50 protein-coding genes, 1 tRNA gene and 1 rRNA gene are annotated in these 43,889 nt (G+C 61.8%); 26 read left to right on the plus strand and 26 right to left on the minus strand.

Going from position 1 to position 43,889, the window contains the following annotated elements; translation table 11 throughout:
* The 4 genes from rrf to VGH41_RS16790 form a co-directional block, all read left to right on the plus strand.
* Window positions 1–88 (plus strand): 5S ribosomal RNA (gene rrf, locus VGH41_RS26655); the annotation flags it as partial.
* 381 nt (window positions 89–469) lie between these two features.
* Window positions 470–1,177: a translesion DNA synthesis-associated protein ImuA gene (gene imuA, locus VGH41_RS16780; protein ID WP_331598621.1), complete on the plus strand. Its 708-nt coding sequence runs from the start codon at window positions 470–472 to the stop codon at window positions 1,175–1,177.
* Complete coding sequence (locus VGH41_RS16785) at window positions 1,107–2,576, plus strand: DNA polymerase Y family protein (protein WP_331598622.1); 1,470 nt, start codon at window positions 1,107–1,109, stop codon at window positions 2,574–2,576. The genes imuA and VGH41_RS16785 overlap by 71 nt, the downstream gene beginning before the upstream one ends.
* A gap of 6 nt (window positions 2,577–2,582) precedes the next feature.
* Window positions 2,583–5,732 (plus strand): error-prone DNA polymerase, encoded by a 3,150-nt coding sequence (locus VGH41_RS16790; protein WP_331598623.1) that lies wholly within the window; start codon window positions 2,583–2,585, stop codon window positions 5,730–5,732.
* A gap of 37 nt (window positions 5,733–5,769) precedes the next feature.
* On the opposite strand, the gene VGH41_RS16795 is transcribed toward VGH41_RS16790, so the two are convergent.
* Both VGH41_RS16795 and VGH41_RS16800 read right to left on the minus strand, forming a co-directional pair.
* Complete coding sequence (locus tag VGH41_RS16795; RefSeq protein ID WP_331598624.1) at window positions 5,770–6,690, minus strand: SDR family oxidoreductase; 921 nt, start codon at window positions 6,688–6,690, stop codon at window positions 5,770–5,772.
* Window positions 6,691–6,703: 13 nt separating this feature from the next.
* On the minus strand, window positions 6,704–6,916 hold the full coding sequence (locus VGH41_RS16800; RefSeq protein WP_331598625.1) for a heavy-metal-associated domain-containing protein: 213 nt from the start codon (window positions 6,914–6,916) through the stop codon (window positions 6,704–6,706).
* 182 nt (window positions 6,917–7,098) lie between these two features.
* Between VGH41_RS16800 and cueR the strand changes: the two genes are divergently transcribed.
* From cueR to VGH41_RS16815, 3 genes are all read left to right on the plus strand, one after another.
* A complete protein-coding gene (cueR, locus tag VGH41_RS16805; protein WP_331598626.1) occupies window positions 7,099–7,521 on the plus strand; it encodes a Cu(I)-responsive transcriptional regulator in 423 nt (140 codons plus the stop codon).
* A 298-nt stretch (window positions 7,522–7,819) separates the two neighbouring features.
* Window positions 7,820–7,966 carry a DUF3563 family protein gene (locus VGH41_RS16810; protein WP_331598627.1) on the plus strand — a complete coding sequence of 49 codons (147 nt, stop codon included), beginning with the start codon at window positions 7,820–7,822 and terminating at the stop codon, window positions 7,964–7,966.
* A gap of 268 nt (window positions 7,967–8,234) precedes the next feature.
* A complete protein-coding gene (locus tag VGH41_RS16815; protein ID WP_331598628.1) occupies window positions 8,235–8,582 on the plus strand; it encodes a hypothetical protein in 348 nt (115 codons plus the stop codon).
* 132 nt (window positions 8,583–8,714) lie between these two features.
* Here VGH41_RS16815 and VGH41_RS16820 read toward each other — a convergent pair whose 3' ends face one another.
* Both VGH41_RS16820 and VGH41_RS16825 read right to left on the minus strand, forming a co-directional pair.
* Window positions 8,715–9,560 carry a 23S rRNA (adenine(2030)-N(6))-methyltransferase RlmJ gene (locus VGH41_RS16820; protein WP_331598629.1) on the minus strand — a complete coding sequence of 282 codons (846 nt, stop codon included), beginning with the start codon at window positions 9,558–9,560 and terminating at the stop codon, window positions 8,715–8,717.
* A gap of 252 nt (window positions 9,561–9,812) precedes the next feature.
* A complete protein-coding gene (locus VGH41_RS16825) occupies window positions 9,813–10,784 on the minus strand; it encodes an aldo/keto reductase (protein WP_331598630.1) in 972 nt (323 codons plus the stop codon).
* Window positions 10,785–11,027: 243 nt separating this feature from the next.
* On the opposite strand from VGH41_RS16825, the gene VGH41_RS16830 reads away from it, so the two are divergent.
* Window positions 11,028–11,825, plus strand: a complete 798-nt coding sequence (locus VGH41_RS16830) for a 3-hydroxybutyrate dehydrogenase (protein ID WP_331598631.1) — start codon at window positions 11,028–11,030, stop codon at window positions 11,823–11,825.
* 10 nt (window positions 11,826–11,835) lie between these two features.
* Entirely contained in the window at window positions 11,836–13,074 is a 1,239-nt protein-coding gene (locus tag VGH41_RS16835; protein ID WP_331598632.1) for a patatin-like phospholipase family protein, read from the plus strand.
* Window positions 13,075–13,273: 199 nt separating this feature from the next.
* Here VGH41_RS16835 and VGH41_RS16840 read toward each other — a convergent pair whose 3' ends face one another.
* Window positions 13,274–14,473: an amino acid aminotransferase gene (locus tag VGH41_RS16840; RefSeq protein WP_331598633.1), complete on the minus strand. Its 1,200-nt coding sequence runs from the start codon at window positions 14,471–14,473 to the stop codon at window positions 13,274–13,276.
* Window positions 14,474–14,972: 499 nt separating this feature from the next.
* On the opposite strand from VGH41_RS16840, the gene uvrB reads away from it, so the two are divergent.
* The 6 genes from uvrB (at window position 14,973) to VGH41_RS16870 (ending at window position 21,192) form a co-directional block, all read left to right on the plus strand.
* Window positions 14,973–17,066 (plus strand): excinuclease ABC subunit UvrB, encoded by a 2,094-nt coding sequence (gene uvrB / locus VGH41_RS16845; protein ID WP_331598634.1) that lies wholly within the window; start codon window positions 14,973–14,975, stop codon window positions 17,064–17,066.
* A 383-nt stretch (window positions 17,067–17,449) separates the two neighbouring features.
* On the plus strand, window positions 17,450–17,998 hold the full coding sequence (locus VGH41_RS16850; RefSeq protein ID WP_331598635.1) for an iron transporter: 549 nt from the start codon (window positions 17,450–17,452) through the stop codon (window positions 17,996–17,998).
* Between the two features lie 87 nt (window positions 17,999–18,085).
* Entirely contained in the window at window positions 18,086–18,418 is a 333-nt protein-coding gene (locus VGH41_RS16855; protein WP_331598636.1) for a cupredoxin domain-containing protein, read from the plus strand.
* A gap of 68 nt (window positions 18,419–18,486) precedes the next feature.
* Window positions 18,487–19,332 carry an FTR1 family iron permease gene (locus VGH41_RS16860; RefSeq protein ID WP_331598637.1) on the plus strand — a complete coding sequence of 282 codons (846 nt, stop codon included), beginning with the start codon at window positions 18,487–18,489 and terminating at the stop codon, window positions 19,330–19,332.
* Window positions 19,329–20,741 (plus strand): 4Fe-4S binding protein, encoded by a 1,413-nt coding sequence (locus tag VGH41_RS16865; protein ID WP_331598638.1) that lies wholly within the window; start codon window positions 19,329–19,331, stop codon window positions 20,739–20,741. The genes VGH41_RS16860 and VGH41_RS16865 overlap by 4 nt, the downstream gene beginning before the upstream one ends.
* A gap of 34 nt (window positions 20,742–20,775) precedes the next feature.
* A complete protein-coding gene (locus VGH41_RS16870) occupies window positions 20,776–21,192 on the plus strand; it encodes a heme-binding protein (protein WP_331598639.1) in 417 nt (138 codons plus the stop codon).
* A gap of 312 nt (window positions 21,193–21,504) precedes the next feature.
* On the opposite strand, the gene hemP is transcribed toward VGH41_RS16870, so the two are convergent.
* From hemP to VGH41_RS16890, 4 genes are all read right to left on the minus strand, one after another.
* On the minus strand, window positions 21,505–21,765 hold the full coding sequence (gene hemP / locus VGH41_RS16875) for a hemin uptake protein HemP (RefSeq protein WP_331598640.1): 261 nt from the start codon (window positions 21,763–21,765) through the stop codon (window positions 21,505–21,507).
* 111 nt (window positions 21,766–21,876) lie between these two features.
* Window positions 21,877–22,359 (minus strand): SRPBCC family protein, encoded by a 483-nt coding sequence (locus VGH41_RS16880; protein ID WP_331598641.1) that lies wholly within the window; start codon window positions 22,357–22,359, stop codon window positions 21,877–21,879.
* A gap of 73 nt (window positions 22,360–22,432) precedes the next feature.
* A complete protein-coding gene (locus VGH41_RS16885) occupies window positions 22,433–22,831 on the minus strand; it encodes an OsmC family protein (RefSeq protein ID WP_331598642.1) in 399 nt (132 codons plus the stop codon).
* 205 nt (window positions 22,832–23,036) lie between these two features.
* Entirely contained in the window at window positions 23,037–23,909 is an 873-nt protein-coding gene (locus VGH41_RS16890) for a pirin family protein (RefSeq protein WP_331598643.1), read from the minus strand.
* Window positions 23,910–24,032: 123 nt separating this feature from the next.
* On the opposite strand from VGH41_RS16890, the gene VGH41_RS16895 reads away from it, so the two are divergent.
* Window positions 24,033–25,049, plus strand: a complete 1,017-nt coding sequence (locus tag VGH41_RS16895; protein ID WP_331598644.1) for a LysR family transcriptional regulator — start codon at window positions 24,033–24,035, stop codon at window positions 25,047–25,049.
* Between the two features lie 394 nt (window positions 25,050–25,443).
* Here the strand turns inward: VGH41_RS16895 and VGH41_RS16900 are convergent, their stop codons facing one another.
* From VGH41_RS16900 to VGH41_RS16940, 9 genes are all read right to left on the minus strand, one after another.
* Window positions 25,444–25,863, minus strand: a complete 420-nt coding sequence (locus VGH41_RS16900; RefSeq protein ID WP_331598645.1) for a biopolymer transporter ExbD — start codon at window positions 25,861–25,863, stop codon at window positions 25,444–25,446.
* A 16-nt stretch (window positions 25,864–25,879) separates the two neighbouring features.
* Entirely contained in the window at window positions 25,880–26,611 is a 732-nt protein-coding gene (locus VGH41_RS16905; RefSeq protein ID WP_331598646.1) for a MotA/TolQ/ExbB proton channel family protein, read from the minus strand.
* Between the two features lie 26 nt (window positions 26,612–26,637).
* Window positions 26,638–27,375: an energy transducer TonB gene (locus VGH41_RS16910; protein WP_331598647.1), complete on the minus strand. Its 738-nt coding sequence runs from the start codon at window positions 27,373–27,375 to the stop codon at window positions 26,638–26,640.
* 239 nt (window positions 27,376–27,614) lie between these two features.
* Window positions 27,615–27,851, minus strand: coding sequence for a (2Fe-2S)-binding protein (locus VGH41_RS16915; RefSeq protein ID WP_331598648.1), 237 nt, complete (start codon window positions 27,849–27,851; stop codon window positions 27,615–27,617).
* A gap of 188 nt (window positions 27,852–28,039) precedes the next feature.
* Complete coding sequence (gene murI / locus VGH41_RS16920) at window positions 28,040–28,891, minus strand: glutamate racemase (RefSeq protein ID WP_331598671.1); 852 nt, start codon at window positions 28,889–28,891, stop codon at window positions 28,040–28,042.
* Between the two features lie 177 nt (window positions 28,892–29,068).
* Window positions 29,069–29,548: a bacterioferritin gene (gene bfr, locus VGH41_RS16925; protein WP_331598649.1), complete on the minus strand. Its 480-nt coding sequence runs from the start codon at window positions 29,546–29,548 to the stop codon at window positions 29,069–29,071.
* A gap of 212 nt (window positions 29,549–29,760) precedes the next feature.
* A complete protein-coding gene (locus VGH41_RS16930; RefSeq protein WP_331598650.1) occupies window positions 29,761–31,284 on the minus strand; it encodes a fumarate hydratase in 1,524 nt (507 codons plus the stop codon).
* 55 nt (window positions 31,285–31,339) lie between these two features.
* The gene (locus VGH41_RS16935; RefSeq protein ID WP_414696675.1) at window positions 31,340–31,948 is read right to left on the minus strand and encodes a TIGR00645 family protein; all 609 of its coding nucleotides are present in this window, start codon (window positions 31,946–31,948) and stop codon (window positions 31,340–31,342) included.
* A gap of 208 nt (window positions 31,949–32,156) precedes the next feature.
* Window positions 32,157–33,050 carry a DMT family transporter gene (locus tag VGH41_RS16940; RefSeq protein WP_331598652.1) on the minus strand — a complete coding sequence of 298 codons (894 nt, stop codon included), beginning with the start codon at window positions 33,048–33,050 and terminating at the stop codon, window positions 32,157–32,159.
* Window positions 33,051–33,437: 387 nt separating this feature from the next.
* Between VGH41_RS16940 and acs the strand changes: the two genes are divergently transcribed.
* From acs to VGH41_RS16970, 6 genes are all read left to right on the plus strand, one after another.
* A complete protein-coding gene (gene acs / locus VGH41_RS16945) occupies window positions 33,438–35,420 on the plus strand; it encodes an acetate--CoA ligase (protein ID WP_331598653.1) in 1,983 nt (660 codons plus the stop codon).
* Between the two features lie 135 nt (window positions 35,421–35,555).
* Window positions 35,556–35,915 (plus strand): DUF4212 domain-containing protein, encoded by a 360-nt coding sequence (locus tag VGH41_RS16950; protein ID WP_331598654.1) that lies wholly within the window; start codon window positions 35,556–35,558, stop codon window positions 35,913–35,915.
* 4 nt (window positions 35,916–35,919) lie between these two features.
* Window positions 35,920–37,938 (plus strand): sodium:solute symporter family protein, encoded by a 2,019-nt coding sequence (locus VGH41_RS16955; protein WP_331598655.1) that lies wholly within the window; start codon window positions 35,920–35,922, stop codon window positions 37,936–37,938.
* A 104-nt stretch (window positions 37,939–38,042) separates the two neighbouring features.
* A tRNA-Ser gene (locus VGH41_RS16960) sits at window positions 38,043–38,133 on the plus strand.
* 128 nt (window positions 38,134–38,261) lie between these two features.
* The gene (locus tag VGH41_RS16965; protein ID WP_331598656.1) at window positions 38,262–38,555 is read left to right on the plus strand and encodes a hypothetical protein; all 294 of its coding nucleotides are present in this window, start codon (window positions 38,262–38,264) and stop codon (window positions 38,553–38,555) included.
* Entirely contained in the window at window positions 38,552–38,725 is a 174-nt protein-coding gene (locus tag VGH41_RS16970; RefSeq protein ID WP_331598657.1) for a hypothetical protein, read from the plus strand. The genes VGH41_RS16965 and VGH41_RS16970 overlap by 4 nt, the downstream gene beginning before the upstream one ends.
* 59 nt (window positions 38,726–38,784) lie before the next feature.
* Here the strand turns inward: VGH41_RS16970 and VGH41_RS16975 are convergent, their stop codons facing one another.
* The 8 genes from VGH41_RS16975 to VGH41_RS17010 all read right to left on the minus strand — a co-directional run bounded on the left by VGH41_RS16975 (window position 38,785) and on the right by VGH41_RS17010 (window position 42,716).
* A complete protein-coding gene (locus tag VGH41_RS16975) occupies window positions 38,785–39,366 on the minus strand; it encodes an alpha/beta fold hydrolase (protein ID WP_331598658.1) in 582 nt (193 codons plus the stop codon).
* Window positions 39,363–39,812 carry a hypothetical protein gene (locus VGH41_RS16980; protein WP_331598659.1) on the minus strand — a complete coding sequence of 150 codons (450 nt, stop codon included), beginning with the start codon at window positions 39,810–39,812 and terminating at the stop codon, window positions 39,363–39,365. Before VGH41_RS16980 ends, VGH41_RS16975 begins: the two co-directional genes overlap by 4 nt.
* 36 nt (window positions 39,813–39,848) lie before the next feature.
* Window positions 39,849–40,055, minus strand: a complete 207-nt coding sequence (locus tag VGH41_RS16985) for a hypothetical protein (protein WP_331598660.1) — start codon at window positions 40,053–40,055, stop codon at window positions 39,849–39,851.
* The gene (locus VGH41_RS16990) at window positions 40,052–40,375 is read right to left on the minus strand and encodes a hypothetical protein (protein ID WP_331598661.1); all 324 of its coding nucleotides are present in this window, start codon (window positions 40,373–40,375) and stop codon (window positions 40,052–40,054) included. Before VGH41_RS16990 ends, VGH41_RS16985 begins: the two co-directional genes overlap by 4 nt.
* 90 nt (window positions 40,376–40,465) lie before the next feature.
* Entirely contained in the window at window positions 40,466–41,029 is a 564-nt protein-coding gene (locus VGH41_RS16995) for a hypothetical protein (protein WP_331598662.1), read from the minus strand.
* 195 nt (window positions 41,030–41,224) lie between these two features.
* Entirely contained in the window at window positions 41,225–41,779 is a 555-nt protein-coding gene (locus VGH41_RS17000) for a glycoside hydrolase family 19 protein (RefSeq protein ID WP_331598663.1), read from the minus strand.
* Window positions 41,776–42,114 (minus strand): hypothetical protein, encoded by a 339-nt coding sequence (locus VGH41_RS17005; protein WP_331598664.1) that lies wholly within the window; start codon window positions 42,112–42,114, stop codon window positions 41,776–41,778. The genes VGH41_RS17000 and VGH41_RS17005 overlap by 4 nt, the downstream gene beginning before the upstream one ends.
* Window positions 42,115–42,206: 92 nt before the next feature.
* Window positions 42,207–42,716 carry an Arc family DNA-binding protein gene (locus VGH41_RS17010; protein WP_331598665.1) on the minus strand — a complete coding sequence of 170 codons (510 nt, stop codon included), beginning with the start codon at window positions 42,714–42,716 and terminating at the stop codon, window positions 42,207–42,209.
* 92 nt (window positions 42,717–42,808) lie between these two features.
* On the opposite strand from VGH41_RS17010, the gene VGH41_RS17015 reads away from it, so the two are divergent.
* From VGH41_RS17015 to VGH41_RS17030, 4 genes are all read left to right on the plus strand, one after another.
* Window positions 42,809–42,976, plus strand: a complete 168-nt coding sequence (locus VGH41_RS17015) for an Arc family DNA-binding protein (protein ID WP_331598666.1) — start codon at window positions 42,809–42,811, stop codon at window positions 42,974–42,976.
* Window positions 42,977–43,057: 81 nt separating this feature from the next.
* Window positions 43,058–43,234 carry a hypothetical protein gene (locus VGH41_RS17020; protein WP_331598667.1) on the plus strand — a complete coding sequence of 59 codons (177 nt, stop codon included), beginning with the start codon at window positions 43,058–43,060 and terminating at the stop codon, window positions 43,232–43,234.
* The gene (locus tag VGH41_RS17025; RefSeq protein WP_331598668.1) at window positions 43,227–43,628 is read left to right on the plus strand and encodes a hypothetical protein; all 402 of its coding nucleotides are present in this window, start codon (window positions 43,227–43,229) and stop codon (window positions 43,626–43,628) included. The genes VGH41_RS17020 and VGH41_RS17025 overlap by 8 nt, the downstream gene beginning before the upstream one ends.
* A partial coding sequence (locus VGH41_RS17030; RefSeq protein WP_331598669.1) for a KilA-N domain-containing protein occupies window positions 43,628–43,889 on the plus strand: 262 nt, incomplete at its 3' end. The genes VGH41_RS17025 and VGH41_RS17030, both read left to right, overlap by 1 nt.

Below are 43,889 nucleotides of genomic sequence, written 5' to 3' on the forward strand. Positions count from 1 at the left end.
ACCCCTTCCCATCCCGAACAGGACCGTGAAACGACTCCACGCCGATGATAGTGCGGATTGCCCGTGTGAAAGTAGGTAATCGTCAGGCTCCCCAGCAGCATCAGAAACCCCACCCCGCAACGGTGGGGTTTCTGCGTTTACCGCGCCGAAAAACCCCACCGGACACGTTCAGAGCTACTCGAAACCTCCCGCAATCTCTGACTACCGCCGTAACGGTGCTCAAAAACACTGTACAAATACTCAACCGGTACACATCGTCGGGCGGGCCTGCCGCGTTCATATGTGGTCCTCTGCAATGCCAAAAATCCACGGCATCATCTGCTAATAGCATTCATTTTCGCGCAAAAACGCCGAAAAATTGCATCGCTTCGCCGCTACACCCATTTTCTCCCTGTCTAAAAGTACCCGTTCAGGACAGGGATTTTGCGTGTAGGATACTGTATAAATATACAGGTTTATCCCACACGCAATGCCAGCCATCGCTATCAGCGCCGAAGAGATACATCCATCGCTCTGGCGGGCTTCACAGCTCGCACGGGGGCGGGGGCGCATGCTCGAAACGGGCTATCCCGCACTGTCGGCGGAGTTGCCAGGAGGCGGCTGGCCAGTCGGCTCGCTGATCGATCTGCTGGTTCAGCAGCCTGGCGTCGGTGAATTGCGGCTCTTACGGCCCGCGCTGAGCGAGCTCGGCGAGCGGCCGATCGCGCTGGTCCAGCCGCCGCATAGCCCGGACGGATTGGGACTGGGATATATCGGACTGGCGCTTGATTGTCTGTTGCAAATCAAGGCGTCGAACACTTCGGATGCCCTCTGGTCGGCCGAGCAGATTCTGCGTGCCGGCAGTTGTGGCGCGCTGATTCTGTGGGCGCAACACGCGCAGTCTTCATCGCTGCGGCGTTTGCATCTGGCCGCACAGTCATCCGAGACGCTGTTCATCATGGTCCGGCCGCTTACGGCGGCTCAGGATTCATCGCCGGCTTTGCTGCGGCTAGCGTTGCGACCGGCCGCAGAAGGTCTGATGGTCGATATCGTGAAACGACGAGGTCCAACACGCGCGGAACCTCTGTCGATTTCCCTTCAACCCACTCCAGTTCTGTTTTCCCGTCATGCGCGTCTTTCTCGCCGTCCACTTGCCGAAGTTGTCCCTCGAAGTCTTCCGACCGAGGTGGCTGCCTGAGCTGGCATTTGGCAGTGCCGTGCTCGAGAAAGACAAGGTAGTGAGTGCCGACAACGCGGCACGTGCCGCCGGCGTGTTGCCCGGCATGAAGCGCGGCGGCGTGCTGACGCTATCGCCGGAAACCGCGCTGTACGAGCGTGACATCGCACGCGAAGTTGCGGCGCAAAGCGAAGTCGGCACGGCGCTGATGAAGTTTTCGCCGGATGTGGCGTTGCTCGATGAAGCAGCGGTGATCGTCGAAGTCGGCGCAAGCCTGCGGCTTTTCGGTGGGCTGCTGTCGCTGTGCCGGCAAGCGAAGGCGATGCTCACTACCTTCGGCCTGACCGCGCGCATCAGTGCGGCGCCGACCGGGCAGGGTGCATGGCTGCTGGCCAGGCACGGCAATCAGCGCGTACTGCAACTCGCTTCGCTCGAACGCGTGCTGTCGCCACTGCCGATGTTCGCGGTGTCCGAAATCCGTCCGTTCGCCGACTGGTTCACGGGCTTGGGCTGCGAAACCATCGCGGACGTGCGCCGTTTGCCGCGCGCGGGTTTGCAGCGTCGTTGCGGCGAACATCTGCTGGATTCACTGGATCGTGCGTTCGGTACTGCTCCGGAGCTATTCGACTGGCTCGAGTTGCCGCCTACTTTTTCCGCGCGCATCGAATTGCCTGACCGTCTCGAGAATGCGGATGGCGCGGTGTTTGCCGCGCATCGGCTGATCGTGCAGTTGTGCGGCTGGCTGTGCGCGAAGCAACTGGCGGTGTCCGCGATCACGCTATCCATCGAACATGAGCGGGGCAGGCAAGCGCTGCCGCCGACGTTGATCGAAATCGCGCTGGGCGAGCCGACCTGGCGCGAAGAGCATCTGTTGCGTTTGCTCAAGGAGCGGTTGCATCGCGTGGAACTGGCGGCGCCGGCCATTGCATTGCGGCTCGATGCATCGAAGGTCGATTCGGCCGTGCCCGCTACGGACAGTCTTTTTCCAGAGCCGGGCGGCTCGCCGGAAGACCACGCGCGTCTGATTGAACTGCTGATAGCGCGTCTAGGCGACGAAAACGTGCTGCGTCCTGCGCCAACCGCGGATTACCGGCCGGAAGTTGCGAACCGTTGGGTGCCGGTCAGTCAGGCGGCGAAGAAGATCGTGCTGCCGGTGAATCTGCCGCGTCCCACGTGGATGCTGGCCACGCCGGTGCGTCTTTTGATGCGTCAGCATCGACCGTTCTATGGCTCGCCGCTACGGATGATGTCGCCGGGTGAGCGTATTGAAGCCGGCTGGTTCGATGGCGAACTCGTCACGCGTGACTACTTCGTCGCGCAAGCCGAGGATCGCAGCTGCTACTGGATTTACCGCGAGCGTGTCAGTAGCCGCGATGCCGAAGAAGAGCCGCGCTGGTTTCTTCACGGTCTGTTCGGATGACGCGCCATGGACACGACCTTCACCCCGTTGCCGGCCTACGCCGAGCTGTTCTGTTTTTCCAATTTCACGTTCCTGCATGGCGCGTCGCATGCGGAGGAACTCGTCGAGCGCGCCGCGCAGCTAGGTTATGCGGGGCTCGCCGTCACTGACGAATGTTCGCTTGCGGGCGTCGTGCGTGCGCACGTTGCCGCGAAGGAAAAAGGTTTCCCGCTCATCATTGGCTCGTATTTTCAGTTGCGCAATGCAGATAGCTCGCCGGCGTTCGGACTGATTCTGCTCGCGCAGAATCGCGAGGGCTACGGCAACCTGTCGGAGCTGATCACGCTTGCGCGAACCCGCGCGCCGAAGGGTGAGTACCGGCTGACCCCTCATGACCTGTCGCGACCGGATCGCGACAATGCGCATCTGCGCGGCATGCCCGATTGCCTCGCGATTCTGGTGCCCAACTTTCCCGCCAGGGAAGAAGCCCTGGAAGCGCAAATCGAATGGATGGATGAAACCTTTCCCGATCGCGCGTGGGTCGGTCTTGTGCTGCATCAGCGCGCGATGGACGATATCCATCGCGGTGCAGTCGAGTATGTCGCGGAGCGTCAGAACGTGCCGGTCGTCGCGCTCGGCAATGTCGTGATGCACGTGCGTTCGCGCAAGCCGTTGCAGGACACGATGACGGCAATCCGCGTCGGCAGGCCCGTGCATGAATGCGGTTACGATCTCGCGCCTAACGCGGAGCAGCATCTGCGCTCGCGGCTGCGCATTGCCAATCTTTATCCTGAGCAGAGCGTGCGCGAGACGATCAGCGTGCTCGGCCGCTGTGCGTTTTCGCTCGATCAGCTGCGTTACGAATATCCTGACGAACTCGTGCCTGAAGGCTTCACGCCTACCGAATATCTACGTCAAGAGACCTATATCGGCGCACAGCGGCGGTTTCCTTCCGGCATTCCGTACAAGGTTCAGGAGCAGATCGAAGCCGAACTGAGCGTCATCGCGGAGCTGGAATACGAGCCGTATTTCCTGACGGTCTATGACATCGTCCGTTATGCGCGCAGCCAGCACATTCTGTGTCAGGGGCGAGGGTCGGCGGCCAACTCGGTCGTGTGCTATTGCCTGACCATCACCGAGGTGGATCCGGCGCGCAGCAACATGCTGTTCGGGCGTTTCATTTCCAAAGAGCGCGGCGAGCCGCCGGATATCGACGTGGACTTCGAGCATCAGCGGCGCGAAGAGGTCATCCAGTACATCTATAACAAATACGGGCGTGATCGCGCGGCGATTGCGGCGGCGGTGTCCACCTACCGGCCGCGTGGTGCGCTGCGCGAGACGGGCAAGGCGCTCGGGATCGATGCGCAGATTGTCGATGCGGTCGCGAAGTCGCATCACTGGTTCGATAACAGTCAGGACCTGCTTAAGCGCTTCGAAGAGTCGGGTCTCAACCCTGAAAAGCCGCTGATTCAGGCCTGGGCGAAGCTGGCCTCGCAACTGCTCAACTTCCCCCGGCATCTGTCGCAGCATTCCGGCGGCTTTGTGATCAGCCGCGGCAAGCTCACGCGTCTCGTGCCGGTGGAGAACGCGGCGATGGCGGATCGCTCGGTGATCGAATGGGACAAGGACGATCTTGAATCGCTCGGACTTCTCAAGGTGGACGTGCTTGCACTCGGCATGCTGTCGGCGATCCGGCGCACGCTGGATCTCGTATCGGCACGGCGCGGCGAGCGCCTTGAGATGCAGGACATACCCGAGGGCGACGAAAAGACCTACGACATGATTTGCCGGGCCGATACGATCGGCGTGTTCCAGATCGAGTCGCGTGCGCAGATGAGCATGTTGCCGCGCTTGCGACCGCGTGAATACTACGACCTCGTCATCGAGGTAGCCATCGTGCGTCCTGGTCCGATTCAGGGCGGCGCGGTGCATCCGTATCTACGCCGGCGGCAGAACCTGGAACCGGAAATTTATCCGAGCGAAGATCTGAAAGTCGCACTGGGACGCACGATGGGTGTGCCGATTTTCCAGGAGCAGGTGATGCAGGTAGCGATGATCGCGGCCGGCTTCACGTCAGGCGAAGCAGACCAGCTGCGCCGTGCGATGGCCGCATGGAAACGCAAGGGCGGCCTGGAGAAGTACTACGACCGCATCGTCAATGGAATGCTGGAACGCGGCTACGAGCGCAGCTTCGCCGAGGCGATCTTCGAGCAGATCAAGGGCTTTGGCGAATATGGTTTCCCGGAGAGTCACGCGGCGAGTTTCGCCTTGCTCGTCTATACGAGCAGCTGGTTGAAGTGTCATGAGCCTGAGGCATTTCTCGCCGCCATGCTCAACAGTCAACCCATGGGCTTCTACTCGCCGTCGCAACTCGTGCAGGATGCGCAGCGGCATGGCGTCAAAGTGTTGCCGGTGGATGTGACTGTCAGCGGCTGGGACTCGACGCTCGAATCGCTCGAAGGAGCGCAACGGCCGGCAGTCCGTCTTGGCCTGTCGTTGCTGCGCGGCATGAGAGACGGCGCCGCGGAACGCATTGAGATTTCGCGCGCGGTGCGGCCGTTCAGGAGCGTGCATGACCTCGCGCGGCGCGCACAACTCGACCGGCACGATCTGCACGTGCTGGCCGACGCGAATGCGCTGGCCGCGCTCGCGGGCAATCGTCGTGAGGCATTGTGGCATTCGGTTGCCGCCGTGGCCGACAAGGACATGCTGGCTGTCGCCGCCGTGGAGGACGATACGCCGGCACTGGGCGCGCCATCGGAGGCGAATGAGATCGTTGCGGACTACCGGTCCACGGGGCTGACGCTCGGCCGTCATCCGCTGGAATTGTTAAGGCCGCAATTGCTGGCCAATCGGCTGATGCCGGCGGCGACGTTGCGCAGCTATCCTGATGGACGACTGGCGCGTGCTTGCGGGATCGTCACGGTCCGGCAGCGGCCGGGTACGGCGAAAGGCGTGATCTTCATGACACTCGAAGACGAGACCGGCAACGTCAATGTGATCGTGTGGCCGGGTCTGCTCGAGAAGCAGCGCAAGGAGGTGCTGGGCGCGTCGCTGCTCGCGGTGTACGGCGTCTGGCAGTGCGAAGGGGAAGTGCGCCATCTCGTTGCGCACCGGCTTGCCGATATGTCGCATCTGCTGGGCGGACTACAGTCCACCAGCAGGGATTTCTGCTGAAGCCATGCTTTTTCTGCGGCGTCCCGGCTTTGCGGCGTCAGGCGCTACCGCGCCAGGGAAACTTCGTCAGCACTTGCCGGATTGCCGTGTCGAACGGCGTGCGTCGGCCAATGCCCAGTGTTTCGAGCCGGTTTGAATCCAGATGGCAGTTGTGTGGGCGAGGCGTCGCATCCGTCGGCGTGTGCTGCGGCGTGAGCCGCGCTTCGACTTGCAGCGCTTCGGCGAGGCGTATCGCAATCTCGTATTTGGTCATCGGTTCGTCGCCCGACCATTGCACGATGCCGCGAATCGCTTCGCCACGCGCGTGCCGTTCCAGCATCTGACGGATCACCAGGGCGACATCGGGCGTGAAGGTCGGATAACGGATCGCCCACGCATCCATCACGGCAGGCTTTGTGTCGGCCGACGCGCTTGCCGATGCTGCGATGGCCGGTACCAGACTGGTCACCGCCGATTCCGCCCAATCGACAATCGGCCCATACAGCAGCGGCAAACGCAGCACACAGCCGAACCCGGTTGTCTCAGTGAGCGCTCGCTCGCCTTCCAGCTTGCTGTGGCCGTAAGCATTGAGCGGCGAGGGCTGCGCGTCGTCACGGTAGGGTGGGTGAGTGCCGTCGAACACGTAATCGGTGGAGATGGACAGCACCCACGCGCCACACTGCTGCGCCGCCGCGGCCAGCGTGCGGACCGCGTCGACGTTTAACGCCCGGGCAAGCGCAGGATCATGTTCGCAGATATCCGGACGACGTTCCGCCGCCGCAATGACAACGGCGTCCGGCGCCTCGCGCCCGATAAACTGCGCGACCGCCGGTTGATCGCGAATGTCGAGAGTGACAGTTTGCGAGCCGGGCCGCCGGAACGTGGTTGCAACGACTTGCCACCCCGCCTGCTGCGCCAGCTCGTCAACGAGGGCGCGGCCGAGCAAGCCGGACGCGCCGATGACCACGACCTTGAACATGCGCGCGTTCGCCTTAATGAGCGTTGGATGTGCCGACGACCGTATATCCGGCCTCGTCGATGGCAGCTTTGAGCGTATCTGCCGATTGCACCGAATCGACCGCCACGCGGCCGGCGGCCAGGTCAACCTTGACCTGTGCGGCGGCGTCCTGTTCGCGGATTGCGTTGGTTACCGCCGCCACGCAGTGCTGGCAGCTCATGCCTTCTACCTGAAATTCGATCGTCATCTGCTTTGCCTCTATCTGGAAAGTGAATACTGCATGGTTGAATAATTATGCGCGCCCGTTCGTACTTGAGTGGCTGACCTTGCCACCGTGGGAAGGTGTAGGATCGGCACACATTGCAAACGAGTTGCACGGGACCCAGGTTGGCGCTGAAGCGTTACCTCGGGTCGACAAGGGAAACGGTCATGAACATTGGTGAAGCGGCCCGCGCGTCGGGCGTCACGGCGAAGATGATTCGCTATTACGAAAGTGTCGGCCTGCTGGCAGCAAAAGCCCGTACGACGGCTGGATACCGTGTTTACGGTCAACAGGAAGTGCACTCGTTGCGCTTTATCCGCCAGGCGCGTCGTCTGGGCTTCCTCGTCGAGGACATTCGCCGTCTGCTGGCACTGTGGCAGGACCGGTCGCGGGCGAGCGCCGAAGTGAAGGCAATCGCTCTGGAGCACGTGGCGGATCTGGATCGCCGCATTGCCGAACTCACGGAAATGCGCGACACGCTGTCGCATCTTGCCGATCATTGCCACGGCGACGCGCGGCCCGATTGTCCGATCATCGAAGGTCTGGCCGATCCGGAAATGGCCTCCAGGCAGTCGTGCCACAGCGCCTGACCTTGAAGAGGTGCAACCCGGGCCTGGAACTACCGCACTCCGGAAGCCTGATTGCACTGATATGGTGCATCTTTGCACTCGTTCATTTCGATTCGAGAGATTTAGTTTTCTTAATTCCATAAAAATCAGAGGGTTGAATCGGAAATTAAGATGCACCATTCCAAAACGGAATGCACGTCATTCGTGCATTTCACTAGGCAGCGTGCTCCAAAGGTCTATAATCGGGGTTAACCCTTCATAAGGGAAATCCCTGATGCCCAATCCACCGGGGATTCATTTCTGATCCTTGGAGAACATCATGTTTGCGTACATCCTTGAAAAGCTGAGCACCTGGTTTGAAACCGCAGAACGTAGCCGTCGTGAGGCTTACCTTGCGTCGTCGTCGGATATCGTTCAGCTCGAACAGCGCATCCGTTCGCTCGAAACGAACGGCTACTCGCTGTAAGGGCATCCGAAGCAGGTTTGACTTGCAGCGCGCAGCGGCGCAGTCGCTGTTGAAAAGCAGTCGAGTTGTACAGCAGGCCCCGTATAGACGGGGCTTTGTCACATCTGGACCCTGCGTTGGCGTTTGATGAGTCACTCGCTGGCTTCCCTTCACGTTTCGTTCAATATGGACTAGCTTGAACGTTGCCACCGCGGTAAGGTAAAGCGTTTTTTGCGCATTCTGCGTATTCTGTGTTTTCCGGCCCTTTCACCCTTTTCGCGGTCCGCTCATGCTTCCAGTCCGTCTGATTCGCATCTTGCAGGGCGCTGTCGTTCCGGTACTCTTCACCACGCTCTCGCTGTCGGCGCCCGCCGCGTTCGCCGCCTCCGGCGGTCAGCCGCTGATACTCGATACGCAGCACGGCATCAGCGACGGCCAGGGCGGCACCGTGCTTCAGACCGCGCCGCTTTCGCACCAGCGGATCGTGCAGGCGCAGCCGATCGCGTCGCCAACCGAATTGGCGCCGAATTCTTCCGGGCCGTTGATCGTCGAGCCTTATATCCAGTTGCCTCGCGGGGGCGGTACGCCGACGCCACGTCCGAAGCCGCAGCCACGTCCGGCACCGCCGCAACAGTAGGTTAGTGATTTACCAAGGCGGGAACGCTTTAGGAAAGCGTGTGTGTTGAGAAAGCGCGCCTGAGGTCGGTGCAAACGGCTCCTGCGCGTGCGCGACGCTGATTTTCCGCGTCGCGTAGCCGGAGCCGTGCAATCAATCGCCGCGATGTTCCAGCTTGAATTGCGCAGCCTTGTCTTGTCCCAACGCCTGAACCAGCCACGGCATCGTGTCCTTGAGCGTCTTCGCCAGCGTGTACGGCGGGTTCAGGATGAACATGCCGCTGCCGAACAGGCCAAAACCGTCCGAAGGCGGATTGCTGACAGTCAGCGTGACATGCAACCAGTTGCGCTCCTGAAGCTTCTTTAACTGGTCGGGAAAACGTTGCGACTCGGGGCGTGTCACTTGCGGATACCACACCGCATAGGTTCCGGTGGCAAAGCGCTTGAGACTTTCCTCGACGCAGTTCAGCGTGCGCGAGTAGTCTCGCTTGTCTTCAAACGACGGATCGATCAGCACCAGTGCGCGTCGCGGCGGTGGCGGCAGCAAGGCCTTGACGCCATCGAAGCCGTCTCCCGCATATAGCATGGCGCGCCGTCCGGCATCGCGGAAGTTGTGCTGCAGCACGTCGATTTCAGTGCTGTGCAGCTCGAACAGGCGCATGCGGTCCTGTTCGCGCATCAGCCGCCAGGCGAGGTACGGCGAACCGGGGTAGAAACGCAGATTACCGTCTGCATTGAGCGCGGCCACCTCGTCGACATAGTCGGCCAGCATTGGCGGCAGATCGTTGCGCCCCCACAGCTTGCCGATGCCGGTCTCGAATTCGCCCGTCTTGGTCGCATAGCCTTCCTTCAGTGAATAGACGCCGGCGCCCGCGTGCGTGTCGATGTACCAGTAGGCCTTGTCTTTCTGGGCAAGGTAGCGCAGCAGCTGCACGACGACGGCGTGCTTCAGGACGTCGGCATGATTGCCTGCGTGAAAGGCGTGGCGGTAGCTAAGCATGATGAAATGAGACTCGAAAGAGGGCGTGCCGGTCTAAGTCGGTGCCCGGAACGGGCGGCACGGCTGACTCCCGGTTTGGGATCCGTAATCGCGATTCGCTGCGCGAGCGGTGCGCACGTGCAATGCGGTCGCGTATTGTACGCGAGGCCGCCTTGCACTCCGAATCCGCCGCGGCTCCGATCATTTCCGCAAGCGGACCGCGCGCGCCGTAGGGCACCCTATGTGGGCTGACTACCGCCCCCAATCACACGTTCACGCGTAAGCGTCGCCGACGATCTCTTCGATCTTCAGCTTCACCTCTGGCGTGATTTTCGCGGCCACTTCCTGCGCTTTCATGTTCTCGGCGATCTGCTCCACGCGCGACGCGCCGGTGATGACCGTGCTGACATGCGGGTTCTTGAGAATCCACGCAATCGCGAGCTGGCCGACCGTGCACCCCAATTCGTCCGCCACACCGCCGAGCTTGGCCACCACGCTGTTCTTGCCTGCGTCCGTCACCTGCTGGCGCAGCCAGTCGTAGCCCTGCAGTTGAGCGCGGCTATCAGCTGGCACGCCATCACGGTACTTGCCGGTCAACAGGCCTGAAGCCAGTGGGCTCCACGTCGTCAAGCCAAGGCCGATGTCTTCATAGAGCCGCTTGTATTCCTGTTCGACGCGCTTGCGGTGGAACAGGTTGTACTGTGGCTGTTCCATGACAGGCTTGTGAAGGTGATGCCGTTCGGCGATTTCGTACGCCGCCCGAATCTCGTCAGCGCTCCATTCCGAGGTGCCCCAGTAGAGCGCCTTGCCGCGCGTGATCATGTCGCTCATCGCCCAGACCGTTTCCTCCACAGGTGTGTTGGGATCGGGACGATGGCAGAACACCAGATCCACGTAGTCGAGTTGCAGGCGCTGCAGCGAGGTGTCAATGGCGTTCAGCAAGTACTTGCGGTTCAGCGTGTGATACTGGTTCGGCGCCTCCTGCAGGCCCCAGAAAAACTTGGTCGACACCACATAGCTGATGCGCGGCCAGGCCAGTTCCTTCAGCGCGTGACCCATGATTTCTTCGGATTGGCCGCCGGCATACACCTCGGCGTTGTCGAAGAAGTTGACCCCCGCGTCGCGTGCGGCCGCCAGTGATTCGCGTGCCGCCCGGCGATCCACCTGGTTGCCATACGTAACCCAGGAACCGATGGACAGTTCACTGACCTGCAGACCGGAACGGCCGAGACGTCGATAGTTCATGCATTTCTCCTTGCAAGGTGATGCAACGGGCATCCCTTCCTGTCAGCGGAATTACCCCGAAAACACATAGTTTAAAGAGATACGGTTCGCTGTGCGATTTCCCGCTGTGTTTCACAGGCTTCATGCACAATAGCATCGTTGGCCGCAGTGCAGCATTCGTCTGAATGGCCTATGCCGTTTGGTCAGCTTTACGCCGCCTGTGCGCCGTGGTGTCATTGCTCATCAACCGTATGGAGGCTCTGGATGTCGTCACTAAACACGAATCTGAATGGCAAGGTCGCGGTCGTTACGGGCGCGGCGAGCGGAATCGGCAAGCAGATCGCGCTGACCTTGTCGGCAGCGGGCGCGGCCATTGCGATTGCCGATCTGAACCAGGATGGCGCTAACGCTGTTGCTGAAGAGATCAAAAAGGCCGGCGGCAAGGCGATTGGCGTGGCAATGGACGTCACCAGCGAAGAGGCGGTCAATCAGGGTATCGACAGGGTCGCGGCGGAACTCGGATCGGTTGACATCCTGATCTCAAACGCCCGCATTCAGATCGTCAATCCGATCGAGAACTATGCATTTTCAGACTGGAAGAAGATGCAGGCTATCCACGTCGATGGCGCCTTTCTTACCACCAAGGCGGCATTGAAGCACATGTACAAGGACGATCGCGGCGGCATCGTGATCTACATGGGTTCGGTTCACTCGCACGAAGCATCGCCGCTGAAGTCGGCATATGTTGCTGCCAAGCACGCCTTGCTCGGCCTCGCGCGCGTGCTGGCGAAGGAAGGCGCGAAACACAACGTGCGCTCGCACGTAGTCTGTCCGGGTTTCGTGCGCACACCGCTCGTCGACAAGCAGATTCCTGAGCAGGCCAAAGAGCTCGGCATCAGCGAGGCCGAGGTGATTCGCAACGTCATGCTCGGCGGCACCGTGGACGGCGTCTTCACCACGGTGGAAGACGTTGCGCAAACCGTGCTGTTCCTGTCGACCTTCCCGAGCGCGGCATTGACCGGTCAGTCCTTCATCGTGAGTCACGGCTGGTTCATGCAATAAGGGGGCGGTCATGGCGCAACGCAATGTCAAGCGGGCGCGTGCCGGCACTGTGGGGGACGGCGACGGCGAGCATGCCGTTGCAGCGGCCGGCGTTCGCGCCGACCGGCATCTCGAGGTGCCGCAGTACGAAACCGTCGCGCTGATGCTGCAAGGAGGGGGCGCACTGGGCGCCTACCAGGCCGGCGTTTATCAGGGCCTTCACGAAGCGGGCATTACGCCCAACTGGATTGCCGGCATTTCGATCGGCGCGTTAAATACGGCGATCATCGCGGGCAATGCGCCGGAGCATCGCGTGACGCGGTTGCTCGAATTCTGGGAGACGATTTGTCAGCCGGCGTACGCACCGCCGTTGCCGCCGTTCATCGAACACGCGCTGTTCAATTCGGCTGATTCGGTTCGCAAGGCATTCACCGCATTGCAGGCAACCGGGGCGATCGTCCAGGGGCAGAAGGGCTTTTTTGTGCCGCGCTTCCCGCCGCCCCTGCCAACCCTATCCGGGCCGCCGCAAGACGCCAGTTACTACGATACGTCGCCCATGAAGGAGACACTCGAAAAACTGTGCGATTTCGACCGGATCAACTCGGGTGAAACGCGTGTCTCGGTGGGTGCGGTGAATGTCGGTACCGGCAACTTTGCGTACTTCGACAACACGCGCATGAAGCTACGGCCGGAGCATTTCATCGCGTCGGGCGCGTTGCCGCCCGGTTTCGGTGCCATGGAAATCGACGGGCAGTACTACTGGGACGGCGGCTTGATGTCGAACACGCCGCTCTACGAAGTATTGCAAACCACGCCCCGTCACGACACGCTCGCATTTCAGGTGGATCTGTGGAGCGCCATCGGACCGGTGCCGGACAATATCACCGACGTCCAGGGTCGTATGAAGGACATTCAGTACTCGAGTCGCACGCGCCTCGTGACCGACATGTTGCAGCGGTCACAACGCTTCAGGCATGTGTTGCGCGAGGTGCTCACCCGCGTCGCACCGGAACATCGGGACGACCCGTGGTGCAAGCTGGCGGACGAGCTATCCTGTTCGAAGCGCTACAACGTCATCCATCTGATCTACCGGCAGAAGGAGTACGAAGGGCATTTCAAGGATTTCCAGTTTGGCCTGTCCACCATGCAGGAACACTGGGAAAGCGGCTTGCAGGACATCCGCGCGTCGCTGGTGCAGCCGGACTGGCTGGCAATGCCCGATAACGACGCTGGGTTCGTCACGCACGACATCCATCGCGATACTCGCTGATGTTTCTGCAGGGCACCGTTATCGGCCCCGCCGCTGCAATGCGGGTGTGGAGACGGCACTGGAACTGGCTGCCTCACGACCGGTGAAGATGCGGCAAACATGCAGCAAATAAAAACGGCGCCCAGATCTTCTGGGCGCCGTTTTTTCGACCGCTACGTTTTTTGCTAAGGCCGCGTACTGCTTCAGGCCGTCACCAGCCTTACTTCAGAACCTGAGCAATTGCGCTGGCCACGGCATCGAGATTGCGCGTGTTCAGCGCGGCCACGCAGATGCGGCCGGTGCTCACTGCGTAGATGCCGAATTCTTCACGCAGACGGTCCACTTGCGACGCCGTCAGACCTGAGTACGAGAACATGCCGCGCTGTGCGTTCACGAAGCTGAAGTCGCGGTCCACGCCGTTGGCCTTCAGACGCTCGACCAGACCGTTACGCATTGCGCGAATGCGGTCGCGCATTTCGCCCAGTTCGGTTTCCCACGTTGCGCGCAGTTCCGTCGAACCGAGCACGGCTGCGACAACCGAGCCGCCGTGCGTCGGCGGGTTCGAATAATTCGTGCGGATCACGCGCTTGAGCTGCGACAGCACGCGCGCCGCTTCTTCCTTGCTGCTGGTGATGATGGACAGCGCGCCGACGCGCTCGCCATACAGCGAGAACGACTTCGAGAACGACGACGAGACGAACACGTTCAATTCAGCCAGGGCGAACAGGCGCACCGCCGCAGCGTCCGCTTCGATGTTGTCGCCGAAACCTTGATAGGCGATGTCGAGGAACGGCACCAGTTGGCGCGCCTTGACCACTTCGACGATCTGTTGCCACTGCGCGGCCGTCAGATCGACGCCGGTTGGGTTGTGGCAGCATGCGTGGAGCACGACGACGGTACCGGCCGCATAGCTGTTGAGCGCCGTCAGCATGCCTTCGAAGTTCACGCCGTTGGTCGCCGCGTCGTAGTACGGGTACGACATCACTTCGAAACCTGCGCTTTCAAACAGCGCGCGGTGGTTTTCCCAGCTCGGGTCGCTGATGGCGACCTTGGCGCCCGGGTTCAGGCGTTTCAGGAAGTCGGCGCCGATCTTCAGCGCACCCGTGCCGCCCAGCGCCTGCGCGGTTACCACGCGGCCCGCGGCGATCAGCGGCGAATCATTGCCGAGCAGCAGCTTCTGCACCGCGGCGTCGTAGGCGGCAATGCCTTCGATGGGCAGATAGCCGCGCGGCAGCGCCGCTTCGACCCGGGCCTTTTCCGCGTCGCGCACGGCGCGCAGCAGCGGAATCTTGCCTTCTTCGTTGAAGTACACGCCCACGCCAAGGTTGACCTTGGTGGCGCGGGTATCGGTGTTGAAGGCTTCGTTCAGGCCCAGGATCGGGTCGCGGGGCGCAAGTTCGACGGCGGAGAACAGAGACATGATGGTTCGGCAGTAGTAAAAAGAGGGTCGGCTTCGAGCGTGGCCGCGGCCCGGCGACGGGCGCGTGAGCGGGGCCAGGGTCCTGAGTGCGGACACCGGCCGGCAGCAGCGAGCGCAGCATGCCATTGTAACGAATCTCACGGCGATTTTCGGGGCGTCCTGACTGCACAGACGGATTATTCGCTTGAAAAACAGCGCTTTGGCATCATTTCCGTCAAGCGGGCAGCGCTGCGCCGGCCACCGTGACGAAAGCCCAAAACCGGGCCGCGACAAGCTCAGAAAACAGGAACGTCCGAAGTATCTGCACGCCACAGGCCTGCGTCCCCGCGTGCACGGGAACCACCCGCATGCACGGGAATCACGGCCGGAGCCGCGCAGAACCTGCCCATCTCTCGCGTGCAACTAACCGCAAAGCGCCGGCCCGTGTCCGTCCGGCGCTCAGCCCGCGATCCCGCAAACCGCTAGAATGGTTCTTTGCCCAGGCCCTGGTGCCGCATCCATGTCCGAACATCATCTGACTGAAGTCAACGACGCCCTCGACGAGTCGAAATTCGTGACGTTCGAAGGCTCGCCGTTCCAGCTTTACCAGCCATATCCGCCCGCCGGCGACCAGCCCACCGCCATCAATACCCTCGTGGAAGGCGTCGAAGACGGTCTGTCGTTCCAGACGCTGCTGGGCGTAACGGGTTCCGGCAAGACCTTCACGATGGCCAATACGATTGCGCGCCTCGGCCGCCCGGCCATCGTGTTCGCGCCGAACAAGACGCTCGCCGCGCAGTTGTACTCGGAGTTCCGCGAGTTCTTCCCGCGTAACGCGGTCGAATACTTCGTCTCCTACTATGACTACTATCAGCCGGAAGCGTACGTGCCGCAGCGCGACCTGTTCATCGAAAAGGACTCGTCGATCAACGAGCACATCGAACAGATGCGCCTTTCGGCCACCAAGAGCCTGATGGAGCGGCGCGATGTGGTGATCGTCGCCACGGTGTCGGCCATCTACGGTATCGGCAATCCGTCTGAATATCATCAGATGATCCTGACGCTGCGTGCCGGCGACCGGATCGGTCAGCGCGACATCATCGCGCGGCTGATTGCGATGCAGTACAGCCGTAACGAAACCGAGTTCCAGCGCGGCGCGTTCCGCGTGCGCGGCGACACGATCGACATCTTCCCGGCGGAACACGCCGAGATGGCGGTGCGCGTCGAGCTGTTCGACGATGAAATCGAAACACTGCAACTGTTCGATCCGCTAACGGGCCGTGTGCGCCAGAAGATCCCGCGTTTTACGGTGTATCCGTCGTCGCACTATGTGACGCCGCGCGAGACCGTGATGCGCGCAGTCGAAACCATCAAGGCGGAACTGCGCGAGCGGCTCGAATTCTTCTACAAGGACGGCAAACTGGTGGAGGCGCAGCGTCTCGAGCAGCGCACCCGCTTCGATCTGGAAATGCTGCAGGAGCTGGGCTTCTGCAAGGGCATCGAGAACTATTCGCGGCACTTCTCGGGCGCCGCGCCCGGCGAGCCGCCGCCCACCCTCGTCGATTATCTGCCGGGCGACGCGCTCATGATGCTCGACGAATCTCATGTGCTGATCGGTCAGTTGAACGGCATGTATAACGGCGACCGCGCGCGCAAGGAAAATCTGGTCGACTACGGTTTTCGGCTGCCTTCGGCGCTCGATAACCGGCCGCTCAAGTTCAACGAATTCGAGCGCAAGATGCGCCAGGTGGTGTTCGTCTCGGCCACGCCCGCCGACTACGAACAGAAGACGGCCGGGCAGGTGGCCGAACAGCTGGTGCGTCCCACCGGCCTCGTCGATCCGGAAATCGAGGTGCGTCCGGCGCGCAGTCAGGTCGACGACGTGCTGTCCGAAATCAACGAACGGGTCAAAGCGGGCGACCGCGTGCTCGTCACGGTGCTGACCAAGCGCATGGCCGAGCAGCTGACCGAATTCCTCGCCGATCACGGTGTGAAGGTGCGCTATCTGCATAGCGACATCGACACGGTCGAGCGCGTCGAAATCATCCGCGATCTGCGTCTGGGCACCTTCGACGTGCTGGTGGGGATCAACCTGCTGCGCGAAGGTCTGGACATTCCGGAAGTGTCGCTGGTGGCAATTCTCGACGCGGACAAGGAAGGCTTCCTGCGTGCCGAGCGCTCGCTGATTCAAACCATCGGGCGCGCCGCGCGTAACGTGAACGGCAAGGCCATTCTGTATGCGGACCGCATCACCGATTCGATGCGCCGCGCGATCGACGAAACCGAGCGGCGCCGCAACAAGCAGATTGCCTTCAACCTCGAGAGGGGCATCACGCCGCGCGGAGTGGTCAAGCGCATCAAGGACATCATCGACGGTGTCTACAACGTCGACGAAGCCCGTGCCGAACTCAAGGAGCAGCAACAGCGCGCCAGGTTCGAGGACATGTCGGAGAAGCAGTTGTCCAAGGAACTCAAGCGCCTCGAAAAGCAGATGATGGAGCACGCCAAAAATCTCGAATTCGAAAAGGCGGCCCAGACGCGCGATCAACTCGCGCTGCTGCGTGAGCGCGTGTTCGGGGCGAATGTCGGTGACCATCTGACCGGCACTGACTGATCCGCAGCAAGGCTGGCTGTGCGGGCGCTCTGCCGCGCGGCCGGCTTGTCGTGTCCGACTTCCTCTCCGCTGACGCCGCCGCGTCATCCTTCAAGCCGCCACACGGTACACGCCGCACGGCACACGCCGCGCCATGGCCGGCGGCGCGCCGCTGCCTTAACTCCAGCTTAAGCCCCTTCGACTGTAAGTCCTTTGTCCACAAGGGCTTTGCGGCGCAAGCATTTGTCCCCCGCTGCGAACGATGATAAACTCGATCCAATATTGAGAATGGTTCGCATTAACGTTCGTAATCCGTTCCAATCCGGTCGAAGGGAAAGTGGGGCGCCTGTTTCAGTTTCCGGTCCTCGTTTTCGTCGTCTCAAGTCTAAAAACAAGGAGTTTCAATGCGGGTTTCTTCTTTCTTGCGCGGTGGCGTAGCTGCTATCGCCGCGGTGGCCGCCGTCATGGCCGGCGCCGCTGAGTTTCCCATTGGCAAGCAGCAGATTCAGGGCGGCATGGAGATCGGCGCAGTGTACCTGCAGCCGATCACGATGGAACCGGAAGGCATGATGCGCAAGGCGTCGGATTCGGACGTCCACCTGGAAGCCGACATCCACGCGGTCAAGAACAACCCGACCGGCTTTGCCGAAGGGGACTGGATGCCGTATCTGCAGGTGAGCTACGAGTTGACGAAGGCCGGCTCGGCCCAGGCGCAGAAGGGCGACATGATGGCAATGGTCGCCGACGACGGCCCGCACTACGGCGACAACGTCAAGTTGCAAGGTCCCGGCAAATACCACCTGAAGCTTTTCATCGCCCCGCCGATGCAAACCGGCCATATGGCCTTCGGCCGTCACGTCGACAAGGAAACCGGTGTGGGTCCGTGGTTCAAGCCGTTCACGCTCGAGTACGACTTCACGTACGCCGGTATCGGCAAGAAGGGCGGGTATTGATGATTGACGCGCGTGCATGCGGCAGCCGGCGCCTTTCGGCGTAGGCACCGCGTGCAGCCGTGCTGGGTTCTACCAAAGAAAGGGCCAATGAGAGTCAACCGAAAGATTGCGATCCTCGCCATGACCACCTCGCTCGTCGGCGTGGCGCATGCCGCCGACCTGCCGACCTTCCAGCTGGAAATGACGGATGGCAAGCTCAATCCGGTGCGCATCGAAGTACCCGCCGGGCAGCGCATCAAGATTGAAGTGCGCAATACGGGCAAGGGCGCGGCTGAATTCGAAAGCGTTCAGTTGCGCAAGGAAAAAGTGCTGGCGCCGGGCGCGGACTCGTTCGTGGTGATCGCGCCGCTGTCGCCGGGTGAATATAAGTTCTTCGACGATTTTCACCAGCAGGCCCAGGGCGTGATCGTCGCGAAATAGGTCACGGCGGTTGGTAGTCAGTCAGGATGCGGGCGCCATGCGTTCGCTCAAGCTGTAGGAGAAGTTCGATGGGTCAGGTTGTGTTCATCGTGTGGCGGGAGAGCGTCGAAGCGCTGCTGGTCGTCGGTATTCTGTATGCGTGGCTGAAGAACGGCGACGAAGACGCGCAACGCGGCCTGCCGTACCTGTGGGCGGGGGTTGGCATCGGCATTCTGGCGGCGGTGGCGCTGGGCGCGGCGCTGGTCGGCTTTACCGAGGTGCTGTCCGGCGACGCGCAGGACTATTTCCAGACTGCCATGGTGCTGGTCGCCTGCGTGCTGATCGTGCAAATGGTGCTGTGGATGAAGCAGCACGGCCGCACGCTCAAGCGTGACATGGAACAGTCGCTGCAAAAGAGCACGCGTGATTCGAACTGGTTGGGCGTGGCGGTGCTGGTCGCGCTGGCCATTGCCCGCGAAGGCAGCGAGACGGTGATCTTCCTGTATGGCCTCGGATTCGGCCAGTCGGGCCACGTGGCCGGCAGCCAGATGCTGGCGGTTCTGATCGGCCTTGCCCTTGCGTTCCTGACCTTTTACGCGCTGCAATTGGGCGGCAAATTCTTCTCGTGGCGGCTCTTTTTCCGCGTCACGGAAATCATGCTGCTGTTCCTCGGCGCAGGGCTGTTTCAGACCGGCGTGGACAAGCTGATCGACAAGGAAATTCTGCCCACCATCGTCGATCAGCTGTGGGACACCTCGAAGCTGCTTGACGACTCCAGCACCTTCGGTTCGCTCGTCGCCACGCTGACCGGCTATCGCGCGCATCCGGCGTTGATGAACCTGATTGCGTACGTGGCGTATTGGGCCGTGGTCTATCTGCTGGTGCGCCGTGCGAATCGCCGGCCGGCGCAGCAAGCGGCGGGACGCGCAGCATGAGCGACGTGTTGCGCCGCACCCGTCAACGAGGCCGTCTCGCCGAGGCGGGCCAGTGGATGCAACGCCATGGGGCGTTGATTCGGGGCGTCCAGTGGGGGGTGGTCGCGGTCTACGCGCTGCTGATTCTCGTGCCGGCCGTGATGCCGCTGCCCGACGAAACGGCGCATCTGTGGAACAACCTCACGCTTGCCGCGCAGTTCGTGTTCTGGGGTATCTGGTGGCCGTTCGTGCTGCTTTCGATGGTGATGCTCGGGCGCGTGTGGTGCGGCGTGCTGTGCCCGGAAGGCGCGCTCGCCGAATTCGCCAGCAAATACGGCCGCGGCTGGGCCATTCCACGCTGGATGCGCTGGGGCGGTTGGCCCTTCGTGGCGTTTGGACTGACCACCATTTACGGACAGATGGTGAGCGTCTACCAGTATCCCAAAGCGGTGTTGCTGGTGCTGGGCGGCTCGACCTTCGCGGCGATGATCATCGGTTTGCTCTACGGGCGAGAGAAACGCGTCTGGTGCAAATACCTCTGCCCCGTCAACGGGGTTTTTTCGCTTCTGGCGCGGCTCGCGCCGTTTCACTACAAGGTTGATGAAGACGCGTGGCGCCGCTCGTACAAAGAGGGCGAACATGGCCATCGCGTGATTCCGATCAACTGTGCGCCGCTCGTGCCGCTGCGCAACATGAAGGGCGCGTCGTCGTGTCATATGTGCGGCCGCTGCAGCGGTCACCGTGATGCGATTGCGCTGACGTGGCGCGCGCCGTCGTCGGAGGTGGTCGAGCTGGGCGACAGGCAGGCGAGCGCATGGGATACCGCTCTCATCCTGTATGGCCTGCTCGGCATCGCGATCGGCGCGTTTCACTGGACCGCCTCGCCGTGGTTCATCGAATTGAAGACGTTCCTCGCGACCTGGCTGATCGATCGCAACATCACCTGGCCGCTCGACACCAACGCACCGTGGTTCCTCTTCACGCACTACCCCGAGCAGAACGACGTGTTTTCGTGGCTGGACGGCATGATGGTGATCGGCTATATCCTCGCCACAGGGCTCGTCTACGGCACGACCTTGCTGGTCGTGCTAATGGGCGCGACGCGCACGCTGGGCCGCTTCGACTTCGTACGGCTGCATCATCTGGCGCAGGGGCTGATTCCGCTTGCCGGGGCCGGCGTGTTCCTTGGACTCTCGGCGACCACGCTGTCGCTGCTGCGCGCGGAACACGTGCCGCTGTGGTGGGCGTCGGACGTGCGTATCGCGATACTGGTGGTGTCCAACCTGTGGAGCGCGTGGCTCGCGTGGCTCGTTACGCGGCGCTATAGCGAACGGCTTTTCCAGCGCGGCCTTGCAATGGTATGGTTCACCATCGCGCTCGCGGTCGTCGATAGTGCCTGGTGGCTCATGTTCTGGGGCTGGACGCGCTAACGGCGTGTTGAGTTCAGCAACAGAGAGGCTGCCTGTGAGAACCAAACCTGCACTGACCGACGAAGACGTCAAGAAGATGGCTGCCGCTGCCGAAGCGCACGCGGTTGCCAATCAATGGAAGGTGACCGTTGCGATCTTCGACGACGGCGGTCATCTGCTCCATCTGCACCGCATGGATGGCACCGCGCCCAGCACTGTCGAAATGGCCATGGGCAAGGGCCGCACGGCCGTGATCGGGCGCCGCGAAACCAAGGTCTACGAAGATATCGTCAAGAACGGCCGCACGGCGTTCCTGAGCGCGCCGCTCGTCGCCATGGTGGAGGGCGGCGTACCGATCGTCTTCGAAGAGGAGGTGGTCGGCTCGATTGGCGTGTCCGGCGTAAAGTCCGAGCAGGATGCGGCGGTGGCTCGCGCCGGCATTGCCGCGCTTGGGATTGCCGCAGAGCGTTAAAGGACTGACGCAGCCTCGCCGGCTTGCGTGTTGCGTCGTTGAGTCCAGACGCCTCGCCGCGCCGCCAAAGCAAAAGCCGCGGGATGTCTTCATCCACGCGGCTTCGTCAATCCAGACACATTCAGTTGTTGCGACACGCGCCATCACGCATGTCCGCATTGGGTGAGAACCAAAAAAACGGCCTGGCTTGCTGCGACGGCTGGCTTGGTGTCTGCACGAAGGGGTCTAGTTCTCACGTGCAAGCCGTCGTGGCTGGCTAATGCCCAACACCTCTCGAAGAGGTGGTCCCCACAATACCCGGTACGTCTGTCGTTACTTCGTCAGAATCAGTTTGCCCAGCCGTGTGGCGCGAAGCTGGTAAGTCTCACCGTTGTGCACGATGCTCACGTGACTGCGGCCTTTCAACAATGTTTCACTGCTGACAGCGGGCGCTGCGGTTGCCGCGACGCTGCTGCTGCGCTCAGCGACAGCGCGGGGTGCGACGGCCGTCGTACTGGCTTTCGGACGGCTGGTTAGCGCGGCAGCGGCGGGGCGGCGCAGGCTAAGCGTGGGAGAGCGCGTGAGGTCGGTCATTCGTGCCATCGGTTAGTCGATTCGATGGAGTAATTCTAAATGATAACTATTCCTATTTACAAGGTTGGTGAATTCATCGGAAGGGCATTCCGATAGCCATTGTCCATTCGTTCAGTGCAATGCACCCGGCTCCTTGGGAGACTGCACATACTGGCGAATCAGCCGCACCGTGTCGATGTCCGATTCGCGATACGCCGACTTGACGATCTCTTGCGTCTGGCGCGCGTCCTGATCATCCGAAACGGGCAGCGTGGTTGCGTACTCGAAGCGCAGGAACAATTGCAGTTCGTCCGGCTGCTCGATGCTCATTGTCAGTGACCCGCCCACGTAGGTTTCCGTGGCGAGGATGTCATAGCGCACGCTGTCTTTCGCCAGCAGCGTGACGCGGTCGCGCACGCTCACCTGCCCGTAGTGCAATTCGCGCTCGAGGGTGCTCTCGGTGCGCGACAGGATCGTGCACGAGTCGAGTCCCAGTACGAACAGTTGCGGCTGCTCGGCGCGTAGCACCAGTCCTTCCCACAACTGCTCGCGCGTCATGGCTTCGACGAACGGATTCAACGGATCGTTGATCTGGATAAGGTGTTCGAAATTCAAGACGACGGCTTCCTCTGTAAGCACTGCGTTACGTTCAAATGTCGGCGCGCTGCGACACGCCGCGCGTCCTGTGTCAGGCGGCGGTCAGACCCGTGCGCACCGAAATCGGTTGCGTCAGGATCTTGTGAACCGGGCACGCATTGGCGATTTGCAATAGACGTTCCCGCTGCTCGTCGCTGAGATCGCCTTCGAGCACGATGCGCCGGTCAATGGTCGAACCTGCGTCGCCGGTCTCGATCGACAACGTGACGCGCACATCTCCGAGTGGCCAGCCTTTGCGCTGCGCATACATCTTCAGCGTGATGGACGTGCAGGCGCCGAGGCTGGAGAGCAGAAGCGACACCGGACCAGGGCCCCGATCGCCGCCACCGAGCGACTCCGGTTCGTCGGCAAGCCACGTGTGCTTGCCATCGTCGAGAAGAACCTGAAAATTCGTCGAGCCGATGTGGGCGGTGAGGGTGGACTCTGCCATGCGTGCTCCTGAACAGGGACGGGATTTGCCGCACGGCGCAATGGCTGCGGCGCGCGGTATGAATTGCTATTGTGAACGAATTTGTGTGGATCCGCCCCTCGCGTGCCAGTGCGTCGAGCGAGGCGTAGCAACGACGAGCGACGACGGGGCGGTTGCAGCCACGCGTCGCACGGCGGCGCGGGCGCGCTCACCGCACCCTATGCATCTAGTGCGCGATCTGTCCCATGCGGCCGGCCTGATAGTCGGTCACGGCCTGGCGAATCTCGTCTTCGGTGTTCATTACGAAGGGACCATAGCGCACCACCGGTTCCTTCAACGGCACGCCGCCGAGCAGCAGGACTTCGAGCGGCTCGTCGCCGGCGGCGAGCATTACCGTGTCGCCGTCGTTGTTGAACACCACCATCTGTTGCGCGTCGATCTCGCGCCCCGCGTCGCCATACAGGCCCTTGCCCGCCAGCGCGTACGCGAACACGCGGTAGTTCGGCGGCACCGGATGAACGATTTTCGCGCCCGGCTGCAGCGAAAAATGCTGATACAGGATCGGCGTGCGGGTTTCGATGGCGGCATTCACGCCGAGCGCTTCGCCGGCAATCACTTTCACGCGCACCTTGCCGTCTTCGGACGTGGCAACCGGAATCTTCGACGACGGCATTTCCTGGTAGCGCGGCGCGATCATTTTGTCGCTGCGCGGCAGGTTCACCCACAATTGCAGACCGTGCACGCGGCCGCCCGTGCGGATGAATTCCTCGCCCGGCATTTCGCTGTGGACCACGCCGGCGCCTGCGGTCATCCATTGCACGTCACCGGCGCGCAATGTGCCCGAGTGGCCGGCTGAATCCTTGTGGCCGAACTCGCCTTCCAGCACGTAGGTGACCGTTTCGAAGCCACGGTGCGGGTGGTCCGGCGCGCCCTTGGCTTCACCCGGCGCGTAGTCGACCGGACCCATTTCGTCCAGCAGCAGAAACGGATCGAAGTCCATCAGCAGCCGGGTCGGAAACGGGCGGTGGACGATAAAGCCGCCGCCTTCGGTCGTGCGAACCGCGGGATACGTACGTTCGATCGTGCGTGTCGAGCTCATCAAAAGTCACCTTGAAAAATGGGGAATAGCGTTATTTCTGAAACATGGAGCTATTATAGGGACCGTTTTCTGCGGTGGCAGCCATCGTCACGCAATGGATTGTTCTATTCATGGAACGATGAGATGAAGATCGATTCACATAACCTGAACGACCTGATGTACTTTTCTCAGGTCGTCGAACACGGTGGTTTTTCCGCTGCCGAGCGCGTGCTGGGCATCTCCAAGTCGCGCCTGTCGCGCCGTTTGACGGAGTTGGAGGCGTCGCTCGGCGTGCGCCTGCTGCAGCGCTCCACGCGCAAGCTCGCGCTGACCGAGGCGGGCCAGCTGTTTTACCAGCACTGTCAGGCCATGCTTTCCGAGGCGCAGGCGGCCGTCAACGTGGTGCAGCAGTTGCGTTCGTCGCCGCGCGGCACGGTACGCGTCAGTGTGCCCGTCACCATGTCGCAGACGCTGCTGTCGCAGATCCTGCCGGAATTCATGCACCGCTATCCGGAAGTACGCGTGGTGATGCGCGTGACCAATCGCGTGGTCGACCTGTTCGAAGATTCGATCGACGTCGCGCTGCGCGTGCGTTCCGAGCCGCCAGAAAACGCCAATATCGTGGTGCGACCGCTGTGGCGCACCGAGCAGATGCTGGTGGGTGCGCCGAGCCTGCTGCAGCAGAATGCACCGCCGCTGTTGCCCGCCGACCTGAGCCACTTCGAGACCCTCGATACGCCGACCACCGACGGCCGTCACGTGTTCCAGCTGATCGCGCCGGATGGCACGCGTCACGCTATCGAACACGAACCGCGTCTCGTCAGCGCCGACCTGATGACAATCCGCGAGGCCGTGCTGGCGGGCGTGGGCATCGCGGCGCTGCCCGAGATGATGTATGGCGCAGCGCTGCGCGCGGGGCAACTGTCGCCGGTCATGCCGGGCTGGACGCTGCCTGCGCCGCAACTCTACGCAGTGTTCGTGTCGCGTCAGGGGATGGTGCCGGCGGTTCGCGCATTCGTCGACTACCTGGTCGAAATGCTGGATCCGGATACCGGCAAGCACATCATGGGCGAATGCCCTGCCGCTGAAGAAAAGCGCAAAACCGAGCGCACCGTTGTCACGCCGCTTGCCGCGTCGGCTTCGATTTCTGCAACCGCATAAGCGCATGCAATCAAGTGGCGAGCCAGCACGTGCGTATCGCTTTTGGCATTTAAGCGTCGCCGGTGATGAGTACTTTCAATGGCTGTTTGCTTGAATGCGGACGCTGACGGGCTTATAGTGAAATCCCTTCGCTAAGGAGTCTCTTATGCGGAAACTCATGGCCGCTATCATAGCGAGCCTGATAGGGCTGAGCGCGCTGTCCGTGTCGACCACGGCCGTCGCATGTGGTGATCCAACGAGCTCTCAACAAACTTCTGAGGGCAAGTGATCCCGCCGCCCGAAGGCGCCGAGTGCGCACAAAAAAGGCCTTCATCCGACGATGAAGGCCTTTTACTTTTAGCCCTTAAAAAAGCGGCATTTCGGCGTTTTTGCGCTGGCGGCTGCCAGGGGCCCGCTAGTGGCTCACAGGCTGCGTGACGAAACCGATTTTGGTCAGGCCGCCGGCTTGTGCCGCTGACATCACCTGGGCGACCTTTTCATAGGCGACCTTACGATCCGCGTTCAGATGCAGTTCCGGCTGCGGGTCGGCCTGCGCGGCCTGGGCAATCCTGGTGCGCAAGGTTTCGTCGCTGACCTTCTGGTCGTCCCACATGACGCTACCATCAGCGGCAATCGACACATTGATCTGAAGCGGCTTGATTTCTTCCTTCTGACTGCTCGCGTGCGGCAGGTCGATTTTCACCGCGTGACGGATCACCGGAATGGTCACCATGAAGACGATCAGGAGAACCAACATGACGTCGACGAGCGGCGTCATGTTGATTTCGTTCATCAGGCCGTCATCGTCGTCGCTGGCGAAGGGGCTCATTGCCATCGGAGTGCCTCGCTGATCAGTTGACGCGGGTGGCAAGACGCAGGCCGTCGCCGCGCTTCGACGACGACAGGCGCGCACCCGTCACGAAGAAAGCATGCAGGCCGTGGGCGAAGCGGTTCAGCTTGGTGACGAGCGCCTTGTTGGCACGCGTCAGCGCGTTATAGCCGAGCACCGCCGGAATCGCGACGAACAGGCCGAACGCGGTCATGATCAGCGCTTCGCCGACCGGCCCGGCAACCTGATCGATCGAACTCTGACCGCTTGCGCCAATGGCGAGCAGCGCGTGATAGATGCCCCACACCGTGCCGAACAGGCCGACGAACGGCGCCGTGCTGCCGATCGAGGCGAGAATCGCCAGACCGCTTTGCATGCGCGCGACGCTGTCGTCCATGGTGTCCTTCAGGCAGCGCGTGATCCAGTCGGACACGTCCATGCGGTCGTGCAGATGCGGCTGCGTCTGGTGATGATGATCGGCGGCTTCCTGGCCCGACAGGGCGAGCGCGAGAAACGGATTGTCCTGCGGCCGCGAGGTGCCCGCGCCGAGCTTCGCTACGCCGTCGCTGAGATCGTCCGAATGCCAGAACGACTGATCGGCGTTTTTCGTCAGGCGCTTCAGACGCATCACGTTCCACGCCTTGATGACGATCACGCTCCACGACAACACCGACATGATCAACAGCGCGAGCGCGATGCCGCGCGTCACAAAATCCCCTTGCGCCCACACGTGCGCTATTCCGTAGTTCTGCATTGCCATTCCTTTTTTTAAAATCTGTTTCAGTCGTTCAGGCCGAATTGATACGGCTGGGTGTACGCGGCCCGAACCGGCGTGCCGTTCTCGAGGTAGGGCTTGCAACTGCTTGCCCGCACGGCGTCGAGCGCCGCCTCGTCGAGGCGGTCGTAGCCGCTGCTCTTTTTCAGTTCGATGTTTTCGAGGCTGCCGGTCAGGCCCACGACGAACCTGACGTAAGCCGTGCCGGTTTCACCGCGCCGCTTCGAGATGGCCGGGTAGTCTGGCCGGGCAATGTTGCAGTCGAGATGTGACACGTTCCTGGGCGCGGCGATTTCCATCGTCGGACGGCCGATCGCGGGTGCCTCCGCCGCTGGCGGAACAGCAGGAGCCGGCGCCGCGGGCGGCGTGGGTTCGGTTGCCGCGGCGGGCGCGCTCTGCGACGGCGCAGCCGCTTCGGGCAACGGCACTGGCGTGGGTTTGGGCGTCGGATGCGGCTGCATCTTCGGCTTCACGCGCGGGACCGGTGGCGTAGGTTTGGGCGGCGGCGGGGTGAGCGACTGCAACGCAACCGGCGCCGCGACAGGCGCAGGACTCAGCAGTTCGGCGGTCATCGTGCGCGACTCGAGAGCCCGTACGGGCGGCTCGTTGCGCACGCTCAAGATGACGGCAAGCAGTACCACGTGGATAGCGGCCACCGTGACGGTCGCCGCGACGGTGCGTGGATTCATGCGGGGGGAATACTCCGGCGCGGGGCCGGCGGTGACGGTATGCGAGGCGCCCATGTCAGCGCGGCCGCGCGCCGTCGATACCGCACGTCAGACAAATCAACGTCATTTTCGGAATATCAGCAGCGAAATGCACAGTGTGGTCACGAAACCAATCAGCAATTCCATCTCCTCCTCCTAACAAGGTGAGCGGGTAGCTGGCTGGTAACGAGTACTGGCTTGCTGACGGCAGTGGACTAAAACTAGAGGCCGCGCGAAGCGTTCAGGCGGGCACGGCGAACGCCGCGCCTGCAGGGTCAGGCGGCCTTGCGTTCGTAAAACGTGAGCGGCACCGCCTGTGCGTGATGCTCGACTCCGCAACGGCTGGCGCAGACGCCGCTTTGCGCCATGACGTCGCGCACGGACTCTTCGCACTTGCCGCAGCAGGTGGCGACGCCCAGCTCGAACTGCAGTTCGTCGAACGAGTCGACGCCGTCTGCGATCGAGGCGCGGATCTTACGGTCGGATACTGACTTGCACACGCAGACAATCATGGTTGAGCGCAATAGCTAACGTTAATGCGAATTATTATCATTTTGTTTGGGCCGTTTGGCAAGCGTCCTGCGCTGATTTTTGTAACAAAACCAGACTCTTAGAAGGGGTACGGCGAGGGCGGTGCGGGGGCCGGATCGGAGCGCGCCGCCTGGCGGGGATCCGATCCGTACGGCCCGGATGACGCGGCTCAGGCGGCCTGCGAGTCCGGTGCGAGGGAGAGCGTGCGGCGCGACGGAATCACCACCCGCTCGACAGGGGCATCGAGCTGCAGCAGGGTGGCAGCGAGTTGTTGCAGATGTGCGCCGTCGCTTGTCGAGCAAAAGCGGGGCAGATCGACGGTCGCGGCCGGTTCGGCGCGCAGGGCGTTCTGTTCCAGCACACGTTCCAGCTGGCGGGCAATGGCCACGCTGGTATCGATCAGCGTCATCCGGTCGCCAACGATATCGCGGATCGCCGTATCCAGAAACGGATAGTGCGTGCAACCGAGCACCAGGGTGTCGGCGCCGGCGTCGAGCATGGGTTCCAGATAGCCGCGCAGCAGCGCGCGCAGTTCGGCCGAGCCGATGTCGCACCGCTCGATGGCTTGCACGAGGCCGTGGCCTGGCTGGCACAGGAAGCGGCAGTCGGCGGCGTAGCGTTCCAGCAAGGTCTGAAAGCGCGCGCTGCGTAATGTGGACTGTGTGGCAAGCACGCCGGCCACGCGGGTTTTCGACTGTGCCGCGGCGGGTTTGATACCCGGTTCCACGCCGACCAGCGGGATCGGCAAACGCTCGCGGACCATCGCGATGGACTGCGCCGTTGCCGTGTTGCATGCCACCACCAGCACCTTCGCGCCTTGTGCAACGAGCCATTGGCCGATAGCCAGCGTGCGGTCGCCGATAAAGTCTTCGTCCCGTTCACCATACGGCGCGTATAGCGAGTCCGCCACATAGATGATCGTCTCGCCGGGCAGTTGCGCGCGCACCGCGCGCAACACCGACAGGCCGCCGAGGCCCGAATCGAAGACGCCTATGGGAGCCGGTCCTGCCGGCAGAGCGATGGCGGCACGGGAAGCTGGCGCAGCAAGACCTGCGTCTGACGAATCAGTAGGCACGGGTGGCACGGATGCGGTCACAGGAACAGGAAGAGGCGAAGGTACAGTAGAACGGACAATCGAACGAAGGGGCAATCAGCCTGCGCCCGTGCGATGCAACCTGCATGGCACGGGCGGTAGCGCTTAGGACTCGACTGAGCCCATGCCGCTTTGCTGGTAGTTCTGGATGCCGACCTTGTCGATCAGGTCCAGTTGCGTTTCCAGCCAGTCGATGTGCTCTTCAGTGTCGTCGAGAATCTTCACGAAGATTTCGCGCGAGATGAAATCGCGAACTGATTCGCAATAGACGATGGCTTCCTTGCAGGTGCTCTGCGAAATCTGTTCGAGCTTCAGATCGCACTCGAGGATTTCCTTGGTTTCTTCGCCGATCAGCAGCTTATGGAGATCTTGCAGATTCGGCAGGCCGTCGAGCATGAAAATCCGTTCGATCAGCAAGTCGGCGTGCTTCATCTCGCCGATCGATTCGTCGTACTCGTGCTTGCCGAGTTTATCGAGCCCCCAGTGCTTATACATCCGCGCGTGCAGGAAGTACTGGTTGATTGCGGTCAGTTCATTCTTCAACTGGGCGTTTAGATATTCGATGACCTTCTTATCGCCTTGCATGATCGTTCCTTATGGGGCTCTGAATTACGAATTTTTCAACAACAATAAACGCCCGACCCGAAAAAGCCAAGGCTGAATACGCTTTTTGACGTCAATCTCGCGTGGCGCGACATTGAGTAGTTCTCATTCTGCAGACCTGGCCGTTGCAAAGAAAAAAGCCGGGAGCCCGGGCCCCGGCTTTCATCAACGGACGGCGAATTTTAAACGGTCGATCAGACCGTGGCGACCGGAATCTTGCCGATCTTTGCTTGCCATTCCTTCGGCCCGGTCTGGTGCACCGAGGTGCCGTTCGAATCGACCGCCACCGTCACCGGCATGTCTTGCACGTCGAACTCGTAGATGGCTTCCATGCCGAGATCTTCGAAGGCCAGCACCTTTGCGCTGCGGATTGCCTTCGAGACGAGGTACGCCGCGCCGCCGACGGCCATCAGGTAAGCCGCTTTGTGCTTCTTGATCGCCTCGATGGCGACCGGGCCGCGTTCGGCCTTGCCGATCATCGAGATGAGGCCGGTTTGCGACAGCATGGTCTCGGTGAACTTGTCCATCCGCGTTGCGGTGGTGGGGCCCGCCGGACCGACGGCCTCGTCGCGTACCGGATCGACCGGACCGACGTAGTAAATCACGCGGTTGGTGAAGTCGACCGGCAACTTGTCGCCCTTGGCGAGCATGTCGGCGATGCGCTTGTGTGCCGCGTCGCGGCCCGTCAACATCTTGCCCGACAGCAGCAGCGTCTGGCCCGGCTTCCAGCTGGCGACCTCTTGCGGCGTCAGCGTATTCAGGTCGACCCGCTTGCTCTTTTCCGTGTCCGGTTCCCACTGGACTTTCGGCCATGCGTCGAGCGACGGCGCTTCGAGTCTGGCGACGCCCGAGCCATCCAGCGTGAAATGCGCGTGACGCGTAGCGGCGCAGTTCGGGATGATCGCGATCGGCTTGGATGCCGCGTGCGTCGGTGCAGCCAGGATCTTCACGTCGAGCACGGTAGCGAGCCCGCCGAGACCTTGCGCGCCGATGCCGAGCGCGTTGACCTTCTCATGCAGTTCGATACGCAGTTCTTCGATCCAGTCCTGCGGGCCGCGCGCGATCACGTCCTGAATGTCGATCGGGTCCATCAGCGATTCCTTCGCCATCAGCATCGCTTTCTCAGCGGTGCCGCCGATGCCGATGCCCAGCATGCCCGGCGGGCACCAGCCGGCGCCCATGGTCGGCACGGTCTTCAGGATCCAGTCGACGATCGAGTCCGACGGATTGAGCATCGCGAACTTCGACTTGTTCTCCGAGCCGCCGCCCTTGGCTGCCACCTGAACGTCGACCTTGTCGCCCGGCACGATCTCGTAGTGGATCACGGCAGGGGTGTTGTCCTTCGTGTTCTTGCGCGCACCTTCCGGCGGGCTCACGATCGACGCGCGCAGCACGTTGTCCGGGTTCAGATAACCGCGGCGCACGCCTTCGTTGATCATCTCGGTGACGCCCATCGTCGCACCGTCCCAACGCACGTCCATGCCCACCTTCACGAACACCGTGACGATCCCGGTGTCCTGGCAGATGGGGCGCTTGCCTTCGGCGCACATGCGGCTGTTGGTCAGGATCTGCGCGATCGCATCTTTCGCGGCCGGACTCTCTTCGAGTTCGTACGCACGGCCCAAGGCCTGGATGTAATCGAGCGGGTGGTAATAGCTGATGTACTGAAGCGAATCAGCAATGCTCTGAATCAGATCTTCCTGTTTGATGACGGTCATGAGTAGCTCAGTGGGGACAGTGGCGCTTGTCGTACTGGTCGCAGCGGCTGCGCGATCAGTCTTGCACCTTCAGGGGAGTGGCAACGGGTTGCGGTTCAGCCGGTGCATGAGGCTCATGAAAATGCACCGGATGGGTATGGGTGGTCAGACGGTCGACCAGCGCCATCACGACTGCGGACACGAGGAACGCCAGGTGGATGATCACCTGCCACATGATGGTGTGCGTCGAATTCAGGTCGGGGCTGATGAAAGTCTTCAGCAGGTGAATGGACGAAATGCTGATCAGCGCCATGGAGAGCTTGACTTTCAGCACGCCGGCGTTCACGTGATCGAGCCATTCGGGCTCGTCCGGATGACCTTCGACGCCCAGCCGCGAGACGAAGGTTTCGTACCCGCCGATGGTCACCATGATCAGCAGGTTCGAGATCATCACCACGTCGATCAGGCCGAGGACCACCAGCATGACGTTGGTTTCGTCGAGCGTCATGGCAGCCGTGACCAGATGCCAGACTTCCTTGACGAACAGCACGACATAGACGGCTTGCGCGACGATCAGGCCGAGGTAAAGCGGCAACTGCAACCACCGGCTCATGAAGATGAGCGCGGGAATGGGTCGCATCGGGCGGCGCGTTTTACCAGCGTAGTCGGGGCGCGGAGCGGACATGGGCAAAAGTCAGGGCGATAGGATCGGGCTGAACTCGGTCGGGCCGAGGTCGATCGGCATGGACACGGCCAGGCTCGCCGTCAAGGCTCGCGGCAGGCGCGCTATTGTACAGCGACACTGGGGTTTACCTCAGCGAGGCCGGCAATCCTGTCAATGCGGCTTGCCGACGCATCCGGCAGCCCAGGCGGAACCTGATGCACGACGTGATTCAGGACGCCATGGGCGGCACGCGCCGCACCTTCAGGCTCGCCAGTCCGATTCCCACGACGACGCAGGCGAGCGCGATGCCGTGCGCGAACGTCGGCCGCTCGCCGAGGAACACGATGCCGTAGAGCGCGGCGGCCACCGGCAAAACCGCGCTGAACACACCGGCGAGACTGCCCGGCACGTGGCGGATGCCCTTCATCCAGAGCCAGAACGAGAAGATGCTGGCCGACAGGCCGTACCACAGCACCAGCATCCAGACGCTGATCGGCACGCTGGCGTAATCGAAATGCAGGAGCGCGCCGGCGCCGAGCGGCAGCATCAGCAGCAGGCCGAACAGGTGCGTGTAAGCGCAGATGTCGATGGGTTCGAGCGTCTGCGTGAGGCGCCGCGACAGAATCACGTAGAGCGATTCGCAGCACACGGCGCCCAGCACCATCAGATTGCCGGCGAGCGAGCCTTCCGCGCCAGCGTCGTGATCGGCATGGACCAGATTGATGACGACAACGCCGGCAATGGCGAGCACGATCGACGCGAGCGCGCGGCCATCCGGACGCTCTCTCAGGAACAGCCACGAAAACAGTGCGACCACGGCGGGGATGGTGCTGGTGATCACGCCTGCGGCCACGGCGCTGGTGCGATGCACGCCGTTGAGCATCAGCAGCGTAAACCCGAAGGTGCCGAACAACGCTTGTAGAAACAGGTTGAGCCATTCGCCCGGTTTGACGCGGCGCAATCTGGCGGGGCGCAGTAACGGCCCCAGCACCGCCATTGCAATGACGAATCGCAATAGTGCGAACAGAGGAACGGGAACAAACGCGACGATCGACTTGCCGATGCCGACATTGCTGCCGACGAGCAGCATTGCCGCGATGAGAAACAGAGAGTAGCGATTCAAGCTGGAGTCCGGACGGCTAGTTCAGTTAGCATTGTAAAAGGGCGTGATGAATACCGTAAAGGCATTGCGGCAGTAGGCGAGGCGCTTGCTGATCACGTGCCAGCAAGCGTGTTGCGCCAACACACAAGCTGCCAAACGCGTAGCATCGCGGTCTGTGATGTTCTCGCGTAAGTGGCCGGTAAGTTGCAACGTTTATCCTGGTGATGAGCGGGCCACGCGGACATGGGCCATGTATGGTGCAGTGCCGCATGGGGTGTGCCGTTGGCCGCGCATGGCGCGAGGGCAGGAGACACACGCCGCGAAAGCACTGCGCGGCGTCATCAGGACAGGGCGCGTCGTCAACGCGCCGGCATAGTTTGAGGTTTCATCTTCACCAAGGGGTAGTCGATGTCTGCGATTGAATCGGTTCTTCAGGAACGCCGCGTTTTCCCACCGCCTGCCGCAGCCGTGGCGGGAGCGACGATCTCCGGCATGGACGCGTACCGGGCGCTCGTCGCCGAAGCGGAACGCGATTACGAAGGCTTCTGGGGGCGTCTTGCCAAAGAGACGCTGAGCTGGAAAAAGCCCTTCACCAAGGTGCTCGACGAGTCGAAAGCGCCGTTCTACACGTGGTTCGAAGACGGCCTGCTGAACGCGTCGTACAACAGCCTCGACCGTCACGTCGAAGCGGGCCATGGCGAGCGCGTGGCGATTGCCTTCGAAGCCGACGACGGCACGGTCACCAACGTCACCTACCAGGATCTGCTGCAGCGGGTCAGCCGGTTTGCCAACGCGTTGAAGAAGCGCGGCGTGAAGAAAGGCGACCGCGTGGTGATCTATATGCCTATGTCGATCGAAGGCATTGTCGCGATGCAGGCCTGCGCGCGCATCGGCGCGACGCATTCGGTCGTGTTCGGCGGCTTCTCGTCGAAGTCGCTGAACGAGCGGCTCGTCGACGTGGGCGCAGTGGCGCTCGTCACGTCCGATGAGCAGATGCGCGGCGGCAAGGCGCTGCCGCTGAAGAACATCGCCGACGAAGCACTCGCGATGGGCGGCTGCGAAGCGGTCAAGAGCGTGATCGTCTATCAGCGCACCGGCGGCAAGATTGCCTGGAACGAAGGACGCGATCTGTGGCTGCACGAGATCACCCAGGGCGAGTCGGATCAATGCGCGCCCGAGTGGGTGGAGGCGGAACATCCGCTCTTTATCCTCTATACGTCCGGTTCGACAGGCAAGCCGAAGGGCGTGCAGCACAGCACCGGCGGCTATCTGCTGTGGGCCGCGCAGACGCTGAAGTGGACCTTCGACTGGAAGCCCACCGACGTGTTCTGGTGTACCGCCGATATCGGCTGGATCACCGGCCATAGCTACATCACGTATGGTCCGTTGACGCTCGGCGGCACGCAGGTCGTGTTCGAAGGCGTGCCGACCTATCCGAACGCCGGGCGCTTCTGGGAGATGATCGCGAAGCACAAGGTGACGCTGTTCTACACCGCGCCCACTGCCATCCGCTCGTTGATCAAATACGCCGATGCCGATTCGAAGGTGCATCCGAAGAGCTACGACCTGTCGTCGCTGCGGGTGATCGGCACGGTCGGCGAGCCGATCAATCCGGAGGCGTGGATGTGGTATCACGAGAACGTCGGCGGCGGCCGTTGCCCGATCGTCGATACGTGGTGGCAGACCGAAACCGGCGGCCACATGATCACGCCGCTGCCGGGCGCTACGCCTTTGGTGCCGGGATCGTGCACGCTGCCGTTGCCGGGCATCATGGCCGCGGTCGTCGACGAGACCGGTCAGGACGTGCCGAACGGGCAGGGCGGCATCCTGGTCGTCAAGCGTCCGTGGCCGTCCATGCTGCGTAACGTGTGGGGCGATCCGGACCGCTACAGGAAGAGCTATTTCCCCGAAGAACTCGGCGGCAAGCTGTACCTCGCCGGCGACGGTGCGGTGCGCGACAAGGAAACCGGCTACTTCACGATCATGGGCCGCATTGACGACGTGCTGAACGTGTCGGGTCACCGGCTCGGCACGATGGAGATCGAGTCGGCGCTGGTGTCCAATTCGCTCGTCGCCGAAGCGGCCGTGGTGGGCCGTCCCGACGACACGACCGGCGAAGCGGTCTGTGCGTTCGTGGTGCTCAAGCGCGCGCGTCCGGAGGGCGAGGAAGCCGTGAAGATCGCCAACGAACTGCGCGCGTGGGTCGGCAAGGAGATCGGGCCGATTGCGAAGCCGAAGGACATCCGCTTCGGCGACAATCTGCCGAAGACGCGTTCCGGCAAGATCATGCGCCGGCTGCTGCGGTCGCTGGCGAAGGGCGAGGAGATTACACAGGACGTGTCGACCCTGGAGAATCCGGCGATTCTCGATCAACTGGGCGAGTCGCTGTGAGCGTGCGGTGAGCCTGCTTTGAGTTGACGGCCGCCAGGGCGCATCTTCGGATGCGCCTTTTTTATGCAAGGGCGCCTTGCGCGCCAAGCGGACAATCCCGATTGCCTGCGCAGTGGCTTTTTGATACATAGGCGCATGGCCGCGCCGCATACCCCTTCGCAAACCGCGCTGAACCCACCGCCCGAACCGCCGCCGGTCTCGGACGCGATGGCGCGCGCGCATCAACGGTACTGGCGTTTCAACCTGGTGCTGATCGCCGCGTTGATGACCGTTGGCTTTGTGGTGTCGTTCGTCGTGCCGCTGGCCGCGCCCGCGCTGTCGCCTCTGCGCTTTGCCGGCTTCAGTCTGCCGTTTTATGTCGGCGCCCAAGGGGCGATCCTGATCTATGTGGCCTTGATCGTCATCTACATCGTGCTGATGCGCCGCGCCGACCGTACGCTGCAGCGCGCATTCGAAGCGGATGCGCACAGCACGTCCGCCGCGCGAGGAAACTGAGCCGATGACGCTTACGCACCGGCTGATCCGCTCCTACGCGCTCTATACGCTCGGCTTTCTTGCTTTTATCTATGTGATGTGGCGCATCGAACAGGTGACCGGGCCGGGCGTGTGGATCGGCTACGTGTTCCTGTTCGTGCCGATTGCCGTGTATGCGGTGATTGGCCTGCTGTCGCGCACCTCCGATCTGGTCGAGTACTACGTTGCCGGGCGGCGCGTACCGTCGGCGTTCAACGGCATGGCGACGGCTGCTGATTGGCTTTCGGCCGCGTCGTTCATTGGTCTTGCCGGCTCGATCTACGTCACGGGTTACGACGGCCTCGCGTATTTGATGGGCTGGACGGGCGGCTACTGTCTCACGGCGTTTCTGCTGGCGCCGTATGTGCGCAAGCTGGCGCGCTACACGATTCCCGATTTCCTCGGCACACGTTTTTCGAGCAATGCCGTGCGCGGACTCGCTGCACTGGCCGCGATCCTGTGTTCGTTCGTGTATCTGGTGGCGCAGATTCAAGGTGTCGGGCTGATTGCGTCGCGCTTTATCGGCGTCGATTTTGCGGTGGGCATCTTCTGCGGGCTGGCGGGCATTCTGGTGTGCTCGTTCCTCGGCGGCATGCGCGCGGTGACGTGGACCCAGGTGGCGCAATACATCATCCTGATCTTCGCGATCCTGATTCCTGTTTCGATGATCGCGCATAAGGACGGCCTCGGCTGGGTGCCGCAGTTCAACTACGGACGCGTGATGGCGCGTGTCGAAACGCTCGAGCGTCAGGTACGCGACGCACCGCTCGACCAGAGCGTGCGCGACAGCTACCGGCTGCAGGCGGCGAAGATGCAGACGCAGATCGACCGGTTGCCGCAATCGTTCGTCGATGAGAAGCAGCACCTGATCCAGACGATTGCGGATCTGCGGCGCCATAACGGCCCGTTGCGCGACATCAACACAAGCGAACACGCACTGGAAGGTTTTCCGCGCGACGCTGCTGCTGCACGCATTGTCTGGACTCAACAGCGCGAGACCTTGCTGATGCGCGCCTCGTCGCCGGTGCCGATGTCCGACCCGTTTCCCTCTGTCAGCGCCGAAGACCGGCAGACGCACGAGCGCAATTTTCTGTCGCTGCTGCTGTGCCTCTCTTTGGGGACGGCGAGCTTGCCGCATATTCTGACGCGCTATAACACGACGACGTCCGTGGCATCGGCGCGGCGCTCGGTTGGCTGGACACTGTTCTTCGTGGCGCTGTTTTATCTGACGGTGCCGGTGCTGGCGGTGTTGATGAAGTACGAGATCCTCACGAATCTGGTGGGGCATCCGTTCGCGGATCTGCCGCAGTGGTTGACGCAATGGCTGCGGATCGAGCCGAATCTGATCAGCCTCGCGGATACGAATCGCGACGGTATCGTGCAATGGAGCGAGATCCAGATGCAGCCGGACATGGTGGTGCTGGCTGCGCCGGAGATTGCGGGGCTGCCGTATGTGATGTCGGGGCTGATCGCAGCGGGGGCGCTGGCGGCGGCGTTATCCACCGCGGACGGCTTGCTGCTGACGATCGCCAATGCGCTCTCGCACGACGTCTACTACCACATGGTCGATCCCGCGGCATCGAGCCAGCGGCGCGTCACCATTTCGAAGATTCTGCTGCTGGGCGTGGCCTTGTTTGCGTCGTATGTGGCGTCGCTGAACACGGGGAATATTCTGTTTCTGGTGGGCGCGGCGTTTTCGCTGGCGGCGTCGAGTCTGTTTCCGGTGCTGGTGCTGGGTGTTTTCTGGAAGCGTACGACGCGCCTTGGCGCCGTGGCCGGGATGGTGGCTGGGCTGGTGGTGTGCATCTATTACATTGTCTCGACGTACCCCTTTTTCACGCAGATGACGGGGTTCGCAGGCGCGCGCTGGTTCGGTATCGAGCCGATCAGCTCGGGCGTGTTCGGCGTGCCGGCAGGGTTTCTGGTGGCGATACTGGTGAGTCTTGTCGACCGCAGGCCGGACGCCTATACGCGGGCGCTGGTGGACTATATCCGGCATCCGTGAGGGCGGTTGGACGGCCTTTTTGCGGCGCGTCGTGCGGCGTTTTGAGGCGGTTTTGGGGCGGGGGTGGCGCAGGCCCCAGAGTTTGCTATAATTCGGCTCCCGCCGGAGAGATGGATGAGCGGTTTAAGTCGCACGCCTGGAAAGCGTGTATAGGTTAATAACCTATCCGGGGTTCGAATCCCCGTCTCTCCGCCACAGGATACATAAGGCTCCCAGCTTGGGGGCCTTTTTCATTTGGGTTATAGGATGGCCTGTGGGTTATTGGAGAGAAGATAAATTCTCTCGTTTGGCGTATCGTACTGTATATCCATACAGTGATAACCATGCGCCAAAAACTCCCCGACTTCGCGTCGCCAACCACCGATCAGTTGCGCGAACTTTACCGTCACTCTGACGATGAAATCGTGCGGCGTGCTGTGCTTGAAGTGATCCGGCTCCGCGACCTCGTCGAGCAAATCGATGGCTACCGAGAGACCGTTGAGCGATGCTGGAGGGACGAAGGCCTCGGGCAACTGGTCGCGCTTTACCAGCTCCGGATCATCATGCAGACGGAGCGTTCGCGCATGGGGTTCCTGTCACCACCCAAACCGCCGGACACGCCGAAGGAGACAACATGACCGCTATGTATTGCCCGCTGTGCGCGCGGAGACTTGAGCCTGAAGAGTTTCATCCGGCCTATGGCAACGTGCCGGCGCACTGGACGTGCGTTGACTGCGACTGCAGGGTGAATGAGTACGATGACGAGTTTGAGCCGTTCGAAGATGCGCCGCTGACGCGGGCTGATTGATGTGCGCCAATGGACGCGGAGATGGATGCAGGCGACGCTGCGGAGCGCCGCCTGTAGGGTTATGACAATGCAGGGATCACCCGATCCAGCATATGGTCCGGCACATTCGGAAAGGGAATGAACGGCGTTCCGATCTCCGTCAGCGCCGCAGCCTGATCCCAGTCGGGAGGAAGGTCGGTGACCAAGTCGAGGCCGTCCCGCGTCAGTAGCATGCGCACTTTGGCGAGCAGCGTTCGAACGCCGGCACCGGGGCTTACGCGCGGCGGCTCGAAGCCGTAGACCATCAGCGGCGGCTTTCCGGCCAGCGTCAAAGAGATCGCCGCGCAAATCGCGATCGCAGCGCCCAGCGAGTGGCCAACCAGCGTGACCGGCTGATCACCGATAGCGGAGAGCACCTCGGGCGCGATCGCCTGCCATGCGCCCCAGAATCCCCGATGCACATCTCCCGCGCCCGGCACGTTGACCGTGAGGATATCGAGGTCGGCGATCCAGCACGGGATGTTATCCGAGCCCGGGAAGGCAACGCACAAGCCCTCTGCGGTTGTGCGCACGATAGCGCGCGAGGCGCTATCTGCCTTCCCGATGTCTGGAGTGGCCGAATACGCTTCCTGGGCGAGCAGGGCGTAGTCGCGCGGCGTCATTGCAGCGGCGCCCCTGCGAGCGGCGTCGACGCGGCGGCCGGTGCCGAGGCAGGAACTGCGCTAGCCGTCGCCGCAGTGATGATCTGATCAACCATCTGCTGAACGATCGGACCGAACGTGTTCAGCACGAGCAGGATCGCCGTCTGGTCGGGAATCAGCGGGTTGCCGTTCACGACCGCGATGGCTGCCGGCAGAAGGCTATCGTGGAACGCCTTCAGATCGGTAACGTTGAGCTGGCCACCGGCGGCACATATCGCCTTATTGGCAGCCGCGGCTTTCGCGAGCGCAGTCTGATCGGTAGAGCCGATGAGCGGCGACGTGGAAAGCGTCGTGAGGTCGGCCGTCACGATCGGGCACGCCTGCGTGAATTGCTGCTGCAGCGTGGGGAGTGACGAGCAGCCAGCAAACAGGAGAACGGACGCGACAATGCCTGCCGCGAGCAGCATGAGCTTTTTCATTTCGGGATTCCTAGAGAGGGAGGTTTAAAACTTCCAGCGAGCGCCGAGCTTGACGCTGACGCCTTTGATTTCGCTGTTCTGGACTTCGATGGAGCCGTCTGCGGATTTTCCTTCCACATAGGCAATGCAGCAGGAAAGCGCCTGCGTTCGCTGATCGATAACCGGGACTACCTGCACATGCTCAACCACACCGCAGCCGCCCAGCAGCAGGCACAGGGCGATGCGGATCACGGCTGCGGGTTCGCGGGAGCGATTGGCGCAACAGGGCCCGCGCTCGACACGGTGACGTTCGTGATCGGCGGCGCGGGCGTATATGCCCCGCTCGCCTTGAACGTCTGAACGTTGAGCAGTCGGCCTTGATTCGCTGTCGAGCGCGCAGCGATCTGCTGGGCCAGCCAGTGCGCACCGACGACGATGCCACCGGCGATCGAGACTTGATCCTGTGCGGTCAGGCCGAGGTTGAAGCGGGTGTTCAGCATTGAGATGAGCGCGACGAGGCCTGCGATCGCCGCACCAGCGGTACCGGTTGCTGCCGGAGAGGATTGATTCATGAATGCTCCAAAGAATTGAGAGGCCCCGAATGGTCTGGCCGTTTGCGGCCTGCTTATCGTGTCTGGCATTGAAGGGTGAAACTTCGCGAGTCAGTGCGGGTCGACTTCATCCGGCGTGAAGACGAAATCGGCTTTGCGCGGATACCCCTGAAAAACAAACGTGGGCATGCTTCTGTGGTGGATGCCGTGCGTCGGCGAGCGATGGAACTTCGCATCGAGCGGCAGCATGTTCTGCGGCGAATCGATGAAGGTCTCGGGCTTGGCCGGGTCGAAGGCATGCCAGTCGAAGCCGCGCGCGCCAGTGAGCTGGCAGATCATCCAGACCATCGATTGCTCGACGGGAAAGGTCTCGCCGGTTGGCTGGTCGGTGATGGTGTCGAGCACCGGCACTTCCGTGATCTCACCGATGGCGATGGCCTTCACAGAAACCCAGTCCACGGCATCGGCGTCCGCCCATTCGCAGAAGACGTGGTGATACTCGGGATTCGGCTGGCCGCTGATGGCGCAGCGCAGCCCCGCCTTGTGACCCGCTGTCTTCGTGTGGCGGAACGTCGCCGACTCCGCGCGCGGCGCGTGGTCGGGGTAATACTCGAGTTCCACGTCAGTCACCTTCACCAGGTGCTCGTGCGGAATAACAGGTGGTTTGTCGGTCATGGCCGTAAACGAAGAAACCCGGCTCGGGGCCGGGTTTGGTTGTGGTAACAACTGCTTAACAGAGGAATACTTCGGCAAGTCTTTCGTCTAGTAAGACTCAAAGGAACTTGGTATCTTCACCGCTCGCGTGAGGCATTCCGAGTCCCCACGTGTGTGTTCGAGCGGCGCGCCAATCTCTGGCAGCGCCGCTCTTTTTTATGTGCCGATTCCCATTGCCTTCTTTGCCGCCGCGTACAGCGCCTGTCGATCGGCAAGACCTTCGGTACCGCCATTAATGCGTCGCGTGAGCGTGATGAAGTCGCCCGCGTTGGCGAGCGCGCTCAGCTTGTTGTTGAACCAGAACCAGCCGGCCGACATCGCGGCGTGCTCCGGCTGCTCGAGCAGCTCGGGACTGTTGAGCAGATCTAGATCGAGGCCGATCGCTGCGAGCGTGTAATTGCGCCGCCCGGTGACCTGAATCAGCCCGCGACCGCAGAACCGTTCGCCGTCTCCCGGTTGCGTATTGCCCAGTTCGCTTGCCTTCGTAGAGGGCGGCTCATACGCGCGCTGCGCGACCGTCGGCCCCCAGATCTCTTTGGTGAAGAGCAGGTGATCAGACTCGTGCCCGGTCTGCGCGAGAAACGCCGCGACGTCGAGCGGTTGCGTGATCTGGTAGTGATCGCACGCCGCCTGCATGAACGGCGCGAAGAGGGTAGCGCGCGACAGCACAGCGCCGCACCCGGCGGCAACGATTTGCGGAGTGAGACTCATAGGATCGTCACGATCAGTTTGATGCCGGCACTCACCCATTCGGGCAGCGCTTCGTGATGGACGATGCGAACAAGCGTCCACAGGCCGGCGAGGGGGAGCACGACGGGAATGAACACCTGTCGCAACAGAAAGCGCCACGCCGCAGCGAGCCGACACATCAGGCGCGCGCCGGCGGCGACGTCGCCAAGGATGCTGCGAATGAACGCTGTGTCCTCGGCAACTGTCTTGGTCAGCGTGGTGTTCTCTTCTATCGCCGCGCCCTGCGCATTGAAGCGCTCGACGACAGCTCGCCGGAATTCCTGCTCTGGCATGTCAATCATGTCTTTGGCGTCCATGAGGCCCCGGATTCAGAAATGAAAAAGCCGCCTCAATGGGCGGCTGGTGGTTGTGTTTTGGGCGTAAAAAAACCGCCACAAGGGCGGTTTGGTTATTTCTTGCCGGGCTTCATCTTTCCGGGCGGTGGCGGTGACTTTTCGATTGCTTCGCGGAAGTGGATCGGGGTACTGCGCCGCCCACGAAGCTCGGTGCGTTGGATTGCGGCCATTTTCTCCTCTTGGTATCTGTAGAACTCCGCAAGATCCGCTGATTTCTCTTCGCGCTCGCTGGAACTCACCATTTCCGGCGTGACGACTGCGGTATGCATTGCCACTATGTTGAAATTTCCGGTCTTGCGAATTGCGGCAAGGTGTTCGTGGACTTCGTCCCATGAAATGGGGTAGCCGCGAGCATCGAGGACAACGTCCACGCGGGGCGCGCTCGCTCCTGACGGCCCAAGCGGCTCATCAAAACTTCGCTCCAGACGATCCGCGATCTCCGCGTTAAGACTTCGCCCGGCCTTCGTCGCGGCTTCTTCGAGCCGAACTTTGACGTCCGGTTGCAAGCGCAATCCGAAGGGAACAATGTGCGCAGTTGGAGCGCGGGTGGGTTTCGTTGCCATAGCTACATGATGTCGCAAAAAAGTTCTTGCGGAAATAGCTACATGGTGTAGCATAGCTTCATGATGTAGCTATGTAGACAAACGGAGCGACCATGAAGACCAACCAAATCGCACCACTCGGAGTAAGGATGCCGCCGGAGCTCAAGGATCACCTGAAAGAAAAGGCATCCGAAAATCGGCGCAGTCTCAACTCCGAAGTGGTGTGCAGGTTAGAAGAGAGCGTAAAGGCCGAGCAAATCGCAAAACCGGCTGAAGAATAAAAGAAAAAGCCCCGAACGACTTCTTGGCGGTCGACGTTCAGGGCTTTTGATGCAGTGAACCCTTAGCAAGGAACACAGATCATGTCGAATATTAGCACGGCTCCGGCCGATGGCAAGTCACGTCAATCCCAAGAGATCGACCTTGACGCCCTTACGCGCTACCTCGAAGCGGAGCAGGCCCAGGCCGATGCCGCAACCTCCGTCGAAGCGTTCCTCCACACGGCCAAGTTGAGCGGCGGGGTGGTGCGCCATGCCTAACCTCCGCTTCAGCATTGGCGATCTCGTCCAGTTGGACGGTCATCCCGCTCGCGTCATTGCCCCTGCGGGGTTCAACGGTCCCGACTGGCTCGAACTGGAAATGCTCGACGAGTTCGCGCTCATCCCCGACGACGGCCAACCAGGCGGTTACTTTAAGACCAGCCAGGCATTCGCGCCGGATAGCAGCCTGAAGCCGATCACAGACACTGCAGCCCCTGAAGTAGTCAGCGGCGAAGTGTATGTGGTCGATCGTCACGGCATCATTTACGGCCCTGCGATCAGCCGGGCGCGCGCAGAACAGCGCATCGCTAGCAAATCCGGCTGGAAGATCATCCCGCAAGAAGACGTCGCCGCGTTGCTAGCGTGCGCCATCCCGGTTGCGGAGGTGCACTAATGAACGCCAAACACGAAATCATCATCGCCGATTACCACGGCTGCGCCATCTCGTTCACGGATGAAGGGTGGTTCAACGCGACGGCAGTTGCGGCCCGGTATCGCAAAGAGCCGGCCCAATGGATGCGGCTACCCAGCACTGTTGCCTATCTCAAAGCCTTCGAGCGCAAATATGGGAATTTCACATATTTGAAAACGCGGCGCGGGCATGGTGGTGGGACATGGCTCCATCCGAAGTTGGCAGTGCGTTTCGCGCAGTGGC

Origin of the sequence: Paraburkholderia sp., from assembly GCF_036488795.1 — a bacterium.
Taxonomy (GTDB): domain Bacteria; phylum Pseudomonadota; class Gammaproteobacteria; order Burkholderiales; family Burkholderiaceae; genus Paraburkholderia.

Coding starts and splice junctions, on each gene's coding strand:
- VGH41_RS16970 (WP_331598657.1), top strand. CDS start 38,552: ATGACCGCTATGTATTGCCCGCTGTGCGCGCGGAGACTTGAGCCTGAA.
- VGH41_RS16975 (WP_331598658.1), bottom strand. CDS start 39,366: ATGACGCCGCGCGACTACGCCCTGCTCGCCCAGGAAGCGTATTCGGCC.
- VGH41_RS16825 (WP_331598630.1), bottom strand. CDS start 10,784: ATGAACTATCGACGTCTCGGCCGTTCCGGTCTGCAGGTCAGTGAACTG.
- VGH41_RS16810 (WP_331598627.1), top strand. CDS start 7,820: ATGTTTGCGTACATCCTTGAAAAGCTGAGCACCTGGTTTGAAACCGCA.
- VGH41_RS16930 (WP_331598650.1), bottom strand. CDS start 31,284: ATGACCGTCATCAAACAGGAAGATCTGATTCAGAGCATTGCTGATTCG.
- VGH41_RS17025 (WP_331598668.1), top strand. CDS start 43,227: ATGCCTAACCTCCGCTTCAGCATTGGCGATCTCGTCCAGTTGGACGGT.
- VGH41_RS17015 (WP_331598666.1), top strand. CDS start 42,809: ATGAAGACCAACCAAATCGCACCACTCGGAGTAAGGATGCCGCCGGAG.
- VGH41_RS16800 (WP_331598625.1), bottom strand. CDS start 6,916: ATGACGATCGAATTTCAGGTAGAAGGCATGAGCTGCCAGCACTGCGTG.
- VGH41_RS16790 (WP_331598623.1), top strand. CDS start 2,583: ATGGACACGACCTTCACCCCGTTGCCGGCCTACGCCGAGCTGTTCTGT.
- VGH41_RS16835 (WP_331598632.1), top strand. CDS start 11,836: ATGGCGCAACGCAATGTCAAGCGGGCGCGTGCCGGCACTGTGGGGGAC.
- VGH41_RS16815 (WP_331598628.1), top strand. CDS start 8,235: ATGCTTCCAGTCCGTCTGATTCGCATCTTGCAGGGCGCTGTCGTTCCG.
- VGH41_RS16820 (WP_331598629.1), bottom strand. CDS start 9,560: ATGCTTAGCTACCGCCACGCCTTTCACGCAGGCAATCATGCCGACGTC.
- VGH41_RS17000 (WP_331598663.1), bottom strand. CDS start 41,779: ATGAGTCTCACTCCGCAAATCGTTGCCGCCGGGTGCGGCGCTGTGCTG.
- hemP (WP_331598640.1), bottom strand. CDS start 21,765: ATGACCGACCTCACGCGCTCTCCCACGCTTAGCCTGCGCCGCCCCGCC.
- VGH41_RS16965 (WP_331598656.1), top strand. CDS start 38,262: ATGCGCCAAAAACTCCCCGACTTCGCGTCGCCAACCACCGATCAGTTG.
- VGH41_RS16950 (WP_331598654.1), top strand. CDS start 35,556: ATGGCCGCGCCGCATACCCCTTCGCAAACCGCGCTGAACCCACCGCCC.
- cueR (WP_331598626.1), top strand. CDS start 7,099: ATGAACATTGGTGAAGCGGCCCGCGCGTCGGGCGTCACGGCGAAGATG.
- VGH41_RS16855 (WP_331598636.1), top strand. CDS start 18,086: ATGAGAGTCAACCGAAAGATTGCGATCCTCGCCATGACCACCTCGCTC.
- VGH41_RS17020 (WP_331598667.1), top strand. CDS start 43,058: ATGTCGAATATTAGCACGGCTCCGGCCGATGGCAAGTCACGTCAATCC.
- VGH41_RS16830 (WP_331598631.1), top strand. CDS start 11,028: ATGTCGTCACTAAACACGAATCTGAATGGCAAGGTCGCGGTCGTTACG.
- VGH41_RS17010 (WP_331598665.1), bottom strand. CDS start 42,716: ATGGCAACGAAACCCACCCGCGCTCCAACTGCGCACATTGTTCCCTTC.
- VGH41_RS16840 (WP_331598633.1), bottom strand. CDS start 14,473: ATGTCTCTGTTCTCCGCCGTCGAACTTGCGCCCCGCGACCCGATCCTG.
- VGH41_RS16935 (WP_414696675.1), bottom strand. CDS start 31,948: ATGTCCGCTCCGCGCCCCGACTACGCTGGTAAAACGCGCCGCCCGATG.
- VGH41_RS16865 (WP_331598638.1), top strand. CDS start 19,329: ATGAGCGACGTGTTGCGCCGCACCCGTCAACGAGGCCGTCTCGCCGAG.
- VGH41_RS16980 (WP_331598659.1), bottom strand. CDS start 39,812: ATGCTGCTCGCGGCAGGCATTGTCGCGTCCGTTCTCCTGTTTGCTGGC.
- bfr (WP_331598649.1), bottom strand. CDS start 29,548: ATGCAAGGCGATAAGAAGGTCATCGAATATCTAAACGCCCAGTTGAAG.
- uvrB (WP_331598634.1), top strand. CDS start 14,973: ATGTCCGAACATCATCTGACTGAAGTCAACGACGCCCTCGACGAGTCG.
- VGH41_RS16795 (WP_331598624.1), bottom strand. CDS start 6,690: ATGTTCAAGGTCGTGGTCATCGGCGCGTCCGGCTTGCTCGGCCGCGCC.
- VGH41_RS16850 (WP_331598635.1), top strand. CDS start 17,450: ATGCGGGTTTCTTCTTTCTTGCGCGGTGGCGTAGCTGCTATCGCCGCG.
- acs (WP_331598653.1), top strand. CDS start 33,438: ATGTCTGCGATTGAATCGGTTCTTCAGGAACGCCGCGTTTTCCCACCG.
- VGH41_RS16900 (WP_331598645.1), bottom strand. CDS start 25,863: ATGGCAATGAGCCCCTTCGCCAGCGACGACGATGACGGCCTGATGAAC.
- VGH41_RS16995 (WP_331598662.1), bottom strand. CDS start 41,029: ATGACCGACAAACCACCTGTTATTCCGCACGAGCACCTGGTGAAGGTG.
- VGH41_RS16895 (WP_331598644.1), top strand. CDS start 24,033: ATGAAGATCGATTCACATAACCTGAACGACCTGATGTACTTTTCTCAG.
- VGH41_RS16905 (WP_331598646.1), bottom strand. CDS start 26,611: ATGCAGAACTACGGAATAGCGCACGTGTGGGCGCAAGGGGATTTTGTG.
- VGH41_RS16910 (WP_331598647.1), bottom strand. CDS start 27,375: ATGGGCGCCTCGCATACCGTCACCGCCGGCCCCGCGCCGGAGTATTCC.
- VGH41_RS16785 (WP_331598622.1), top strand. CDS start 1,107: ATGCGCGTCTTTCTCGCCGTCCACTTGCCGAAGTTGTCCCTCGAAGTC.
- VGH41_RS16955 (WP_331598655.1), top strand. CDS start 35,920: ATGACGCTTACGCACCGGCTGATCCGCTCCTACGCGCTCTATACGCTC.
- imuA (WP_331598621.1), top strand. CDS start 470: ATGCCAGCCATCGCTATCAGCGCCGAAGAGATACATCCATCGCTCTGG.
- VGH41_RS16915 (WP_331598648.1), bottom strand. CDS start 27,851: ATGATTGTCTGCGTGTGCAAGTCAGTATCCGACCGTAAGATCCGCGCC.
- VGH41_RS17005 (WP_331598664.1), bottom strand. CDS start 42,114: ATGGACGCCAAAGACATGATTGACATGCCAGAGCAGGAATTCCGGCGA.
- VGH41_RS16885 (WP_331598642.1), bottom strand. CDS start 22,831: ATGGCAGAGTCCACCCTCACCGCCCACATCGGCTCGACGAATTTTCAG.
- VGH41_RS16990 (WP_331598661.1), bottom strand. CDS start 40,375: ATGAATCAATCCTCTCCGGCAGCAACCGGTACCGCTGGTGCGGCGATC.
- VGH41_RS16860 (WP_331598637.1), top strand. CDS start 18,487: ATGGGTCAGGTTGTGTTCATCGTGTGGCGGGAGAGCGTCGAAGCGCTG.
- VGH41_RS16890 (WP_331598643.1), bottom strand. CDS start 23,909: ATGAGCTCGACACGCACGATCGAACGTACGTATCCCGCGGTTCGCACG.